Source organism: Hyphomonas sp. (assembly GCF_018402285.1).
In the GTDB taxonomy this organism is placed as follows: Bacteria; Pseudomonadota; Alphaproteobacteria; order Caulobacterales; family Hyphomonadaceae; genus Hyphomonas.
On record NZ_JAGYJH010000003.1, the window covers coordinates 1 to 56,297 of the forward strand.

The 56,297-nt window shown below is 62.2% G+C and carries 53 protein-coding genes and 6 pseudogenes (1 of these 59 running past the window's edge); 31 read left to right on the forward strand and 28 right to left on the reverse strand.

Annotated elements, in window-relative coordinates; all coding sequences use genetic code 11:
* The 9 genes and pseudogenes from KG722_RS02355 to KG722_RS02395 form a co-directional block, all read right to left on the reverse strand.
* The coding region (locus tag KG722_RS02355; RefSeq protein ID WP_300998187.1) for a hypothetical protein at window positions 1–935 on the reverse strand (935 nt) is incomplete at its 3' end.
* A gap of 172 nt (window positions 936–1,107) precedes the next feature.
* A pseudogene (locus KG722_RS15335) lies at window positions 1,108–1,230 on the reverse strand (helicase-related protein); the annotation flags it as partial.
* 774 nt (window positions 1,231–2,004) lie between these two features.
* Window positions 2,005–2,505, reverse strand: a complete 501-nt coding sequence (locus tag KG722_RS02365; RefSeq protein ID WP_366910213.1) for a DEAD/DEAH box helicase family protein — start codon at window positions 2,503–2,505, stop codon at window positions 2,005–2,007.
* Window positions 2,506–3,179: 674 nt separating this feature from the next.
* Window positions 3,180–3,491 carry a hypothetical protein gene (locus KG722_RS02370; RefSeq protein WP_213269132.1) on the reverse strand — a complete coding sequence of 104 codons (312 nt, stop codon included), beginning with the start codon at window positions 3,489–3,491 and terminating at the stop codon, window positions 3,180–3,182.
* A 354-nt stretch (window positions 3,492–3,845) separates the two neighbouring features.
* Window positions 3,846–4,163, reverse strand: coding sequence for a hypothetical protein (locus tag KG722_RS02375; RefSeq protein ID WP_213269134.1), 318 nt, complete (start codon window positions 4,161–4,163; stop codon window positions 3,846–3,848).
* Between the two features lie 308 nt (window positions 4,164–4,471).
* Entirely contained in the window at window positions 4,472–4,768 is a 297-nt protein-coding gene (locus tag KG722_RS02380) for a hypothetical protein (RefSeq protein WP_213269136.1), read from the reverse strand.
* A 308-nt stretch (window positions 4,769–5,076) separates the two neighbouring features.
* The gene (locus tag KG722_RS02385) at window positions 5,077–5,514 is read right to left on the reverse strand and encodes a bifunctional DNA primase/polymerase (protein ID WP_213269138.1); all 438 of its coding nucleotides are present in this window, start codon (window positions 5,512–5,514) and stop codon (window positions 5,077–5,079) included.
* 219 nt (window positions 5,515–5,733) lie between these two features.
* Entirely contained in the window at window positions 5,734–5,979 is a 246-nt protein-coding gene (locus KG722_RS02390) for a helix-turn-helix domain-containing protein (RefSeq protein ID WP_213269140.1), read from the reverse strand.
* A gap of 78 nt (window positions 5,980–6,057) precedes the next feature.
* Window positions 6,058–6,657 carry a hypothetical protein gene (locus KG722_RS02395; RefSeq protein ID WP_213269142.1) on the reverse strand — a complete coding sequence of 200 codons (600 nt, stop codon included), beginning with the start codon at window positions 6,655–6,657 and terminating at the stop codon, window positions 6,058–6,060.
* Between the two features lie 303 nt (window positions 6,658–6,960).
* Here KG722_RS02395 and KG722_RS02400 point away from each other — a divergent pair, with 303 nt between their 5' ends.
* The gene (locus KG722_RS02400) at window positions 6,961–7,299 is read left to right on the forward strand and encodes a hypothetical protein (protein WP_213269144.1); all 339 of its coding nucleotides are present in this window, start codon (window positions 6,961–6,963) and stop codon (window positions 7,297–7,299) included.
* Window positions 7,300–7,529: 230 nt separating this feature from the next.
* Here KG722_RS02400 and KG722_RS02405 read toward each other — a convergent pair whose 3' ends face one another.
* Both KG722_RS02405 and KG722_RS02410 read right to left on the reverse strand, forming a co-directional pair.
* Window positions 7,530–8,621, reverse strand: a complete 1,092-nt coding sequence (locus tag KG722_RS02405; protein ID WP_213269146.1) for a site-specific integrase — start codon at window positions 8,619–8,621, stop codon at window positions 7,530–7,532.
* 544 nt (window positions 8,622–9,165) lie between these two features.
* Window positions 9,166–10,101, reverse strand: a pseudogene (locus KG722_RS02410) (IS3 family transposase); the annotation flags it as partial.
* Between the two features lie 285 nt (window positions 10,102–10,386).
* Between KG722_RS02410 and KG722_RS02415 the strand changes: the two are divergent.
* Window positions 10,387–11,508 (forward strand): linear amide C-N hydrolase, encoded by a 1,122-nt coding sequence (locus KG722_RS02415; protein ID WP_213269147.1) that lies wholly within the window; start codon window positions 10,387–10,389, stop codon window positions 11,506–11,508.
* Between the two features lie 298 nt (window positions 11,509–11,806).
* Complete coding sequence (locus KG722_RS02420) at window positions 11,807–12,577, forward strand: SDR family oxidoreductase (protein ID WP_213269149.1); 771 nt, start codon at window positions 11,807–11,809, stop codon at window positions 12,575–12,577.
* Between the two features lie 31 nt (window positions 12,578–12,608).
* Here KG722_RS02420 and KG722_RS02425 read toward each other — a convergent pair whose 3' ends face one another.
* The 3 genes from KG722_RS02425 to KG722_RS02435 all read right to left on the reverse strand — a co-directional run bounded on the left by KG722_RS02425 (window position 12,609) and on the right by KG722_RS02435 (window position 19,020).
* Window positions 12,609–13,874, reverse strand: a complete 1,266-nt coding sequence (locus tag KG722_RS02425; RefSeq protein WP_213269151.1) for a metallophosphoesterase — start codon at window positions 13,872–13,874, stop codon at window positions 12,609–12,611.
* 86 nt (window positions 13,875–13,960) lie between these two features.
* Window positions 13,961–16,816: a TonB-dependent receptor gene (locus KG722_RS02430; protein WP_213269153.1), complete on the reverse strand. Its 2,856-nt coding sequence runs from the start codon at window positions 16,814–16,816 to the stop codon at window positions 13,961–13,963.
* Between the two features lie 206 nt (window positions 16,817–17,022).
* Window positions 17,023–19,020, reverse strand: a complete 1,998-nt coding sequence (locus KG722_RS02435) for a potassium/proton antiporter (RefSeq protein ID WP_300998188.1) — start codon at window positions 19,018–19,020, stop codon at window positions 17,023–17,025.
* A 139-nt stretch (window positions 19,021–19,159) separates the two neighbouring features.
* Between KG722_RS02435 and KG722_RS02440 the strand changes: the two genes are divergently transcribed.
* The 6 genes from KG722_RS02440 to KG722_RS02465 all read left to right on the forward strand — a co-directional run bounded on the left by KG722_RS02440 (window position 19,160) and on the right by KG722_RS02465 (window position 27,326).
* Window positions 19,160–20,599, forward strand: a complete 1,440-nt coding sequence (locus KG722_RS02440; RefSeq protein WP_213269155.1) for an efflux transporter outer membrane subunit — start codon at window positions 19,160–19,162, stop codon at window positions 20,597–20,599.
* Window positions 20,600–20,608: 9 nt separating this feature from the next.
* Complete coding sequence (locus tag KG722_RS02445) at window positions 20,609–21,751, forward strand: efflux RND transporter periplasmic adaptor subunit (protein WP_213269157.1); 1,143 nt, start codon at window positions 20,609–20,611, stop codon at window positions 21,749–21,751.
* 4 nt (window positions 21,752–21,755) lie between these two features.
* Complete coding sequence (locus tag KG722_RS02450; RefSeq protein ID WP_213269159.1) at window positions 21,756–24,884, forward strand: efflux RND transporter permease subunit; 3,129 nt, start codon at window positions 21,756–21,758, stop codon at window positions 24,882–24,884.
* A 149-nt stretch (window positions 24,885–25,033) separates the two neighbouring features.
* The gene (locus tag KG722_RS02455) at window positions 25,034–25,558 is read left to right on the forward strand and encodes a thioesterase family protein (RefSeq protein WP_213269161.1); all 525 of its coding nucleotides are present in this window, start codon (window positions 25,034–25,036) and stop codon (window positions 25,556–25,558) included.
* Complete coding sequence (locus tag KG722_RS02460; RefSeq protein WP_213269163.1) at window positions 25,555–26,487, forward strand: nucleoside hydrolase; 933 nt, start codon at window positions 25,555–25,557, stop codon at window positions 26,485–26,487. The genes KG722_RS02455 and KG722_RS02460 overlap by 4 nt, the downstream gene beginning before the upstream one ends.
* Window positions 26,484–27,326, forward strand: coding sequence for a ribokinase (locus KG722_RS02465; protein ID WP_213269165.1), 843 nt, complete (start codon window positions 26,484–26,486; stop codon window positions 27,324–27,326). The genes KG722_RS02460 and KG722_RS02465 overlap by 4 nt, the downstream gene beginning before the upstream one ends.
* Before the next feature lie 703 nt (window positions 27,327–28,029).
* Here KG722_RS02465 and KG722_RS02470 read toward each other — a convergent pair.
* Window positions 28,030–28,854 carry a TIGR00282 family metallophosphoesterase gene (locus KG722_RS02470; protein ID WP_213269167.1) on the reverse strand — a complete coding sequence of 275 codons (825 nt, stop codon included), beginning with the start codon at window positions 28,852–28,854 and terminating at the stop codon, window positions 28,030–28,032.
* Window positions 28,855–28,949: 95 nt separating this feature from the next.
* Entirely contained in the window at window positions 28,950–30,695 is a 1,746-nt protein-coding gene (locus KG722_RS02475; protein ID WP_213269169.1) for a hypothetical protein, read from the reverse strand.
* A 66-nt stretch (window positions 30,696–30,761) separates the two neighbouring features.
* On the opposite strand from KG722_RS02475, the gene KG722_RS02480 reads away from it, so the two are divergent.
* Complete coding sequence (locus tag KG722_RS02480; protein WP_213269171.1) at window positions 30,762–31,481, forward strand: SprT family zinc-dependent metalloprotease; 720 nt, start codon at window positions 30,762–30,764, stop codon at window positions 31,479–31,481.
* Window positions 31,482–31,602: 121 nt separating this feature from the next.
* Here KG722_RS02480 and KG722_RS02485 read toward each other — a convergent pair whose 3' ends face one another.
* Entirely contained in the window at window positions 31,603–32,133 is a 531-nt protein-coding gene (locus tag KG722_RS02485; RefSeq protein WP_213269172.1) for a hypothetical protein, read from the reverse strand.
* 65 nt (window positions 32,134–32,198) lie between these two features.
* Window positions 32,199–33,074 carry a motility-associated protein gene (locus KG722_RS02490; RefSeq protein WP_213269174.1) on the reverse strand — a complete coding sequence of 292 codons (876 nt, stop codon included), beginning with the start codon at window positions 33,072–33,074 and terminating at the stop codon, window positions 32,199–32,201.
* Window positions 33,075–33,217: 143 nt separating this feature from the next.
* On the opposite strand from KG722_RS02490, the gene KG722_RS02495 reads away from it, so the two are divergent.
* Window positions 33,218–34,492, forward strand: coding sequence for an MFS transporter (locus KG722_RS02495; RefSeq protein ID WP_213269176.1), 1,275 nt, complete (start codon window positions 33,218–33,220; stop codon window positions 34,490–34,492).
* 13 nt (window positions 34,493–34,505) lie between these two features.
* Here the strand turns inward: KG722_RS02495 and KG722_RS02500 are convergent, their stop codons facing one another.
* Complete coding sequence (locus KG722_RS02500; protein ID WP_300998189.1) at window positions 34,506–35,843, reverse strand: lytic murein transglycosylase; 1,338 nt, start codon at window positions 35,841–35,843, stop codon at window positions 34,506–34,508.
* 111 nt (window positions 35,844–35,954) lie between these two features.
* On the opposite strand from KG722_RS02500, the gene ykgO reads away from it, so the two are divergent.
* From ykgO to KG722_RS02540, 8 genes are all read left to right on the forward strand, one after another.
* Entirely contained in the window at window positions 35,955–36,080 is a 126-nt protein-coding gene (ykgO, locus tag KG722_RS02505) for a type B 50S ribosomal protein L36 (RefSeq protein ID WP_011648318.1), read from the forward strand.
* A gap of 140 nt (window positions 36,081–36,220) precedes the next feature.
* Window positions 36,221–36,721: an HAD-IA family hydrolase gene (locus tag KG722_RS02510; protein WP_300998190.1), complete on the forward strand. Its 501-nt coding sequence runs from the start codon at window positions 36,221–36,223 to the stop codon at window positions 36,719–36,721.
* Window positions 36,722–36,789: 68 nt separating this feature from the next.
* Window positions 36,790–37,326: a tetratricopeptide repeat protein gene (locus tag KG722_RS02515; RefSeq protein ID WP_213269178.1), complete on the forward strand. Its 537-nt coding sequence runs from the start codon at window positions 36,790–36,792 to the stop codon at window positions 37,324–37,326.
* A 5-nt stretch (window positions 37,327–37,331) separates the two neighbouring features.
* The gene (locus KG722_RS02520; protein WP_300998191.1) at window positions 37,332–38,279 is read left to right on the forward strand and encodes an alpha/beta hydrolase; all 948 of its coding nucleotides are present in this window, start codon (window positions 37,332–37,334) and stop codon (window positions 38,277–38,279) included.
* Window positions 38,280–38,318: 39 nt separating this feature from the next.
* Complete coding sequence (locus KG722_RS02525; protein WP_213269180.1) at window positions 38,319–38,588, forward strand: DUF2312 domain-containing protein; 270 nt, start codon at window positions 38,319–38,321, stop codon at window positions 38,586–38,588.
* Between the two features lie 49 nt (window positions 38,589–38,637).
* Entirely contained in the window at window positions 38,638–39,135 is a 498-nt protein-coding gene (locus KG722_RS02530; RefSeq protein ID WP_213269182.1) for a hypothetical protein, read from the forward strand.
* Between the two features lie 26 nt (window positions 39,136–39,161).
* The gene (locus tag KG722_RS02535; RefSeq protein ID WP_213269184.1) at window positions 39,162–40,046 is read left to right on the forward strand and encodes an SDR family NAD(P)-dependent oxidoreductase; all 885 of its coding nucleotides are present in this window, start codon (window positions 39,162–39,164) and stop codon (window positions 40,044–40,046) included.
* A 117-nt stretch (window positions 40,047–40,163) separates the two neighbouring features.
* The gene (locus tag KG722_RS02540; RefSeq protein WP_213269185.1) at window positions 40,164–41,048 is read left to right on the forward strand and encodes an SDR family oxidoreductase; all 885 of its coding nucleotides are present in this window, start codon (window positions 40,164–40,166) and stop codon (window positions 41,046–41,048) included.
* Here the strand turns inward: KG722_RS02540 and KG722_RS02545 are convergent.
* Entirely contained in the window at window positions 41,039–41,323 is a 285-nt protein-coding gene (locus KG722_RS02545) for a hypothetical protein (protein ID WP_213269187.1), read from the reverse strand. The two genes, KG722_RS02540 and KG722_RS02545, sit on opposite strands and share 10 nt — an antisense overlap.
* Here KG722_RS02545 and KG722_RS02550 point away from each other — a divergent pair.
* From KG722_RS02550 to KG722_RS02555, 3 genes and pseudogenes are all read left to right on the forward strand, one after another.
* Complete coding sequence (locus tag KG722_RS02550; RefSeq protein WP_213269189.1) at window positions 41,322–42,284, forward strand: DMT family transporter; 963 nt, start codon at window positions 41,322–41,324, stop codon at window positions 42,282–42,284. The genes KG722_RS02545 and KG722_RS02550 overlap by 2 nt on opposite strands.
* 137 nt (window positions 42,285–42,421) lie before the next feature.
* Window positions 42,422–42,481: pseudogene (locus KG722_RS14910) on the forward strand (hypothetical protein); the annotation flags it as partial.
* Between the two features lie 82 nt (window positions 42,482–42,563).
* Window positions 42,564–43,445 (forward strand): NAD-dependent epimerase/dehydratase family protein, encoded by an 882-nt coding sequence (locus KG722_RS02555; RefSeq protein ID WP_300998192.1) that lies wholly within the window; start codon window positions 42,564–42,566, stop codon window positions 43,443–43,445.
* 66 nt (window positions 43,446–43,511) lie between these two features.
* On the opposite strand, the gene KG722_RS02560 is transcribed toward KG722_RS02555, so the two are convergent.
* The 3 genes and pseudogenes from KG722_RS02560 to KG722_RS02570 all read right to left on the reverse strand — a co-directional run bounded on the left by KG722_RS02560 (window position 43,512) and on the right by KG722_RS02570 (window position 45,615).
* The gene (locus KG722_RS02560; RefSeq protein WP_213269191.1) at window positions 43,512–44,159 is read right to left on the reverse strand and encodes a transmembrane anchor protein; all 648 of its coding nucleotides are present in this window, start codon (window positions 44,157–44,159) and stop codon (window positions 43,512–43,514) included.
* Between the two features lie 12 nt (window positions 44,160–44,171).
* Window positions 44,172–44,826: pseudogene (locus KG722_RS15340) on the reverse strand (HupE/UreJ family protein).
* A gap of 114 nt (window positions 44,827–44,940) precedes the next feature.
* Window positions 44,941–45,615 (reverse strand): DUF3147 family protein, encoded by a 675-nt coding sequence (locus tag KG722_RS02570; protein ID WP_213269193.1) that lies wholly within the window; start codon window positions 45,613–45,615, stop codon window positions 44,941–44,943.
* An 18-nt stretch (window positions 45,616–45,633) separates the two neighbouring features.
* Here KG722_RS02570 and KG722_RS02575 point away from each other — a divergent pair, with 18 nt between their 5' ends.
* The gene (locus KG722_RS02575) at window positions 45,634–46,194 is read left to right on the forward strand and encodes a hypothetical protein (RefSeq protein WP_213269195.1); all 561 of its coding nucleotides are present in this window, start codon (window positions 45,634–45,636) and stop codon (window positions 46,192–46,194) included.
* A gap of 51 nt (window positions 46,195–46,245) precedes the next feature.
* On the opposite strand, the gene KG722_RS02580 is transcribed toward KG722_RS02575, so the two are convergent.
* Window positions 46,246–46,593 carry a MarR family winged helix-turn-helix transcriptional regulator gene (locus KG722_RS02580; RefSeq protein ID WP_213269197.1) on the reverse strand — a complete coding sequence of 116 codons (348 nt, stop codon included), beginning with the start codon at window positions 46,591–46,593 and terminating at the stop codon, window positions 46,246–46,248.
* Window positions 46,594–46,763: 170 nt separating this feature from the next.
* On the opposite strand from KG722_RS02580, the pseudogene KG722_RS02595 reads away from it, so the two are divergent.
* Window positions 46,764–47,593 (forward strand): annotated as a pseudogene (locus KG722_RS02595) (alpha/beta hydrolase).
* Between the two features lie 70 nt (window positions 47,594–47,663).
* Here the strand turns inward: KG722_RS02595 and KG722_RS02600 are convergent.
* Entirely contained in the window at window positions 47,664–47,873 is a 210-nt protein-coding gene (locus tag KG722_RS02600) for a DUF1674 domain-containing protein (protein ID WP_213269201.1), read from the reverse strand.
* A 103-nt stretch (window positions 47,874–47,976) separates the two neighbouring features.
* On the opposite strand from KG722_RS02600, the gene htpX reads away from it, so the two are divergent.
* The 7 genes and pseudogenes from htpX to KG722_RS15345 all read left to right on the forward strand — a co-directional run.
* A complete protein-coding gene (gene htpX / locus KG722_RS02605) occupies window positions 47,977–48,870 on the forward strand; it encodes a zinc metalloprotease HtpX (protein ID WP_213269202.1) in 894 nt (297 codons plus the stop codon).
* A 31-nt stretch (window positions 48,871–48,901) separates the two neighbouring features.
* The gene (locus KG722_RS02610) at window positions 48,902–50,173 is read left to right on the forward strand and encodes a transcription antitermination factor NusB (protein WP_213269203.1); all 1,272 of its coding nucleotides are present in this window, start codon (window positions 48,902–48,904) and stop codon (window positions 50,171–50,173) included.
* Between the two features lie 118 nt (window positions 50,174–50,291).
* The gene (locus tag KG722_RS02615; RefSeq protein ID WP_213269204.1) at window positions 50,292–50,780 is read left to right on the forward strand and encodes a glycine zipper 2TM domain-containing protein; all 489 of its coding nucleotides are present in this window, start codon (window positions 50,292–50,294) and stop codon (window positions 50,778–50,780) included.
* 83 nt (window positions 50,781–50,863) lie between these two features.
* Window positions 50,864–51,532, forward strand: a complete 669-nt coding sequence (gene rpe, locus KG722_RS02620; RefSeq protein WP_213269205.1) for a ribulose-phosphate 3-epimerase — start codon at window positions 50,864–50,866, stop codon at window positions 51,530–51,532.
* A gap of 29 nt (window positions 51,533–51,561) precedes the next feature.
* Window positions 51,562–53,301 (forward strand): heparinase II/III family protein, encoded by a 1,740-nt coding sequence (locus tag KG722_RS02625; RefSeq protein WP_213269206.1) that lies wholly within the window; start codon window positions 51,562–51,564, stop codon window positions 53,299–53,301.
* Between the two features lie 76 nt (window positions 53,302–53,377).
* Complete coding sequence (purH, locus tag KG722_RS02630) at window positions 53,378–54,964, forward strand: bifunctional phosphoribosylaminoimidazolecarboxamide formyltransferase/IMP cyclohydrolase (protein WP_213269207.1); 1,587 nt, start codon at window positions 53,378–53,380, stop codon at window positions 54,962–54,964.
* A 105-nt stretch (window positions 54,965–55,069) separates the two neighbouring features.
* Window positions 55,070–55,171 (forward strand): annotated as a pseudogene (locus KG722_RS15345) (DUF1153 domain-containing protein); the annotation flags it as partial.
* 233 nt (window positions 55,172–55,404) lie between these two features.
* Here the strand turns inward: KG722_RS15345 and KG722_RS14925 are convergent.
* The 3 genes from KG722_RS14925 to KG722_RS02640 form a co-directional block, all read right to left on the reverse strand.
* Window positions 55,405–55,539, reverse strand: coding sequence for a hypothetical protein (locus KG722_RS14925; protein ID WP_300998195.1), 135 nt, complete (start codon window positions 55,537–55,539; stop codon window positions 55,405–55,407).
* Window positions 55,540–55,551: 12 nt separating this feature from the next.
* Window positions 55,552–55,794, reverse strand: coding sequence for a DUF465 domain-containing protein (locus KG722_RS02635; protein WP_213269208.1), 243 nt, complete (start codon window positions 55,792–55,794; stop codon window positions 55,552–55,554).
* Between the two features lie 74 nt (window positions 55,795–55,868).
* Window positions 55,869–56,297, reverse strand: partial view of a hydroxymethylglutaryl-CoA lyase gene (locus KG722_RS02640; protein WP_213269209.1) — the 3' portion only. 468 nt of this gene lie beyond the right edge of the window; only the last 429 of its 897 coding nucleotides appear in the window; its start codon lies beyond the right edge, outside the window — the gene reads right to left on this strand; the stop codon is at window positions 55,869–55,871.

Sequence of the window (56,297 nt, forward strand, 5' to 3'; positions counted from 1 at the left end):
AACCGCGTCTCAAGGCCAGCCAGCCGATCCAAGAACAGCGTTGAGCTCCGCTGGATATCCGCCTCGCGTGCTTTCCGTAGCTCGACAAGGTGCGTCTGGAACCGGTCCACAGCGACCGGGATCGCCGCCCGCGCCGTGGAGAGATCCTCAAGCGATTGGCTTGGGGTGTTGCCCGCAAACCGGGTCCGTTCAAGGAATGCGCCTACCTCTTCGATCCGGACCGTATCGTCCGCGGATCTGATCACTGCGGCCCAGCGGTCAACGACTGGTGCACCGTTCGCGTTCGGGATTGCCCCGTGCAGGATAACGGCGACCTCCCCAGGGGGAAGACGGCCCATGAGCGGTGCGACCGGAGCCGCGTGCTCCGGGAAGAAGGTGCTAGCCCTATCAGCGAACCACTCGAGGATCGGGTGCCCGTCCCAGAGGTACTGCACGGCCGGCCAAGGATTATCTTGCGCCTTCGCGTCGCTGATGGCCTGGTTGATGACTCGTGGCTGGTCGGTCCAGCTCGATCCGGCCCCCAGGGCCCTGACCTCTTCCGCGCCCAGACCTGCCATCACCGCCCCTCGCTCAGCGTAGCCAAAGCCATCACGGGCTCGCATATCTGCCGGGATGGTGAACTGGATCAGCCGGTCAGTCTCCTGGATCCGCGGCAGTTCTGGAAACGCATTCTCCTCAGGCCGAGACAACCGTTCGATCATGGCCCGGGCATAGGTGAACGTATCCGGGTACAAGCGGGGTGGGCCCTGGTCAGTGAGGGCCACCGCTGCAGACAGAGCTGGCGTCGCATAATCGCCGAAGAGGGCCGCAAACTCATCGTCTGACCAGCCATATTGCGTGACCGCCTCTGCGGCCCGCGCGTCCATCTGGCGTTCGAATGCCTCGGCGCCGATGCCAGCGGCGACCGCCTCTGCAACGACAGCACTCTTCCCCATCCCACGTCGCCCGCGCCAAGGAACACAGCCGGGTCGCCGATGCCGGCCTGGTGGGCCGCTGTGGCTCCTTCGCGACAGAAGCTTCTCGGCACCCATCACCGTACCTTCGAATGCGTGCTCTCGCCCACGAAGTAGCTGATCTGCGGCAGCCGGTCGCAGCCCAGCGGTCTATCCGCCCGTTGCGCTGCTGGAACCGCAGGAGGGACCAGGGAAGATCGAAATGGATCAGCCGGTGACACTGGAAGTGGAGGTTGAGACCCTCTGACGCCATGTCGGAGGCGATCAGAATCCGGATCGGGGACCGCTCTGGCCGGTGCCCCCTCGATCACCTCTGCGTCCGGACATCGCCGACCGCTGCCCGTCCACCGCGCAGCCTGATCGATTGACGAGTCCAGTCCTCCCTCGCAGCCTGTCGGCGAGCCGGGACACAGTCGCGATCCGCTCTGAAGATTACCAGCCGATCCCGGGGCGTCCCACCGGTCCAATTGGGATTCGCAATGACGGAGGTTCCCTGTGTTAACGCTGGAACGCGCCCGTATCGATCGCTGGCCACGTGGTCCGCCAGCGCCTTTGGCCGGTCCCGGTCAGCTGGCGTTCCGCGGGCTGTCCCGTTTTCGATCCCCCGGATCCGGCGCGAGAGCGTCTCGAAGCAAGCGGCCGGGCTGGAGAATATCGCTTTGGCGATCGTGGTTCGGAAGAGGTCGATGGCGCGCCCTCGGGTCTGCTCCTCATCAAGATCAAGATGGAGGTCCGCGATTGCCTTGATGGGCCACCTCTTCCTGCAGGCTGAGCCGGAAAGCGGCGCGGGAACAGCTGCCGTTTCGGGACCTCCCGGCCTATATCGGCGACCACTTCCGGCGACGAGCGGAACCGGCGGACGACCAGATCCTCGATGTCCCGATCCGGTGCAGCCGGGCGGATCAGGACCTGAGTCAGGTCAACGTGGATGGGCTCATGACTCTCCACTGCGACCCGTCATGCGGGGTCGCTGTCGAAAACAAAGTCGGCCCGACGGGACAGAGGCTTCGCCAGCTCGGCCCGCTGCGAGTTGGTTGGCAGCAATTTCCGTTCAGCCCGCGTTATGAGCCTCGTCGATGATGACTAGGTCCCAGTAGGAGTGTTTAAGCGCATCCCGTATCTGATTGTCCCGTTTCAGCGTGTCGATCGAGACGATGGACCGGTCGAACTGGTCAAAGACATTGTAATGGGCCGGGATCCGGTTCCGCATCCGCCGGATCGCGGCGCTGTCGAGCCGTGAGAGCGGGATCGAGAACCGGGTCCAGAACTCTTTCTGGAACTGGGTCAGCATAGCTCTGGTAGTGACCACCAGGATCCTGTCCGCTCGGCCGCGCAAAGCGAGCTCGGAGGTGATCAGGCCTGCCTCGAGGGTTTTGCCAAGACCAACGTCATCGGCGATCAGGAGTCGCACTCGGTCTTGGGCCAGCGCCCGCTCTACCGGCAGATGCTGGAAGATCAGATCGTCGATCGCGGCGCGACCCAGGGTGAGCGGGCGTCGTGTCGTGGTGGCGGTGGCCCTGGAAGGGATGCAGCCGGGTGCGGCTTTACGTATCGATCAGTCCGGAGGAGGTATCGAGGACCGGCGGACCGCCGCCAGGGTCGAGAACTCGCGCGCCCTTTTCCAAGTCCCATACAAATCGGGCCTCTTTGTCGCGTACGAGCCCCCGTCAAGCCCACGGCAGTGGACTTCACTGATAGCCACGCTTCAACGTCGACGTCGACAAAACCTTCCAAGTGGCTGAGCGAAGTCGGATTACGGCGCCCGGGGTCGGGGTTGATTGTGCGGTCACAGTACAAGCACCTCGTGATTATTCATAATGCCGCAATCGGACCCCGGTTCAGCAAGACAATCTGCTGGTACCTTCCCCGACCCTCCCTTTATATTCAACCTTAGAGAACCCACAGAAAGTCGACCATCGCTAACAGGTAAACCAGAATCGAACACGGTAGTTTAGTGGATTGCTGCCTGCAGATCGGCTATTTTGCCGACCTGGGAGACGACCATGTGAGCAACCCCGCCGGAATCACAGTCCGGCTTTCGAGGCGGAGAGTATGCTGGCCTGGCAGGCCCCCCTCACGCAGAAGTTAGCTCCGGAACATCCCTCCGGAGACGGAACCGGACTCGGAACAGAACATCCCCTATATAGGGGGATGTGTTCCTGTTCCTGTTCCGCGCGGAACATGAGGAACATGTTCCGGAATATTCCGCTTGTTCCGTGGGGGATGTCATTCTGACGGCCCTTCTTCGGGGCAGAGATCGATGGGCATAACGTGGAACCCTTGGTCATCGGGCTCAATGTCGCCAGCAGACTCAAAGTCTTCAATGCCCTTGGCAGGCGCTGAATGAATTTCAGACTCGAGATTGCATATGGCCTCATGTTCCGCGGGCTCCCCATCTTTTGGGTAGAGCCCAGTGGTAAGAATACGAAAGCCCTCGCCTTCCGTCTCAATGTCACCAGCCGCCAGAAGGTCATCAACGCCTTTGGTAAGCGCCGCATAGACCTCAGACTGAGGATCGCAGAGAGCCTTACGGCTCAACCATGGAACACCATCGATTCGGAGGTGTGGCCACCAAGCCTCCCAGGCCAGTCTGGAAACTGGGTTCGCAGGACCCGCCTTACGCTTTCTCCATAGACGGTAGGCCCGCCGACGTGCGCGCAAACCGTGCGACCGCAGGATCGTCCATGGCAAGCACACCGTTCTGGCGCGAAAGAAGGCGTTCGGCGATGAGCTTTTCGACCCCCCGCTTCCAGGCCTGCGTCGCCGCTCCTCAGCACGCTATTTTTATTGTCCGAGTCAATTAAACGGAAGGCCTTTAGGGCGCACGTCAGCTTCCGGCGCCAAACCCCGCCGTGTTCTCTTATCCTCATATGCTTGACCGACGATTTCAGTTTATTGAAACTTTCTGAGCGCCGGAATATCTTCCGATGGCCAGTTCTTCGGCACGACGTCTGCCTGTTCTTTTATAACCGCAATACAAGAGGTGATCTCATCGCCATCTTCATCCGTGCCAAGAATGATGGTTTGCAGCTCAAAGGGCCAGGTCGCCCCGTCGGTCGAGTTTTTGCTCTTGGATAGCTTAAGCTCGCGCGAAGACTGTTGTCCATTTCGCGCTACTTCAAGGGAAACGTCCAGCGCAGCACGCAGGCTGGAATGACCGCGTTCGCCGCGGCTGGCGTCCTTGCCCGCATGGTGGACAATCAACACCAACGCATTCAGTTCTTAGCCAGTTTGCAAGGGCCGCATTTTCTAGCATTTCGGGCGCGGAGTTCTCATCAAGCCCCGAGCAGGCGTACAGAAGGGTATCCGCGATGATCAGCGTCAATGGTGCGCCGCGGCTTTCGAAGCCGGCCGCCTGCTCCTTTGCGAGGCCCACCAGAGCGGAGACATGATCAGGTTCGCGCCCCATCAGCCCCACCGGTGCGGGCTGAGAGAGGAAGGGTCGGTTCTGCCCATGCTCCTGCCGCCGGGCTGCGATCGGAGCCAGATCGCATCTGGATCTTCGGCCGCAAGATAAATCACGCCGCCACGATTGCATCGAGTTCCCAGCACGTCCGAACCTCGAGCTGGAGTGCCAAGTGTGAAACAGGAAGCTCTTTTTCAGAGCTAGCGGGCCAGACTGCGCCAATGCCGTTCCTGGGCAAGATGTTCTTCAAAATCCAGGCAGCCTTGACGGGCTCAACGTCCTCAAACCACACGGCTTCAAAGTTGTCGTACTGCTTACGGTTAGGGAGCATGTCTGCCCGGTTCGTATCTTCGCCAAGCTCCTTAAGGAGGTGGGAAATCGGACCATTTTCCAAGGGTTCAACGCCCATCTCTGCGCCCACCAAGTCGAGGCAGCGGGTTGGCCAAGCCCCTCACGCAGAAGCCGCTCTCGATAGTTGCTTCAACCGCCTGGCGGCCATCATCCCGATTAAGACCAGAGGCCTCTGCAGCTGCGAGCAGCCCATTGATTGTCGCATCGAGAGGGAGCATCCCGGCGCCAACGAGTTCGCCCAAACGAGCGGCCGCTTTAAACAGCGTCGCATTTCGTTGCCCCTTGCCAGTCATCGCCAAAGCCGAAAGCTCGCGGTGGCAGACGGTTTCCGCGTAGCGCTCTGTGCCGCGGTGCGACTGGAACGGCCTATGAGTCGGAGATGGCCACAGCTGTGGACGGGCCGCGCGCACCAGCCCACTCCGGAGGGGGAGGAAGCTCGGCAATCGGGATCAGCGGCTTTATCCAGCTATAGCCATCGGTGGGTGGGCAAGTCACAAGTGAGCGGCCTGCTTTGATGTCAACGCCTGGTGCGATCCTTGAGGTGCTGGACCGCAATTCCACGCCAGCCGGCGAGGCGATATAGAGATGAATCCCGCCGCGCCGGGTGCGGACACAAGGGCAGTGATCCGGAAAATCACCACCTTGGGCATTCACTAGCGCTGCAAAGCTGGCGACCCCGTCGACGCCCTCGGCATGGCCGCGGTCAAGATCCAGGACAATGAACCCGCGCGTCACCAGCGCCACGCCGATTAGCTGCGCAATGTTCAAGCGCTCGCGGGCGAGGCGTTTCTCCGGCCTCGGCATCTGGCCAGCCCTTGGTTGTGGGCCGCCGGTCGCAGTTCAGAGGGATTGGCACATAGCCAAGGCGCGCGAGCGCATCAATGGCGTTAAGGAGCATGGATCCAGTCATGGCGCGCTCCGATCACACCGTTTACTGAGCGACGTTTCAACTGCGGCCTCACAGCTCTTCTGACTGCTGATCAGCGAGATGTTTCGCTTGCCCTTCTGCTGCCTCGGCATTGATCAGTCTCTCGCCGAAGAGTCGTACTCAGAGGTCGAATGGAAGCGGTTGGCCAGTATCCAAGCCTCAAGATCTTCCAGCCGGTAAGCGATCCGGCGCCCCAGCTTCACATAAACCGGCCCTGCCCCGGTTAGACGCATCTTGGCCAGAGTGCTGGTCGAGGGGCCGTATTGTTCGGAAACTTGTTTCGGCGAAAGAAGCGTCGCCTGCGCTGTACCGGAATAGTCATTGATCCACCGCCATCGCATCACCGGAACCCTCCGGCTGTATGTGGCATCGTTATCAATCGGACTGGGTGTTGCGCACGTGGATTTGAGTGCAACAGTTCAATCGGTTTCATCCGAGCCGGATGACGGGTTGCTCGCAAGCGTCTCAGCCCTTAGGGCCTCCATGATTGCATGCCATTCATCAACCTCTTTATGGAAGTCGCCATCCTTGAACCATCGCAGAACAGTTGAGCGCTCGACATGCATCAGTTCGGCAACGGCTCCGAACGAAACCGGCTTTCCAATATTCTTGAGATAGGCGCCTGCCCACAATGCGCTCTCTCGATTCAGTATCACTTCCATGTTCCGCGCTTCGACTGAGACCTCCGTACCGAGCTGGTGCTTAATGAGCACGATCAGATCACGCGGAATGATCATGTTATCGTTCCAATCGAGCGCGTCGAGCATCATGGCTACAAGGTAGTTGACGAGGGTGTCACTGATGACCTCGCCGCGCCCTACAAGATGTGTCTCGCCAGAACTTTCACGCGCACGACGTTCGACAAGCAATTCGATCAATCGAAGACTAAGGCGGCTCGCCGACGCCTCGTCAGCATCCAGGATGCGTTCAACGTCTCCAATCGGTATTCCGAGAGCTTGCAGCCGCTCTTCATTGGCCACCACCCAATCGAGAGAAAAACTCGTCGAGACCTCGATCAACTTTCCGCGGGATGCCCCCGCCGCAGTTCCAGATAATTCTCGAGAGTGGGCTTTCTCTTAAACGCCCTCGACATATCGCTGAGAGTACCCGTCACGCCATGGTGCTGGGGCGAAAGCACAAATGACGTGTAGTCTTCCTCGAACTCATCTTCCGGTTCCATTCCTTTCAGATAGATGGATTCGGAAGGCCTGCATGAGCGCTAAATGTCTGTGCAGGAGCTTGTTTTCTAGCCGATTGATTGGCTCTCATTGCTTTTCGATTTAGGCTATCTAGAGATTGATGCGGACAGCGGGGATCGAAAAATGAACAAGATCGCAATTTCGTTAGGCCTGATGATGTTTTTAGGCGGCTGCGCTTCGTCAACTGGAGTGCTGCCAATTGGTAAGGACACTTACACCATCACAACTGATGCTCATTTCACACGAGGTGGCGCCGGAGCCGCAAAAAGCCGCGCGATACTAGAAGCGAATGAGTATTGCAGCTCGCAGGGCCTCAACTTCGTATTTATCACTAGCTCTGGTGGCTCGTATGGTGAGTATCTGACCCATGATTTGACATTTCGGTGCGTACCCGAGGGCGACTTGGAAGACGTCCGTCCCGATATTGAGACCGTGCCGGATGTCGTTGTCAGAAGCGAATAGTGAGTGTCGAGGCAGTCAAGATTTAAACCCCGGGGGCTTTGTATTTTCCCCTGAGCAGCGAGAGTAATGACGGGGAGGGGTGGTCGGAACCCCCCGCCGAGATAACCCACAGCCTTAGAGTCAGACTGACAAAAATTGAGCCGTTGTTCGAGGTTGAAGAGGCTAATGGGAACAGCCTTTAAGCACTTTCAGGATAACATGATTGGATGAAAGGATTGTGGGGCCTGACGCTAGTCTCGGATGAAGTCTGCTAAGCGTTCACCAACCTTCTCAACTGCTCCACGCACAGGATCATCATGCAGGTGGGCATACTGCGCAGTAGTCGCGGCATCCTTATGCCCCAAAAGTACACCGATGACAGGGAGGCTGGAACCTTCAGAGACAGCCACGCTGGCAAAGCTGTGTCGAAGGTCATGCAATCGCACGCCGCTCAACTCACACGACGCCCGAACAGCAAGCCATACCTTCGGGGTTCCAACATAGGGCCTGTCCGGCTTTTGCGAGGGGAAAACTAACTCGCCCCCTTGATACCTTGGCAACGAGGCAAGCACTGCCCGTGCAGCGCGGTTCAAAGGCCTTATCGTCTGCCCCGTCTTTGAGTCAGGCAACCGCAGAAATCCGAGGTCAAAATCGACATCCTGCCACCTGAGATTCTCAATTTCACCTTTGCGGCAGCCTGTCAGGATCAACAGCCGGATGATCGAAACGCCTTGCGGATTTGCGCCATTCGCCTCGACCTCGCGCAGCGCCTCACCAAGCTGGATCAGTTCTTCATAATTCAGAAAACGAAGGTTCTTCTTGTCTTTGTAGCGCTTCACCCCTCGGACCGGATTCTCTGACATGAGGCCCGCTTCAACAGCGTAAGTGAAAATACCGCCGAGCAGACCAACAGTCCGCGATGCAGTGCCTTTACCGCCGGTCACAATGGCTCGCCCACGGTGGCCGGTTTTCACGTCCTTTGCCGTCTTGCCCATGGCTACATCCTGCATGAACCGCGTAACGGTCGCTTTGGAGACGTCGGTTAGTCTAACGTGGCCAATTAGCGGTTTAATATGCCGTTCAATCCGCCCACGATCGGAGACCAAAGTCGAAGCTTTCTTTGTTGCAACGCCGCTGAGAAGATAGTCGTCACAAAGCTCAGTAATGGTGAGTACAGCTTTCGCGTCCTGTTTCTCCTTCGCCGGGTCCGCACCTTGCGCCGCCATACCAAGATCCTGCGTGCTTCTTTTCGCGCGGTCTCGACCGTCCAGGGTGAACCGTGAGCGCCGATGGTCATTCGCCGCGTCGGAGCCCTGCGGCCGGTTCCATGCCGGTATTGACATATATAGACCTTTCTCCCCCAGCGCAGACCTTTAGGCCGAACCCTGCAAGTTCGCCGTCCCAGAGGAACCGGTCCTTAGCTTCGGGCTTTGCCCTATCAACAACGGTTTTTGTGAGCTTAAGAGACATGTGTGCTTACTCGTCCATAACCAGTAAGCACACAGTAAGCACGCTCGGCGGAAACTCAAGGCATCGCGAGGAACCTGGAATCCTATTTTTTAAGCAATAACAGAACTCTGTGCTATCATTTGGAACCCAGAGAACACCCAAGAAGCATCTTACACTTGCCCTCCGAAGGCAAAGGTCAGAGGTTCAAATCCTCTTGGGTGCACCATAAAAATCAAGGGCTTAGACGTTATTTTCTGTCCTTCCGGCGCCTGAATTTTCCTAGGGGTTCCACCGAAAATTACATATATTCGCTGTTTCGGCCCGTCCGAGGCTGTTTCGATGCGGGGTGCCTGCCCGTTTAGGCCCCGTGAGGGCCGGTAATCATCCCATTTTTAAGCGGCCGGATTTCTGGGCTTCACGCGGCAAGTTTAAGTTTGGCTACGCCTGCCTTCGGCTCATGGCGGGGGTAATGCCGCCGATGCCCATGTTCGGGCGCTCATTGTTGCAACTCCATAGCCAACTGGTGGCGTGTTCCTTGACCTCCTCGATCGTGTTGAAGATGAACTGCCCAAACCATTCCTGCCGGACGGTCCGATTGTAGCGTTCGACATATGCGTTCTGCTGCCGCTTGCCGGGCTCATGTAGAGGATCCCGATGCCACGCTTTGCTGCCCAGGTTTGCAGCGCGGCGCTGACATTTTCGGGGCCGTTGTCGACGCGAATGCCCATCGGCTTCCCCCGCCATTCGATGATCCGCTCCAGCGTGCGCACGACGCGCGCTGCGGGTAGGCAGAAGTCAACCTCGATGGCGAGGCCTTCGCGGTTGAAGTCATTAATCACATTCAGTGTCCGGAAGGAACGGCCATCTCCAAGCTGATCTGCCATGAGCCGAAGGCTGGCGAAGCCAACTCCATCGACCACATTTCATTCGGCCGCTCCGGAACGGCCAGAGGCTCAGGAACTTCCCGAACCAGCCGTTTTCTTGGCTTGATCCGCAGGTTCAGTTCCAGTTCGCAATAGATGCGGCGAACGCGCTTATGGTTCCAGGCGAAGCCTTTCACATTGCGCAGGAACAGATAGCAAAGGCCAAAGCCCCAGCGCCTCGTCTTTTCGGACTTCGCCAACCCCACCAGCCAATCGGCGATCTCGGCATTCTCGTCCGACAGCTTCGCCTCATACCGGTAGCAGGTCTCGCTGATGCCAAAGGTGCGGCACGCCAGCGCCACAGACACGCCCTTCTTCCGAACAGCTTCTTTGGCCATCTCTCGTCTTTGAGATGGCCTTACGGCTTTTTTCCGAGAGCATCTCTCAATAACTGGTTCCGCATCGCCAGTTCGGCATACATCTTCTTGAGCCGGCGGCTCTCATCTGCCATCGCGTTGGCTACGCCTGCCTGCGGCTCATCTCAGACATCAGCGAGGCGTCCATGCTCACACTCATAGCCAATTTTGCTCCTTATGGATTGAGCAGTTTTTCGCTGGGTCGATACAGATGAAACAACACCCCTTTTGAAGCAAGCCACATTCAATGGGACAGAAACCAACGACAACGAACAAAAGGCGCCCGCATAGAGATATCAATGAAAAGCTAAGTTGCTTGTTCACTTTATTTTTTTGTTGTTTCTTCGTACGTGCTTGGTTGATTTTGAAGGAACATCCAAATGAGGTTTGGTTTCAGTCGTCATGTCGTCGCTTTGACAGCTGTGATTTCGGTAGTTGGTGCGCCGATCGCAATTGCCTGCACCGGAATCTCGTTAGAGGCCCAGGACGGAACAACTATCGTCGCCCGGACTGTAGAATGGGCCCTTGGCGATGCAGATCATGATACGCTTGTTTTGTTCCCGCGAAATTACGAATTCGTCGGCCAGACGCCTGAAGGTTACAATGGTCTCACTTGGACCGGCAAATACGGCTTTGCGTCTCTATCGGCATACGGAGAGCCATACGGACCGGATGGAATGAACGAGGTTGGATTATATGTGGGCATGTATTATTTCCCCGATTTCGCCAGCTTTGAGGCTTACGATTCCTCTCAACGGGACAGCTCACTTAGCGTTGGCGACTTTATGCGCTGGATGCTGTCCAATTTCTCAACAGTAGAGGAAGTCCGCGAAAATCTTGATAAAGTACGTGTCGTCAATGTAGACGATCCACGCTTCGGCGGAGCGGCTTTACCGTTTCACTGGAAAATAGCCGACCCAACTGGTGAAAGCATCGTCATCGAGATTACAGACGGAGGGAAGATTGAAATCTTCAATACCGTCGAAGGTGTAATCACTAATTCACCTGGCTACGGTTGGCACCTGACAAATCTACGCAACTATCTCGGCCTGTCGCCGAGTGCGGAGGCCCCGATAGAGGTGGATGGTCAAGTCTTCGCGCCACTCGGTTCCGGGTCCGGTTTGCGCGGTTTGCCGGGTGACTTCACGCCTCCATCACGCTTTCTCCGTGCCCTCGCTTTTACCGCCAGCGCAAGGCCGCTGGAGAAAAGCCAAGACGCCGTTTTCGAGGCATTCCGTATTCTTGATAATTTCAACATACCGGTTGGGAGCACAGGTGCTCCAGGGAAAATAGCGACCGATATCGAAAGCGCGACCCAGATTACAACGGTCAGCGATCTCGACAACAAGCTTTTTTATTTCCATACTATGTCAGATCGGCAAGTGCGCATGCTTGACCTCAAAAAAATCGACTTTGGCTCGATTGAGATGCAGTTGATCACCTCTGGTGTTTCTACAGAACAGACCATCCGAGAGATCTCTCCAAACGAAGGGTCACTTTAGTTGAAGTCAGCACCTGATCCGTCACGCCTGAGCCGGTAAGTTATTAGGTGCTGCCGATTTCTTGGTCGGCAGCTTATGCTATCAGGATTTGTTCCTTTTGCGCGCGGCTAAGGCACGCGTCGAAAGCCTATGTCTGATTGGAGAAACTGAAGTTCGAACTCTCAGTACCTTTGCCCAATCTGCTACCTATGTCTCAGGTCCCTCACTCCTCTTTGCCGTTCTCCGCCCGCGCGCCCCATTGGCCAGCGCGGCTTTCCCTCCTAGGGTAGTCTGCAGACACTTCAGGGAAGGAAACACAATGGATCTCGGACTTAAAGGCAAGAAGGCCATCATCCTCGGCGGCACACGCGGCATCGGCCGGGCGATCGCCGACACATTGGCGAAGGAAGGCGCACATGTCGCTGTCTGCGCCCGCAACGGCGATCAGGTGGCCGCCGCCGTGGCCGATCTCAAGATGCTCGGCGTCAACGCCACAGGCGCCTCGGTGGATGTGACGGACGGCCCCGCCCTGAAGGCGTGGATCGCTGACGCGGCTAAGACGCTCGGCGGCCTCGACATCCTCATCTCAAACGCCGGCGCCATGGCGCAGGGCAATGATGTCGCCGCCTGGGAATCGAACTTCAAACTCGACGTGCTCGCCGCCGTCAACGCCTTCGAGGCGGCGGAGCCCCTGCTCTCCACGGCCGCAAAAACTTCCGGGGACGCAGCCTTCGTGATCATCTCCTCGATTTCTGCCGCAATGGCTGACCGAGGCGACTCCTATGGCCCGATCAAGGCCGCCCTCATCCACATGGCCAAGGGCCTCGCCCGCCAGCATGCCAAGGCCGGCATCCGCGTCAATGTCGTCTCCCCCGGCATGGTTTATTTCGAAGGTGGCGTCTGGCACATGGTGAAGACCAACATGCCGGAATTCTTCGAGCAGGCGAACGCCCGCAACCCCACAGGTCGCTGCGCCACGCCGCAGGAAATCGCCAATGCGGCGGTGTTCCTCGCCAGCCCCGCCTCCTCCTACACGACCGGCGCCAACCTGATCGTGGACGGAGCAGTTTCAAACCGGGTGAACTTCTAGGAAAAGCCCGGCGGCCAATTCCGGAGAGGGCTTAGCGGCTAGCCAGGTGAGACCGGCGCTTGAAGGTCAACTCAGTTTCTTCGACCGGCCGGCCAGACATGTCCTCCGGGGTCGAATAGACCCGGACGGTCATGTCCTCTTCGGTCAGGCCGACATGCATGAACCCCCAGAGGGATCCTTTGGAAAAGGGATTGGCAAGCCCCGGATTGGCCGCCAGCTGATTGGCCATGAATTTCGGGTGAAGCGGGCGGTACTTGGACCCTGCCCCGGAGACCAGCGCGGGCAGCACCGGCGCGCCGGAAACTCCCTCGCTGCGGCAATCATCGGTGTAGACTTCCAGCATGTGATCATCGCCGGAAATGTAAGCGTCGGCATGTTTGCACACGGCGATCATGTACAGCGACCGCAAGGCATGGGCCTTTTCAAACTTGCTGCCCCCGCCCGACCAGACCGCATGATGGCCGATGACAATCTTCCAGTGCGCCTCTGAAGACGCCAGCGCCTCTTCCAGCCACGCGACCATCTGCTTCTCGCCCTCTGTCGCTGGTTTCACGAAGTCGTCCCATTCCTCCATCTCGCCGGTGCGCGCCTCGCGGCCCTCCGTATCCAGATTGTCCACATGCACGCTTGTGCTCGCCAGCAGCATCTCTGTGTCGATAACGAAAATCTCGACAAAGCCTTCCATTCCGGCCGGAGAGGCGCGGTAGTAGAAATCCGGCATGGTGAAATTGGGGTGCTTCTGGAAATAGTCCATCTGCGCCGCAGTGGCCTCGCGCGAGACGCGCCAGTCATGGTTTCCCATCATCGCATAGATGGTGAAATCCTCCACGCCTTTGCCAAGCGTGCCATAGGGCTGGTCCAGCATGTCGTAGAAGCGCCGCTCATCGCTGATCCCGTCAGCCCCCAGCGTCGCGCCATCCGGATAGATGTTGTCGCCCACCATCGTGGCAAAATCACACCCGAGCTTGCGGCACACTTCCTCGGCAGCAAAGGCAACCGGATACATCCCGCTGGCTTCCATATACCCGCCGATCGCTGCCTCAAACACAAAGGGCGTTGGCCGGAAGCCGGTCATGTCGGCATTGCGCTCAAGCCAGTCTTCCGCCTGGGCGGCAAGATAGCTGCTCAGCGTACGGTGAGGCGTCTCGTCCTCGTCGAGGCGCTCATAGGACGGAATGTAGCCCGTATCGCCCAGAACCGCGAAATTGGCCCTGCGGTCTTCCGCGCCGGCAGGCCCGGAGTGGACGCACGCCGCAAGGCTGAGGGCGCAAAGCGCGGTCATGAGGTGTTTGTACATGGGTCTGTCCTGTCTTTGTTTCGGGGATCACCACCCCGCCAATGGCGAAAGGCCCCGGCGGTCTGCCGGGGCCTTTGCTCTTTGTATCAGAAGTTGGCCTTGAAGCCGAACTTCGCCGTCCAGCCATACTCTTCATACTGCAGGAGGCGGTCACGGCCGGGGCCAGTCTGATAGGCCGTATAGGTTGCGTCGTTGATGTTTACGAGTTCTCCGAACAATTGCAGGTTCGGGGTGAGCCGGTACTTTGCGGAAGCATCAACCTGGAAGTGCGATTCGACATACCGGTCACTTTCGGCGTCACTTTCTATTTCATCAAGGTAGGACGAGCGGCCCGTGCCCGAAAGGCGCAGGCTGAGAGGCCCTTTATCATAGCCAACCGCGATGTTGAAGGTGTGCTTGGATGAGGTCGGCAGCGGGATTGACCGTCCCAGCACATCACCCGACGCGTCCGTGTAGGTATAGTTCACGTTTGCCAGCAGTCCGTCAAACGGCGCCGGCAAACCGGTAAAGGCCTGCGCGTAGGAAAGCTCGATACCTTTCACTTCGGCCGTTTCACCATTGATCGGGATAGTGGCCTCATCATAGGCTATGCCCTGAAAGGTGCCGTTCTCGAACCCTGCATCAACAATGAAGTCTTCAATGCGCTTGTAGAAGACGCCGCCCTGGAGCACGGCTTCGGGTGCAAAATAATATTCCAGTGTCGCGTCGAAATTGGTCGCGCGGTAGGGGTCAAGGTCCGGATTGCCGAACTCGCCTTCACGCTCGTTCTCGTCATTCTCCTCAACAACGAAGAATGGGGCAAATTGTTTGAAATTAGGACGAATGATTGACTGGAAGGCGCCGAAGCGTGCGACGATTTTTTCATTTACATCGTAGCGGATATTCAAACTTGGCAGGACGTCGGTATAATCGTTGCTAAACGAGACCGGCGTAATGAAGAGCGTGTCCTCCTCGAGGCTGAGGCCGCCGACAATTGCACCTTCCTCGACCAGCTCCGTTCGGTTGCCGCGGGTATCGGTCTTGGTATGCTCTATGCGAATGCCGGCGATCAGACGCAGCGGGCCTGACTGGTACTTGCCCATCACATAGCCGGCCAGGATATCCTCGTCAGCTTCGAAGCTTTCAACTGTCGAAACAAACTCCGTCTCAAGTTCGTTCAGTTCAAAAGCACCGAGGCCATTTCTGGAAACAAAGTTCTTAACGGCTCCGAGGTCAGGCAGAACGCCGAGATCGGCAAGCCCATAGGTCTGGGTTCCCGCCACGTCGGCAAGGGTGAAGTCGCCATCAAAGTCTTCGTAAAGATCGATCACAAAGTTCTGCGTTTTTTCACGCTGGCGAAGCTTCAAGCCGCTCTTGATTTCAAATGTCCCTCGATCGACGGCGAACTCGCGCGCCACGTCAATCTTGAACGAGGCTTCCTTATCGTCTGCGTCTTCGCGCGTGGTTCTCTCCAGAAGCGTGAAGCCGTAATTGGTGGGATCGGAAAATGCCGCCGCCCCAAAATCGATATTATAGAGCGGTCTGTTCATGTCGGAAAAATCGAAAGTCACGCCCAGCTCACCGGGAGACCGGAAGCGTTCCTGGAACCGGATCGGGTCGATTGAGCCTCGCTCTTTCTGGTCGGCTTCCGAGTAGGCGGCATCATATGTCACCGTCCAAGGGCCGGTGAAGGTCTCACCACCAAGCGAAAAGGTACGGATGGTCTGAGCCTCACCGCGATCTTTCAGGTCGCGGCGAACCTGAATGCGGCCATCGGCTGAATCGAACGACGCTGTGTTTTCTGAGCCTGCAAAAGGCTCTTCGCTCATGCCAAAAATCAGTCGACGACGTAGTTCGGTATCGTCAAACTTGGAATAAAGCCCACGCGCATAGAGAGTGGTACTATCGTTTAGTCGGTAGTCTGCGCCGAGTGTTATTCCATAGCGCTCCCGGCGTACGTCATAGTCACGGTACTCAACGTCTTCAGCGTAGGCAATGCCGTCATCGGTCTCGCTCCAGCCATCCATTTCAATATTGTCGGTCGCGAATTCGCGATCATAGTAGCTAAACCCACCTGCAATACCCAGGTCGTCGCCAAACAGCTTGATAAAGTCGAAGCTTCCCTTAGGCGACGTTTTACCATTCAGGTCGTTGTACGACCCTTCCAGCGACGCTGAAAAATAGTCTGACTTGCGGTCGAAGGCGCTTGTGGTGTTAATTTCGATCGAGCCACCGATTGTGTCGGCGTCCATGTCCGGGGTCAGCGATTTCTTGATCTCGATCGACTCAATGAGCTCCGACGGGATCACGTCCAACGCTACGGCGCGCTCATCGCCGCCCGTTGCCAGTACGCGATTACCGTTGATCGAAGAGGAGTTGAGGTTTGGATCGAGGCCGCGCACGGAGACGAAACGCCCTTCGCCCTGGTCATTCAGGACGTTGATGCCGGGCGCGCGGCGTAGCGCTTCTGCAACGTTCTGGTCCGGGAACTGACCAATCGCGTCACGCGTCAGAACTGTTTCAACCGTATCGGACGCTCGCTGACGAGCAATTGAGCTCAGCAGGTTGGACTGCTGGCCGATCACCAGAACGGTTTCCATCACGGCCGTGTCGCCGTCTGTGCCGCGCGGCGCGAGCGCGAAGGACTCGGCCAACGTGCCGTCTTCGGAAACCGTGATCACGCGGGACTGCTCTTCAGCGCCGGGATAGCGGACCCGCAGGGTGTAGGTGCCCGCCGCAATGTTGGTGAAGCGGTAAGACCCGTCCTGGCCGACTTCGGCGCTCTGGTTGATTTCCACCAGAGTGACTTCGGCCCCGCGCAGCGCGCGTGTGCCGGTCGCATCGGCAACCTCACCGGTGATGGTGCCAGCGCTGGCAACCGGAACGGCGACGGCAGTGGCGAGAATGCTGGAGGCAAGCAGGCGCGCCGTCAGGCCGCGGCCGAAGAATGAAGCGTGGAACATTGGTAAACCCTTCCGCTGAAAACTGCATCGGCGGGTAACAGGGCAGTGTCTCAGACTTGCGACAGTTTTGCGTACTTATTGTTGCAACGCTTTGATCGTATCCGGAGCGTTGCAGGATCGCCACTAAGATACATTTTTATGTATTTTTATTTTTAGTTACTGCAGGAATAATGACGCTGGAATGACACTTTCCTGACAGCGCGCCCTCAGGACTGGTCACTGATATCCTTGCCGGGCGTTGATTCGGAAAATCCGCTGGCAACCGCCCGGCGCTTACCCACGAGCCTGCCGGCGCGCGCCCCTGCCCGGCGTATCAGATCGGCCATCAGGACGCCAAAGCCGGGGTCCTCCTCGCCGATCACGATACCGACCGTGCCGACCCCGCCGGCATCGTCGAGCGCGCAAACCACGATATCCACATCGCCGGCAGACACCCGGTCGCCAACGACCGGATTGCCATCAAACGCCCGGTCCAGATACTGGCCGGCCGTCTGGCCTTCGGCCGCGTCAATGTCCTCCAGCCCGTACTGGCGCACGAGGTCGGACATCTTCGTCGCGCCCTTGAGCCGGAACTGGATATCGGAGTCCGCCGTCATCTCTTCCCAGGGGCTGGCATAAATCTGGTCAAGCAGGCGCACCCGCCGCGCGGCGGCAAAAAGGTAAACCTGGTCATCGGCCTGAAGCGGGCCGATCGTATGGACTGAATAGGAAAGCCCGTCGCGGATCACCATGACCGGCCGCGCCCAGCGCGGGACGCGCTCGCCCCTGGCAATCGCGCTGTCGGGATGGATCTTGTAGCCGACGAGTTCCATCTCTGCCGCGCCGCGCAGTTCAAGCTCTACCCGGTCCACCAGCCCCTGCTCGGAGGGCAGGCTCATCTTCAGGAGCTTGGCTGCCGGCTGGATCGTCCAGCCCTGAACCAGCAGCGACGCCAGCACCATCACAAACACGACGTTGAAATAGAAACTGCCATTCTCGATGCCTGCAAGTCCCGGCAGGATCGCCAGCAGGATCGATACGGCCCCCCGTAAGCCAACCCAGCCGGTAAACAGGGTTTCCCGCGAGCGGAAATCGAACGGCAGCAGGCACAGCCAGACGGCCAGCGGCCGGGCGACGAAGATCAGCACACCCGACAGGACCAGCGCCGGCAAGAGAATGTCCGGAAACTCCGAAGGCGTCGCCAGGAGGCCGAGCGCTAGGAACATCCCGATCTGGGCGAGCCAGGTCATGCCGACCTGAAACCGGCGCAGCCTCTGGGCAAACCGGACCTTCTGGTTGCCTGCCACCACCCCGGCCACATAGGCAGCCAGGAACCCGCTGCCTCCCAGGAGGGCGCACACAGAGAAGACGACCAGCGCCGCGGCAAGACCCGTGATCGGGTAAAGGCCCGGATCGAGGTTCACGAGCTTGTTGAGCAGCCAGGAAACCCCGAAGCCGCCGATTACGCCAAACAGAAGGCCAAGGCCCATCTGCTGGATAAAGGTGAGCAGCACTTCAAATCCGAAGAGAGCACTTGTGCCGGCATCGGCCGCAATCAGTTCGATCAGCAGGATGGTAAGGAAGATCGCCATCGGGTCGTTCGCCCCGGATTCGATTTCCAGCGTCGAGCCGACCTTCTCCCTCAGCCTTATCCCCCCTGCCCGCAGCAGGAAGAACACAGCAGCCGCGTCCGTGGACGCCACGATCGAGCCAAGCAGGAACGCCTCCAGCCACCCGGCCCCGAACAGGAAGTGGGCCGCAACCCCCGTCAGCCCTGCGGTCAGCAGAACACCAAACGTCGCCAGACTGAGCGCGGGCGCCGCCGCCACGCGGTAACTGCGCAAAGGCGTCTCGAAGCCGCTGTCAAAAAGGATGATGGCGAGGGCAAGGGAGCCGATGAAGTAAGCCACCGATCCGCTGTCAAACTCGATGCCGAGCAGGCCGTCTTCGCCTGCCAGAAGTCCAATCCCGAGAAAGACGAGTAGCAAGGGCGCGCCGAAGCGCTGCGAGACCAGGCTCGTCAGGGCCGCGAGCGTCACGAGCGCAGATCCGATCAGGATTGCAATGTTGACAGATTCAAACAGGGTCCCGACCTCCTCGTCTTTGTCGCGGCGGGCAAAAAATGATTTGTGACAGATCGCTCTGAAGCTAGGGTCTGAGACATGGGCAGGCCAGTAGCAATTCGGTATTTCCAGCCCCGCCAAGCCTGATTGCCATGCAGGCATGCAAAAACATCACGAAAACGTGAGCGCAGCTCAGACGGAATCTGAGGCTTCAATCGTTTAAGGAAGCGCGCGGCAGGTTAACTGCCAACTGCAGGCTGTTGCCTTGATCAGTAATGTTCTTCGTCTACTTCGGTACAAGATGTCAGAGAAACTGCTTTCCCGGTACGCGCGCCTGATGGGCGCGGCGGCACTCGCGCTTATTGCTGCGGGCTGCGCCTCCGTGCCGGAAAGGCCTGCCGCAGATGCCGTGCCGCCTGCCGGAGACGCTTTCCGCGCCGGCGCCAGCCCTGAACCCGTATCGGCCGAATGGTGGACAAGCTTCAATGATCCCGTCCTGGCAGACCTCGTCAACACATCGCTAACCACATCCCCGGCCCTGCGGGGGGCAGACTTTTCCGTCGCCGAAGCCGAAGCCTTTCTGCGCCTGGCGCTTCTGGGCACCAGTCCGACCGCCTCCAGCCGCGCCGGCCTCACCGCCGCCCGCCCCACAGGCACTGCCGCTGACCGGATCAATGTCAGTGCCACCGGAACCCTCGCCGCCAGCTGGGAGATAGATGCCTTCGGTCGCCTCGCCGCCCTCATCGAGGCCGCCCGCTTTGATGCAGCCACCGCCCGCGAGTTGCGCCGCGATATCGCCGTGACCCTCGCGTCGGAGACAGCCCTTGCCTATATCGACCTGCGCGGCGCCGAAGTGCGCCTCGAGGTCGCCCGCCGCAACGCCCAGTCCCAATCCGAAGGCCTCGAGCTCGTCCAAACCCTCGTCGAGAATGGCCGCGCCACCCAGCTCGACCTCGAACAGGCCCAGACCCAGTACCGTACCACCCTCGCCATCATTCCCGTTTATGAAGGCGACCGGGAAGCCGCCATAAGCCGCCTTGCGGCCCTCACCGGCGTTCCAGCCAGCAGTGCCGGTGCTCTTGTCACCCAGCTGGCCTCTTCGCCCGGCGTCATTCCCGCGCTTGAAGCGCCCATGACAGCCAGTACGCCCGAAGACCTGCTCCGCCGCCGGCCCGACATTCGCGTCGCCGAAGGCCAGATCGGCGCCGCCCTCGCCATCGGTGAGGCCGCCCGCGCAGACCTCTTCCCGCGTATCACCCTCAACGCAAACCTCCTGGGTCTCCTGCGCAATACCGGCGTTGCCCTGAGCGACGAGAGCATCGGGTTCGATTTTGGCCCCGCCATCAGCTGGGCGGGCCCCGACCTGCGCGGGGTTTATGCAAACATCGAGGCCACCGATGCCCGCACCGGACAAATCATTGCCAATTACGAAACCACTGTGCTTGATGCCCTGGCAGATGCCGAGACGGCCCTGACGAATCTGGCGAGCGAGAGCCGCCGCTCCGCTGATCTGGACGCCGCCCTCACCTCTGCCCGCCGGGCACTCGACCTTGCCCGCCTGAGATATCAGGAGGGGCTCGACAGCTACCTCAATGTCCTCGACGCGCAGCGCTCGCTGCTAGACGCGGAAGACCGCGTTGCGGTCAACCGGGCAGAAACCGCCCGGCGCGCCGTCCGCGCTTACCGAAGCCTGGGCGGCATCTGGACCAACGAAGAACTCGCCGCCTTCCGGGCGGGATAGGAAACCCCGATGCTGAAACTCGTCCGCAAGAACCCGTTCAGGACCACAGGCGCTGCGCTGGTGGCGGTGCTGCTGATCGCAGCCCCCGCCCTGACGCAGCAGCGCGGCGGTGGCCCTGGCGGCGCAGGCGGTCCCCCGCCCAGCAGCGTGTTTGCCGAACCCGTGCGTGAGCAAACCTTTGCCAGCCGCGTCGAAGCCATCGGCACGCTTGAGCCCAACGAACGCGCCGACCTCACCCTCACCGCCTCCGACCGCGTCACCGCCGTCTATTTTCAGGACGGTGACCGCGTGAAGCAAGGCAAGACGCTACTTTCCCTCGCCCAGCGCGAACAGCTCGCCCTCGTGGAGTCGGCTGAAGCCGACCTTGCCCAGGCCAATCAGGATCTCGCCCGCGTCGAGCCCCTCGCCCAGCAGGGCGCCGTCTCGACGTCCGAGCTCGACATGGCCCGCCGCAATGTGAACGCCGCCGCCGCCCAGTTGCGCGCCGTCCAGTCCCGCCAGAACGACCGCGTACTGGTCGCGCCTTTTGATGGCGTCCTCGGCTTCCGCCGTGTCAGCGTCGGCTCGCTCGTCCGCCCCGGTGATGTCGTCGCCACGCTGATTGATGACAGCGTCATGCGCCTCGAATTTGCTGTGCCCTCAAACTTCCTGCGCGTACTCCGCCCGGGTCTTGAAATCGAGGCCGCCTCCAATGACATTCCTGGCCAGGTATTCACCGGCACGGTTGACTCAATCGACAACATGATCGACCCCGTCACACGTTCCATCCGTGTACGCGCAAATGTTCAAAATCCCTCGGGTATCCTCAAATCGGGCATGTACATGGCCGTTGCCCTTCAGGCAGAGCCACGCCGGGCCCTCTCGGTTCCAGAAGTCGCCCTCCAGCCGCGCGGCCCGGAAACCTTCGTCTGGGTTGCCGCCACGTCCGGAACCCAGACCGTCGCACGCCGCGTCAGGATCGAGCCCGGCCTGCGCCTCGATGGCCGCGTCGAAATCGTCGCGGGCTTGAGCGAAGGCCAGATGGTGATCACCGAAGGCGCCCTGCGCGTGCGCGAAGGGGCCCCGGTCGTCATCAAGGATGAAAGCATGCTCCAGCCCAAGCCGGCGGCCCGCAGCGGCTCGGTAGGCGGCAGCGCCGTGAACCTGGAATAGGCCGATGTTTCTTTCGGACACTTCCGTCAAGCGGCCGGTCTTCGCGTCAGTCCTTTCGATCCTCCTGATCGTCTTCGGCCTCGTCGCCTTTTCCCGCCTCCCCCTCCGGGAGTTTCCCGACATCGACCCACCGGTCGTTTCGATCAGCGTCAATTATCCCGGCGCTTCGGCGTCGGTTGTCGAAACCCGCATCACCCAGGTGATCGAGGAACGTATCGCCGGCATCGGCGGCGTCCGCTTCATCAACTCCCGCTCGCGCGATGGCCGCGCCGACATCTCCATCGAGTTCAACGTCAACCGGGACATCGACGCAGCGGCAAACGATGTGCGCGACCGGGTTGCCAGCGTCGCCGACCGCCTGCCGCCGGAAGCTGACGCGCCCGAAGTCGAAAAGGCCGACGCAGACGATGACGTGATCCTCTGGCTGAACTTTGCCAGCCAGGAAATGACGACGCCCGAACTCACAGACTACGCTAACCGGTTTCTGGTTGACCGCTTCTCTGCGATTGACGGGGTCGCCCGCATACAGATCGGCGGCTCGCGCGACTATGCCATGCGTGTCTGGCTTGACCGCCGCGCCCTAGCCGCCCGCGGCCTTACTGCCGGAGACATAGAACGCGCGCTGCGCGCCGAAAACGTCGAAGCTCCTGCCGGGACGCTGGAGTCCGGCGCCGTCAGCTACACCCTCCGGATTGATCGCCCCTTCCGCACGGCCGACGATTTTGCCGGTCTCGTGATTGCCGAAGGCGAAGGCTATCTTGTCCGCCTTGCCGATGTCGCCCGCGTGGAGCGCGGCACCGTCGACGACCGCACGATGTTCCGCGGCAACGGCGAACCCATGGTCGGCCTCGGCATCGTCAAACAGTCCACTGCCAACACCGTGGATGTCGCCAAAGGCGCCAAGGCGCTCATGGTCGAACTCAATACGACGCTCCCCGAAGGAATGCAGCTCTACCTCTCTTTCGACAGCTCGGTGTTCATCGAAGCCTCCATCCGCGAAGTGTGGACCACCCTGGGCATCGCCGTTGTCCTCGTCACGCTCGTGATCTTCCTCTTCCTCGGCAGTTTCCGCACGACCATCATTCCGGCCGTCACGGTGCCGGTCTCCATCATCGCCACCTTCATCGTCCTCTACCTGCTCGGCTTCACGCTGAACCTCCTGACACTGCTCGCGCTCGTACTGGCCATCGGCCTTCTGGTGGACGACGCCATCGTCGTTCTGGAGAATATTCACCGCCGGATGCAGGAAGAGCACGAATCCCCGCTGGTCGCCGCTTTCAACGGCGCCCGCCAGGTCGGCTTTGCCGTTATCGCCACCACGCTGGTCCTGATGGCCGTGTTCATTCCCATCACCCTGATGGAGGGCAATACAGGCCGTCTGTTCACGGAATTTGCCGTCACGATCGCTGCTGCTGTCGCCTTCTCGAGTCTTGTGGCCCTTACCCTGTCGCCGATGCTCGCGTCCAAGATCCTGAAGCCCCATGCGGAGTCCCGCTCCGGCCCCCTCTCCGGATTTATTCAGGGCATCGACACCACCGTCGACAAGATCCGCGGCGTCTATTCCCGCATCTTCGATTTCCTTGTCCGCCGCCCCATCGCCATTGCCCTTGCCACTCTCGCCATCATGGTCGGCAGCTGGTTCATCTTCCAGGACCTCGACAGCGAATACGCCCCACGCGAGGATCGCGGCGGCTTCTTCATGTCGATCCGCGGCCCCGAAGGCGCCTCGTTTGAATACATGGAGCGCTATCTTGACGAGATCGAGCGCCGCCTCATGCCCTACACGGAGTCCGGCGAAATCAGCCGCCTCCTGATCCGCGCTCCCGGCTGGGGCGGCGGCTACAATCAGGGTAACGTCGTCGCCGTTCTGGAAGACTGGGACGAGCGCCGCCCGGCCGACGAGATCATCAACGAGATCAACGCCAAACTTTCCGACCTTCCCGGCATCCGCGGCTTTGCCATGATGCGGCAGGGCCTCTCAGGCGGCGGCGGCAAACCCGTCCAGTTCGTGATCGGCGGCCCATCCTATGAAGAACTTGTCGTCTGGCGCGACACCTTCCTCGCCGCCATCGAAGCGGACAATCCTGGCATCGTCGACATCGACTGGGACTATAAGGAAACCCAGCCGCAATACCGTATCCAGATCAATTACGAGCGCGCTGCCGATGTCGGCGTCACCGTCGCCGAGATCGGCACCACGCTGGAAACCATGCTCGGCTCCCGCCGTGTGACCACCTATATCGACAATGGCGAGGAATATGACGTCATCCTCGAGGGCATCCGCTCGGAGCAGAACACGCCCACCGATGTCCAGAACATCTATGTCCGTTCGGCCCGCTCCGGCGAGCTGATCCCCCTCTCCAGCGTCATCACGCTTGAGCCCTTCGCCGACAGCCCGACACTCAACCGCTACAACCGCGTTCGCGCCATCACCATCGATGCCGACCTCGCCCCCGGGGTCACCCTCGGCACGGCGCTGAGCGGCATGCAACGCATCGCCGCAGACGTCCTGCCCACCGAAGCGACCATCGACTTCAAAGGCCAGTCGCTGGAGTTCCGCTCGGCGGGCGCCTCCATCGCCTTTGTCTTCGTCATCGGCCTTCTCATTGTATTCCTGGTGCTCGCCGCCCAGTTCGAGAGCTGGATCCACCCGCTGGTGATCATGCTGTCGGTGCCCGCCACCCTGGCAGGCGGCCTCTTCGGCCTCTGGATCTTCGGGCAGACGCTCAACATCTACACTCAGATCGGTCTCATCATGCTGATCGGCATCGCGGCGAAGAACGGCATCCTGATCGTAGAGTTTGCTAACCAGCTGCGCGACGCGGGCAAGGATTTCGACGCCGCGCTGAAGCAAGCCGCCCTCGCCCGCCTGCGCCCGATCCTGATGACCGGCCTCACCACTGCGGCTGGCGCCATCCCGCTGATCGTCACCAGTGGCGCGGGCGCAGAAACCCGCATCGCCATCGGCATCGTGATCCTTTTCGGTTCACTCGCCGCCGTCACCGTTGCCCTGATCGTTGTGCCAACAGCCTATACGCTGCTCGCCCGGCGCACAGGCTCACCCGGCGACGTGACGCGCCGCCTCAAGGAAGAAACCCGCGATCCCGCCGCCGCGCCGTTCCCGGCAGAGTAAACGGGCCCCATCCAGGCCCTGCCCAGCAGCCCTTTGCTGCCCGCGCCTTGCCTTTCCGGCACAGGCTCGCATAGACAGGCGCGCCCTCTGGCGGCGTTGCGCTTCCATTAGGGGCTTGTGAACACCGCCTTGCTTAGAATGCGCCTGTCATGAACCTTTTCTTCCGGTTCCTTCGAATCTTCCTGCCGGCTTTCTTCAGCCGCGTGCACACCAGCCTGCTGGACCTGCACATCATACGCTCGGCCGTCTGGCTCGGCGACCAGGACCCGATGGGCCATATGACCAATTCGCGCTACTCCTCGTTCACCGATCTCTCGATCATGAACTATATGGGCCGCACCGGCGCCCTGAAGGCGTTCCGCAAGCGCGGCTGGATCCCCGTCATCCAATACGAATCATTCGCCTATTTGCGCATGCTACGTTACCCGCAGAAATTCGAGGTCCACACCCGCCTCACAGGCTGGGGCGACACCCACCTCGTCTTCCAGCACACCTTCCTCTCGCAGGGCCGTGTCCATGCCGAAAGCACGATGATCGCCCGCCTCACCGGCCGGAAAAAGCTGCGCGTCACCTCGCAGATGGCGATGGACGCCCTCGGCGTCACGCTCGAAAGCCCGCCTCTCTCCCCGCAAGTCCAGGCGCTTCTGGAAGACCTGAAAGCCCGCGCCGCGTGACCGCCCCTCTCCCTCTCATCATCGATTGTGACCCTGGCATCGACGACGCCGTGATGCTGATGATGGCGCTCGGGTCCCCGCGCTTTGACGTACGCGCCATCACCACCGTTGCCGGAAACGTCCCCTTGCGTCTCACCAGCCGCAACGCCCGCATGATGTGCCAGCTGATGGACCGGCCGGACATTCCCGTCTTCGCCGGCTGCCCCCGCCCGCTGCTGCGCGCACCGGTGACGGCCGAAGACTTCCATGGCGAAAGCGGCATTTACGGCATCGACGTGTTCGAGCCTGCCGCCCCGCTCCAGCCCGGCCATGCCGCGCCCGAACTCGTCCGCCTGGTGAAAGCCGCCCCGGAGAAAAGCATTACCCTCGTCATCACCGGCCCGATGACCAACATCGCCTGCGCCCTTGTCATGGCCCCGGAAATTGCTGGCCATATCCGTGAGCTTGTCATCATGGGCGGGGCCGACGCTGAAGGCGGCAACATCACCCCCTTTGCCGAGTTCAACATCTTCGCCGACCCCCACGCCGCCGCGATCGTGCTGGAAACCGGTCTCCCCGCCACGATCCTCAGCCTCGACGCCTCCCACCAGGTCCGCGCCACGTCCGAGCGCATCGCGCGCATCGCCGCCCTGCCCGGCCCCCGGGCCGCCATGATGGCCTCGCTGCTGATGGCTGCCAACAACCTCGAAACCCGAGCCCGACCCGGCACGAAAGTGCCGATGCATGATCCCTCCACCATCGCCTGGCTGCTCGCCCCGGAAATCTTCGAGACCCAGCCCTCGCGCGTCACAGTCAATGTAAGGCCCGGCAAGGAGTTTGGCCGCACGCGCGTCAAGCCGTCGAAGAAAGGTCCCCATCGCTGGGTGACGAAGGCCGATGCCGATGCCTTCTTTGCCCAGATCGAAGACATCCTGAAGGCCGCCCCATGATCACCGTCGTTGGTTCTGTCAATCTCGACTTTGTCGCCAGCGGCGCAAGCCTCCCCAGGGCGGGCGAAACCGTAACCGGCGCACGCCTTGCCCGCCACCCCGGCGGCAAGGGCGCCAACCAGGCGCTCGCCGCAAGACGTCTGGGGGCGGATGTTCGCCTCGTCGCCGCTGTCGGCAATGACGACATGGCCGAAGAAGCCCTGAAGCTCTTGCGCCATGGCGGGGTGGACCTCTCGGCCACCCAGTATATCAACGGCGAAACCACTGGCGTTGCCTTGATCGCAGTCTCCGCCCAGGGCGAAAACCAGATCATCGTCTGCCCCGGCGCCAATGAGGCGCTCGATCCCGGCGATGTCGAAGGCGCAACGATAGAGCACATGATGGGCGTCCTCGAAGTGCCCGCCGCCACGCTGCTTGCCGCCGCCGAGCGCGCCACCGGCTTTGTCGCGCTGAACCTCGCTCCCGCCATGCAAGTTCCGTCCGCGCTCATCGCCCGGGCAAACCTGCTGATCGTCAACGAAACCGAAGCCGCCTTCTATGGCGCCGCGCTCCATGACCCCGGCCGCTATGTCGCCATCTCGCTTGGCGCGGCCGGCGCAGAGCTCTGGAAGGATGGCACAAAGATCGCCTCTGCGGCGCCCCCGCCCGTTACCGTGGTCGACACCACCGGCGCCGGGGACACCTTCAGCGCCGCCCTCACGGTCAGCCTCATCAAGGGCAAATCCCCCGAAGAGGGCCTCGCCTACGCCGTTGCCGCCGCGGCGCTGGCCTGCACCAAACCCGGCGCCCAACCCAGCCTCCCCCGCCGCGCAGAGGTCGAGGCTTTGCTGAAGGTCTAATCATCCGGACAGGAACTACATCCCCTTTGGCCCTTCCCATTGAATCACGAGCAGGCGCATCAGACCTTCACCTCGCACGCCCTGCGGGCGCAGGCCCCTCCTCTTCTATTTCCGCAGAGAGCTGAGTCGTACCCAACCTTTCTGGTCTGTGATATGGCGCGGTGAAAACCCCTCTCCTATTTGTGGGAGATGAGGCCTCGGTCATCGAGGATAAGCTGCGCCTTATCCAACGCTCCCCATCTCTCCCGCCTGTGTCATCCCGGCGAAAGCCGGAAGAGAATCCCGACTGGTTCGCCCCTTTTTGCCAGAGGTCGCGAGAGTGAGGGGCTCCGAGGATCAGCAGTTGCACTGCGATTGCCCGAGGGGCGGTCAAGGCCTGGGAGCGCCGACGTCATCCCGAACACTGCCCGAAACGCCGCCGGCAGTGCGCGGCGGGCGAAGACGCTCACTCCTCAACCTAAACCTAATCCCCGGGCGCCGCGGCTCCGCGTCGCAGGCTCCCTGCGAGGGATCTGAAATCGCGCTGCGATTTCCGGGGAAGGCCAGTTTTCTGAAAGACAACTGGCTAAGCCACCTGTACTGCTCCGGACCCGGATGACCAAGGCCAGTCCGGCCAAAGACGATTCTGCTACACTCAAGGCCTGACGTCCCCGTGAGCAAGGCGATCGCTGCGCATTGCAGACGCGGAAACTGCCGCGAACAATCAGAGGGATGGCACCTGCGGGCTGAGGCGCCCGCCCATGCGGATCGGCTCAACGCGCACGGCGAGCCCCGAGCGGTCATCGGTCTCGACATAAGTGCCGCACAGTGTCCCCTCCCCCAGCGCCGGCTGGTAGCGCTCGCCGGGAAGCTGCGTCGTGAACCGGTAGAGGGACATTTCCTTCTGCATGCCGATCACCGAGTCATAGTCCCCGCACATGCCCGCATCGGTGTGATAGGCGGTGCCGCCATTCAGGATCATCGTGTCGGCGGTCGGCACATGCGTATGGCTTCCCACCACGAGGCTGGCGCGGCCATCGCAATGATGCCCCATCGCCATCTTCTCGCTCGTCGCCTCGCAATGCATGTCCACGATCACGGCATCGGCCACCGTGCCGAGCGGCATCTGGTCGAGGGCGGCATCGGCCGCCGCAAACGGGCAGGCCAGCGCCTGGCGCATGAACACATTGCCCTGCAGCTGCACCACGCCCACCCGGCGCCCGTCCGGGAGGGTGTAGAGCTCGGCGCCCTTGCCCGGCGCGCCGGAACTCGCCGGATAGTTCAGCGGCCGCAGCAGGCGGGGTTCACGCTCGATATAGGTCAGCGCCTCGCGCTGGTCCCAGGCATGATCGCCCAGCGTCAGGCAGTCGGCGCCCGCCCCGAAAAACTCCTCTGCGATCTGACGGGTGAGACCAAAGCCCCCGGCCGCGTTCTCGCCGTTGACGACAACGAAATCGAGCTTCAGCCGCGCGCGCAGCTCCGGCAGGTATTCCAGCACCGCCGCCCGGCCGGGCTTGCCGACCACATCTCCGAAAAACGCCAGTTTCATGGGCTCAAGCCTATGCCTTCAATGCCGCCCAATGAAAAGGGCGCGGCAGCCAATTGCTCCCGCGCCCCCTCTACTCGCCCTTGAGGGCCATCTGCTTAATTGTTACCGGCCGAGAAGCCGAGCTTCGCCTTGTCCAGCTTGAGGGCCGGATCAGACGGGTTGGAGGCAGCGTCCACAAAGCTCTGCGCGGTCACCGGTGCCGGCGGGGCCAGCGTGATCGTCAGGGTCTTGGGGTCCTGCACGAAGCTCGAGATCGCCGAGGCAAGCTCGGTGACCACGGCCACGTCAACGCCGGTCTGGCCAGCCATCATCGGGGCCATCGCCATGACGCCGGAAATCTGCGCCCGGACATTGGCGGGGTCTTCGCCCGACTGGGCCGCATAGGCATTGAGCGCCCGGTTGAAGAAGCCGTTGTCGTCAAACGCGATTTCGAGCTGATGGAAAGCCAGCTTGCTCATCATCGCTTCCATCATGGCGTCCGGATTGGCTTCCAGCTGGGCCGCCGAAGAGGCCTCTGCGATCGCCTTGGAGCCTTCATACTTGGCCGATACGTCCAGCTTGAAGCCGTCATTGAGCTGCCAGTAGTTCTTGCCCTTCGGCAGGGTCACGATGTCCGCGTCCGGATCATACAGCTGCTCGCCGGCGCCGCTGAGGGTCAGCGACTCATAGCCCAGCGTTGCCAGCGCGCCGGCAAACTGTTCGCCATCGGGATTGTCCCGTGCCGCAACCGTCATGCTGAAAGGATCGGTGGTGATCTTGGTGGCGCGGCCCTGATTGTCACGTCCCACATAGGAGTTGAACTCGGCCAGATCGACGCTTGCACCGATGATGTCCGCCTTCAGGCCCTTCATGAGCGCGGCGTCAAAACCCGGATTGCCCGGATCGGCCTGCATCGCTTCTGACATGGCGGCCGGATCGGACGAACTGGCAGCTGCAGCCGCGATCAGGCCATAGTCGAGACCGGCCAGGCCAAATCCGTCGAGCGTGATGTTGACGTCGCCGGTTTCGCCTTCGGTGAACTGGAATTTGAGATTGGAGAGGCCAACCCGTCCCGCCTTCTCTTCTTTCAGGCCATCAATATAGAACGAGCCGAGATCGAACCCGCCCGACCCGCTGGCATCGTTCATGACGAGGTTGACGTCCTTGACCGCCCAGCGGTCAAACGACAGCGCCGTGCCTTCCGGGAAGTCTGCTGGCTCGCCCTGGCCAAAGAGGCTGGCGACCCAGGCGGCCGTTTGCGGCGAGGGATTGATCAGCTCGATCGTGCCGACGGCGCCGGTGGTCTGGTCTTCAGAACCCTCCACCGGGGTCACTGAAATGTCGGAGAGGCGCATGAGGGAGAAGTTTGCGGCGCCGTCGATCATGCCGAGGCCGTCAAACTCGAGCTTTGCCGCCTTGACCACCGGCGGCGGGCCGGCTGGCTCGGTGGCGTTCATGCTGACGCCGTACTCTTCAAGCGTCATCTCGGAGCCGTCGTCCGCGATGCCGTCGCCATCATAGTCCATGTAGGAGAACAGCTCGGCGATCTCTTCCTCAGAATAGAGGGGCTCATCCGCAGTGGTGTCCTGAGGGATGGAGAGGATCACATTTGTGAAAACGGCTTTGTCGCCGTTGATGTCCTGGCCATCAAAGGACAGCCTCCCGGAACCGGACTCAGACAAGGACAGAGCGGCAAGCGCCTGGGAAGCCGTGTCTGCGTCTCCATTGCGGAGCGAGACATCGGACAGTTTCGATACGTCGAATTCAACTGCCGCGAGAGCAGCCTCACCAGTCGGCTTGTCTTTCTCCCCACATGCCGTAAGCAAAGTTATAGCGATCACGCCCGTGAGCAAATACTTCATTAGGTGTCCCTCTGTTTCGGATTGGGGGTGCGGTGTGGCCGCTCGTTTAGTGCGGACTCTTTACACATGCTATACAACAATGGCCAGACCATGACATTGAAAGCGCCCGGTGGTCACCGGGTGAAAGTGCGCCTTGAGGTCAATGCCAAGGCCAGACGCCTGATAATCCGCCTGGATGAACGGCGCCGCGAGGCTGTTGCGATTGCCCCGAGCCAGCGTCAAATGGAGGCTGCAGTCGCCTTCGCCGCAGAGCGTGTCGACTGGATTTCCTCAAGACTTCAACACCTTCCGGAGATTGTCCGCTTCGAGGAGGGGGCCGTTTTCAATTATCGCGGGGAGCCGTGTCAGATTACGGGCGAAGGCGAGGGCCGACTGGCAAAACTTTTGCCGGGCGCCCCGAAACTGCTGCACGTACCCGGCGATCCCGAAACCATTCATATGCGCGTCGAACGCTTCCTAAAGAAGCAGGCACGGGCAGATCTGACGCGCGCCGCAAAGCGTCATGCCGAGACCTTGGGCGTTGAATACAAAGGCATTTCGGTAAAAGATACACGCTCACGCTGGGGCTCCTGCACCTCTGACGGGCAGCTGTCCTTTTCCTGGCGCCTCATCATGGCGCCCCCGGAGATCCTCAATTACGTCGCCGCCCATGAATGCGCCCATCTTCTGGAGATGAACCACTCCAACCGATTCTGGACATTGGTGGCCAAATGCTGCCCTGACTGGAAGCGTCAGAGGTCCTGGCTGAGGGTTCACGGGGCTGAATTGCAGGCCGCCGGCGAATAATCCGTGTCAAGACGGAATGACTGCGAAATCCCGAAATAAATTTTCTCCCCAAGAGGGAGAATACTAATTCCGGATTGAGGATATAATCAGTCGCCTGCAGTCCAGAGTATTAAATGCGTATTTAGGATTCAAATCCTAGTTTGGACTCAGGCAGCGAGAAGTCAAAGCCGATCGCACGGGCCCCATAGGAGCCCTCTCGGTAGCGCTCGATGTTCTCGGTAAACCAGCCCTGGATGTGCTCGAATATGTGTGCATTGAAAGGCCGGGCGTCTTCCTCGCTGATCGGGAGCCGGAATTCATACTCGGCGCCCTCCTCGATCGACACGATGAAGCTATCGCCCGACTTGCGGCAATGCATCGCCAAGCGCAGCCAGTCATGCGTCTTCGTTACCCTCACGGCGAGGCCAAACGAGACCGGCCCAAGGGGCCGAAACCCCCTCGGCGGGATGGAGAAGGCCTGATCGCCATAAGAGCGCGGCTCGAACGGGCCCGCCGGCGGTACGAGGTGCACGCAGATCCCATCGCTGGCGCCCAGATAATCGCAGAGGCCCGAGCGCACCTCTTCGGCGAGCCGCCGGATGCGATTGTAGTTCTCCTCGGCCAGGGCCTGGTAGACTTCAACGGTGGCGACAAGTTCATCGAAACGGGACATCGGCAACAGCCTTGTTCTGACAGGGGGAAAGGCAGGAGCCTAACGGCTCAGGCCGCCTGCGCCAATCAGGCAGCTGGTCTTCGAGCTGCTGTGAGCGGGGTCACCGCCGCGCTCGCCGATACGGCTTCTGGCTGCAACGCAATGGGCAGCGTCGTGCGCGCCATCTCGATGGCGAGCGAGGGGGCGGCGCCCTCGCCGAAACTACGGATCACGCCGCGGATCGTCTCCAGGAAGATCGCCTCTTCCTCGACGATCTGGCCATAACGTGCCGCAATCGGCCCGACGAGCCCGTAGGCGAGGAACACGCCGAGGAAAGTGCCGAGCAGCGCCGCGCCGATCATGGCGCCCAGAATGGCGGGTTCCTGGTCAATCGCGCCCATCGTCCGGATGATGCCGAGCACAGCGGCAACAATGCCCAGCGCGGGCAGCGCGTCGGCCAGCGTCTGGAGCGCGCCAACCGCCTTGGCCCGCTGAGCCACGTGCCCATCGATGGCCTCCATCATCCGCTGGTCCGCCCGCTGAGGGTCAGACAGGTCAAGCGCCATCAGCCGGAACGCGTCGCATATCAGTGTCCGTGCAGGCGCGTCCTCCAGGATACGCGGCGCCGCGCGGAAGAGCGCTGACTCTTCGGGCATCTCGATGTCCGCTTCGATGGCGACAAAGCCCCGCCGTTTGACAGCGCGCATCAAGCCGCCGGTCAGCGCGAAGAGATCGGCATAATCGCTCCTCTTCCAGCGGGCGCCGCGAAAAGCCCGCACAAAGCCTGCCAGCGCTTCGCGCGCAACTGCCGGAGAGTTCGCCAGCATCACTGTGCCAATCGCCGCCCCGCCGATCAGCGCCAGCTCAAATGGCAGCGCGTGCATGGCCGCGGGCCCGCCGGTCAGGGCAAGGCCTCCCCCGACGAGGATCAGAACGATGACAAGACCGGCCAGTTGGAGCACTGCGCGTCATTTCCCTTTCAAGACTTGAGAACCGCGAATACCCTTCATGGCCCGGCGCGTCTTAAAGCCGCGTTCACAAGCGCGCGTGTTCGGGCGCACCGCAGACTCCAAAAAAAAGCCCATTGCGAGGGGGACCATCCATAATGCCAGGCATCAACGGCCCTCTTCCCGACGAGTCCCGCCCGGACCGGCGGGGCGCATTCATTCTCCTGTTCTTCGCGCTGATGGCCATTGGCGCGGGCAACACGATGCTGCTGGCCGCCGTGCTGCCTCAGCTGACGCGGGAAATGGCGATGCCGGACTGGATGGCAGGGGCGGTCTTCTCACTCTCTGCGCTCCTCTGGTCGCTGACCTCCCCGTTCTGGGGCGAACGCTCCAATCGCTGGGGCCGGCGGAAAGTCGCCGCGATTGGCCTGGCGGGCTATGCCGCCTCAATGTTCTTCATCTGGCTGACGGGGCGTTTCGCCCTCTCCGGCATGATGACCAATATCGTTGCCATCTTCGTCTGCCTCGCGCTCGCCCGCTCGCTGTTCGGCCTCATCGGCTCGGCGGCCAACCCGGCGGCGCAGGCTTACGTCGCCGACCGCACCAGCAAGGCCGAGCGCCAGAGCGAGATTGCGTTTCTTTCCTCCGGCTTCAGCGTCGGCAGCGTCATAGGGCCTGCCTTTGCCGCGGCCCTGGTCGCCTGGGTCGGCATCCTCTCCCCGGCCCTGGTCACGGCGGTTCTGGCCGCCACGATGGCGGCGCTCGTCTGGTGGCGCCTGCCAGAAACGCGCGCCCCGGTCGCTGACGCCGTGAAGATCGATGCAGAGATCGGCGCCAAGGGCCTCTGGCATTCAGACAGGGTCCTGCCCTTCCTCATCTATGCGGTCGCCATGTCTCTGGTCACCGGTGTGCTTACCCAGGTTTTTGTCTTCGCGGTGATGGACAAGCTCGGCGTCTCTGGCCGCGAAGCGGCGCAATATACCGGCCCTGCCTTCACGGTTGGCGCAGTGGCGGTCCTGCTTGCCCAGCTTGTGATCATCCCGCGCCTGCACCTGCGCAACAAGACGCTGATGTGGGTGGGCTGCGTGCCCCTGCTCGTGGGTACGCTGATGATTGTGTTCGCCAATGATTTTGCGAGCCTCATCCTGTCGCAATTCCTGATCGGGCTTGGTCAGGGCCTTGCCCGGCCGGGCTTCTCAAGCGGTGCTTCCCTCGCCGTATCGCCGCAGCTTCAGGGCAATGTCGCCGGCCTTGTCATTTCGGCCAATGGCATGGGCTATATCGTGACGCCCTTCTTCGGGCTGTTCTTCTACGAATATGTCAGCCGCGAGCTGCCCTTCTATCTCTGCGCCGGCATGCTGATCGCCATGTTCCTCTATGCCCGGTTCGGCATGAAGGATGGCCTCGGCGAGGCACGGGATGACGAAGCCTAGCGCTGGCCCGGCCTTAATTGATAGCCGGTCCGCCTGCCCTGACGGCCGCCAGCATTTCCTGCGTCGGATACCCATCCGCCAGGAAGCCGCGCGCCTTCTGGAAATTCTGAAGCGCCGTCTTCGTGCGCCGCCCCGCAATTCCGTCCGGCGTGCCCGCATCATATCCAAGCTCGTTGAGGCTGGCCTGCAGCTCCCGGATGTCAGCCACGGTCAGCGGCGGCATGTGTTTGGGCCACGCCGCCACTGGCCCGCCCTTACCCGCGATCATGTCGCCTGAAAGGCCCACGGCGAGGGCATAGGAATCGGCGCGGTTGTAAGTCTTGTAGACGTTGAAGTTCTTGAACAGCAGGAATTTCGGCCCTGACGCGCCGGCCGGCAGCCAGAGCTCTGCATATTCGGCCCCGCCGGTATCGAACGCTCCGCCGCGGATCGGCGAGAGCCCTGCCCCGGTCCAGGTCGTCATCCGGCGCTCATTGCCATCGGCCAGGCCGTAGTCGAAGCCTTCAGGGGTCAGCACTTCGATGCCCCAGGGCTGGCCCTTCACATAGCCGGACCGGGCGAGGTAATTGGCAGCAGATGCCAGCGCGTCCGCCTCGCTTTTCCAGACATCCTTGCGGCCATCTCCGTCAAAGTCGACCGCATGGGCGACATAGGTCGAGGGCATGAACTGGGTGTGGCCCATGGCGCCCGCCCAGCCTGCGATCAGGTCGCCCCGGCGCGCGTCGCCATCCTTGAGGATCTTCATCAGAGCATAGAGTTCGGATTCGGCGAGATTCCGGCGGCGCCCCTCCACTGCCATGTTGGCCAGCGCATTGGCGGCGTCATCGCGGCCGATAAAGCCGCCGAAATTGGTCTCCATGCCCCAGATGGCCAGCAGCGCCTGCCGGTCCACCCCGTACTGGGCTTCTATGGCAGCGAGTGTTGCACCAGTGCTGGCGAGCTTCTGCTGGCCTTGCGTGATGCGCGTATTGCCCAGCGGCGTGGCGAGATAGTCCCAGATCGGCTTTGCAAACTCGGCCTGATCACTTGGCGCGGTCTGGGTTGTCACCTCCGTCTCGGAGCTGCCCAGCCACATCCGGATCGGGCTGATATTTTCCAGCAGCGATTTGACCAGCGCCCGGTCATTTCCCGCTGCCATAGCGCGGGCGGAAAATTCGTTCCGCCAAGCATCCATCGCGGCATGACCGGAAGATTTATAGACAATCGGGCCGGTTTCAGGCGCCGGAGCGGGCTTTCCGGTGACCGGAGGCTTGGGCGAAGGAGCCTGAGGCCCGGCCGCGCAGGAGGCAAGCGCCCCGCAGACTACCGCGATCCCCATCCATTTTGAGCTGGCCAAACCGCGTTTAATCATGCCTTTTACCCTTTTGTCGGCCTTCTCGCCGCAGTTACCGTTCTTGACTCGGCTATCCGGATTCATTACGCGCTCCGCTTTCCCAATTCCTAAACGTTTCAGGCCAGACCCATGAAAGTCCGCTCGTCTCTCAAATCGCTCAAGTCACGTCACCGCGACTGCAAGATCGTGCGCCGCAAGGGCCGGGTCTATGTGATCAACAAGACCGACCCCCGTTTCAAAGCGAAACAAGGCTGAGCCTTAGATGAACAGGGATTGAGGCGGCAGAATGACGGCCCGCATCGCCCTCTTCGATTTAGGTGGCGTCCTCCTCGACTGGTCGCCGGCTCGGCTTTACTCGCAGGTCTTCAGCAACGCGGCTGAAGCAGACCGGTTCCTTGCCGACGTGTGCACCATCGGAATGGCACACCGGGCACGACCGCGGCGTAAGCTTTGCCGATAATGCCGCCCCGCTGATCGAAAAATATCCGCACTACGAGCCCCAGATCCGCGCCTGGCACAGCCGCTGGGCAGACATGTTTGACGGTTACATCACCGGAACCGACCGTCTCGTGGAAATGCTGCATGGCCGGGAAGTGCCGATCTACGGCCTCTCCAACATGCCCGCCGAAATCTGGCCGCAGATGCTGGGCATGTTCCCCGCGCTGCTGCGCTTCCGCGAGGTGGTAGTTTCCGGTCAGATCGGGATGATCAAACCCGACCCCGCGATCTTCCACTATACCCGCACCCGGATGGGTGATCCCGATCCGTGCGATGTCCTGTTCATCGATGACGCGCCGCGAAACATCGCGATGGCAGATGCCCTGGGCTACCAGACCCACCTCTTCACCGGCGCCGCCCGGCTTGAAAGTGAACTGATCCGCCAGGGACTTCTCTGAGACTTTCTCTGGCAACTCTGCTGAGGGCCGCCGTTGCCGCCGGCCGCGCGCGCGTCATATCATAAGCTATGATCAAAAGGCTCGTCCCTGCCCTTTTCCTGCTCTGGCTGGCGCCCTTGGCCCAGGCGCTGCCGTCCGATGAGATGTTCGAGAAACTGAAATCGGCTGAGGACGAAGTTCAGGCCGCCGATGTGGCGGACGACATCTGGGCCACCTGGCTGGAATCGGGCTCGCCCAGCGCCGACCTTGTAATGAGCCGCGCCGTCGAGGCGCTGAGCTATGGCGAGACTGAGCTTGCCCGCGACCTGCTCGACCGGGTCATCCTGATGCGTCCGGACTTTGCCGAAGCCTGGCACCGGCGCGCGGGCATCTTCCTGTCGGAAGAAAACTACCCCGAAGCCCTGCGCGATCTCAATCAGGCACTTGAGGCCGAGCCACGCCATTTCGGCGCCTGGCTGGGCCTCGGCTACATCCTCGAACAGCTTGGCGGCGAGGCAGAAGCCCTCGACAGCTATCGCCAGGCGCTCACCATCTACCCGCTCATGCCTCAAGCCAAGGCCGCCGAAGCCCGCCTGACCCTCAAGGCTGAAGGCCAGGAGCTTTGAAACGCATGATCACCGTATCCCTCGTGGCCCTCTCCGGCCTCGGTCTCGGCGCCTGTGTCAGCAGCATGGCCTATACCTCGAAGGTGGAAACGGCGTTCCCTGCAGAGGGCCGCCAGATCGAGGTAAACGGCCACGGCGTTCACGTCTTCGCCCGGGGCCATGAAACCGCGCCCGTCGTGCTGATGATACACGGCGCTAGCGCCAATGCCCGCGAGTTTACCTGGACCCTGGCCCCCCGCCTTGAAGCCGACATGCGCGTCCTGATGGCAGACCGACCGGGGCATGGCTATTCGCAGCGCTTCGACGGGGCCGAAACGCTCGCCGCACAGGCCCGCCAGATGGCCGGCGTTCTGGAGCAGCTGGCACCCGGCCAGAAAGCGGTTGTCACGGGTCATTCCTTCGGCGGGGCCGTCGCCCTGCGACTTGCCCTCGACCGGCCCGACCTTGTCACCGGCCTCGTCCTGCTGGCCCCCGTGACACATGACTGGGGCGAGGGCAGCGGTATGGCCTGGTACAATTCAATCGCAGCCTCGCCCATCGTCGGGCCCGTCTTCTCCCAGCTCGTGCCAATCGTCGGGCCACCGCAGATGAAGAACGGCATCTCCAGTGTTTTTGCCCCGGCGCCGACGCCTGAGGGGTATTATCAAAACTCCGGTCTCGGACTGTTGCTGCGCCCGCCAAATTTCCGCGCCAATGCGCAGGACATGACCCGGCTGAAGGCCGAGCTGGCCGAACAATCCGAGCGGTATGGAGAGCTCACCGTGCCCGTCACCCTGTTTTCCGGCAGCCAGGACACCGTGCTTTCACCGAAACTTCACGCCGCGCGGCTCAAGAAGCAGATACCTCTCGAACTGGTGATCCTGCCGGACGAGGGACACATGCCACATCATGGCGAAGGCGGCGCTGTTTCGGGGGCCATCCGGCGGCTGGCCTTTGGCCGCCAGACCCGCTAAGAGCCTTCCCCTCGCCTCAGACCCCGGAAAGGACGCCCCATGGCCGATGATGACAGCTTCGAGCTCACCAAGATCGACGAAACCACCCGGGAAAAACTCCGCCAGACCGTCGCCAAGATCGAGCGGCTGGAGGAGGAAAAGAAGGAGGTCGCCGAGCAGATCAAGGAAGTCTACGCCGAAGCAAAGGCCATCGGCTTTGACACCAAGGCCCTGCGCCAGGTGATCCGGCTCCGGAAGATTGAGCGGGCCGAACGCGAAGAACAGGAAATGATCCTGGAAACCTATCTGATTGCGCTGGGCGAAGCCTGAGATCGCACTGCCGATTGCGGAGACTGGCAAACTCGTCTGAGATGATGCCATGGCCAGAGAAGTGGATGAGCGCAAGAAGCGCGCCGCGCTGAGGAAGCTGCGGAAAGCCGCGCTACTGGCCGAAAAGGGCCTCGGGCCGCCGCTTTCGGACTGGGAACGCGAGTTTCTCGAAGAAGTCGAAGGCAGGATCGAAAAGTTCGGCTCTGCCTTCGCCGACCCCATGAAGGGCGCGCAGGGCGAAGCCCTTTCCAGCCTGCAGCAGGCCAAGCTTCGCGAAATCGACAAGAAAGCCCGCGGCAAGCCCTCCGGCGGCTTTCAGACCCGCAAGCCGATGGGCATGAAGCGCAAGCCCCTGCCCCGCGTGCGCCATACCGGGCAGGACGCAGAGACATCCGAGGCCGAGACGCCCCCGCCAGCCCGGTCCAAACCCGCCCTGGTGCCTGCTTCCAGCCTGCCCCCGCCCGAGCCGGGAAAGGTGACGCGCCTGCGCCAGACCAAGCCCCGGCTGACGGTGATTGAGGGCGGGAGCAAAAAAACTGAAAACTGACAGGCTTTTCGCGCGTATAGAAAGACATGACCGATCTGACCGCGCCCGCCCTCGCCCGTACCCTGCTCGTCACCGGAGCCTCAACCGGTATCGGCGAAGCCGCTGCCCGGCACATGGCCACCCAGGGCTGGACCGTGTTTGCCGGCGTGCGCTCGCAGAAGGACGCCGATGCTCTGCGTCAGGGCGCAAACGGCGATCTTCGCCCGATCATCCTGGATGTTACGAGGAATGATCAGGTCGCCGCAGCTGTTACCACACTCAGCGCCGCGCTCGGCAAGCGGCGCCTCACCGGCCTCCTCAACAATGCCGGCATCGCCAAGATGGGACCGCTGGCCATTCAGCCGCTTGAGGATTTCGAGGCGCATTTCGCGGTTAACGTCTTCGGCATGCTGCGCGTTACGCAGGCCTTCGTGCCCCTTCTCGGCGGAGATCCCGCACGCGAAGGCCCGCCTGGCCGCATCGTCACCATCACCTCCGTCGGCGGAAAGATCGCCGCGCCTTTCCTGGGCGCCTATACCGCAACCAAGCATGCCAATGAGGCGATGACCGACACGCTGCGCCGGGAACTTGCCATCTACGGCATCGACGCCATTGCCATCGGCCCCGGCTCGGTGAGAACGCCGATCTGGGACAAGGCGGAGAAGGACAATGAAGGCGGCCTCTATGCAGGCAGCGACTGGGCCGGGTCCCTCAACATCTTTGAAGAAACGATGCTGAAGGGCGGCAAGACCGGCCTGAAACCGGAGACGATCGCCGAAGTTGTCGAGGACGCGTTCAGCAATTCCAGCCCGAAAGCGCGCTACGCGCCCGTCCCCGACAAGCTGACCAATTTCACGATCGCCAGCCGCCTGCCCAAACGCTGGCTCGACAGGATCTTCATCAAGCGCTTCGGGCTGCAGAAGAAGCGCTGATCCACTCCCCTCTACCGCTCGAGTTGGGGCGGCCAGAATTTGACGCCCCCGTCATCTTTCTCCCTTGACGCCCCTCGCGGAAGGGCGGCCCATGTCGGCGAAAACCGGGAGGAATACATGGCAGATCTCAAGGGCAAGGTAGCCGTCATCACAGGCGCCGCCAGCGGCATCGGACTGGCCGGCGTAGAAGTGTTCATCGCAGCGGGCGCGAAGGTCATCGCCGGCGACATCCAGGACGACAAAGGCAGGGCGCTGGAAACCCGGTTCGGGCCGGACAAGCTGCGCTTTGTCCATTGCGACGTGACCAACATGGACGAGCTCAAAGCCGTTATGGACGCGGCCCCCGCCGCCTTCGGCTCTCTCGACATCGTCTGGAACAATGCGGGCCATGGCGGCACGAATACGTCTGTCGAAGAGCTCGACCTTGATGGCTACGACCAGACGATGAACCTGTTGCTGAAACAGGTTTTCGCGGGCACCAAATTCGCCATTCCGCACATGAAGGCCAGGGGCGGCGCGATCATTAACACCTCCTCGATCAGTGCGGTCTCGGCGGGCTACGCCCCGATCACCTATTCGGTGGCCAAGAAGGGTGTCGCCCACTTCTCCAAGCTCGCCGCCGCCGAGCTCTCGAAATACAAGATCCGCGTCAACGCTATCCTGCCTGGCTTCATTGCCACCTCGATCTTCGGCGCCTCGCTCGGCCTGCCGCGCGAAGTGGCCGACCAGATGGCCGAGATGCTTTACCAGGCCGGCGGCAAGATGCAGCCCATCGGCCGCGTCGGCAAAGGCACGGACATCGCCGAGATGGCGGCCTTCCTCGCCTCTGATGCCGCCGAATTCATCACCGGGGCGGAATTCCTCGTTGATGGCGGCATGACCGTCGGCCCGCGCCACAGCTGGGACGAGACGGCCTCCAGCCCGGTTCTGGAAAGCCTCGGCATCAGCCCGGAACAGGCCGAGCAGATGCGCCTGGCGCAGCAGGCTGCCGCTCAGTCCTGATCGGCAACACGCAGCTGGGGCACGGCTTCCACTGCCTTGAGCAATTCCTCCAGGGTCGCCGCTTCGCGGAAGAGGCGGCCCTGATCATCCCCCAGAGCATACCCCGCTTTCGTGCGCGTCAGCGGAAAGCGCCGCCAGTGGGCCCGCGACCGATAGATCCACACCGTCTCGGGGGACTGGCCAACCGCGGCCCAACCGGTCCAGATGTGGCCCGCCGGCAGGCTGCGCCAGAGCCGGTCAATCTCTTCGACTTCTTCAGGTGAAAAGCGTGGCATGAGCGGCAGGGAACCTTCTGGATCAGGGGCATCGTTAAGCCGCCCCGGCCTCTCGGGCAATCTTCAGGGCGCGCTGTGGATGCTGGTTTCCGGCGCCGGATATACCTTCCACATCGCCCTCGCCAAGGAGATCACCGCCGACGCGCACCCGATTTTCCTGGCCTTCTGGCGCAGCTTCCTCGCTTTCCTGATCGCCATGCCGTTCATGTGGATCGGCGGCGTGAGGATCCACACCGCCCGGTTTGGCGCGCTGGTGACGCGCAGTTTGATCGGGTCGGCGGGGTTTGTATTCGGGTTGATTGCGATCTGGCCGATTTTTGAGTTGCCGCTTGCGGAGTTCAATGCGCTGTCGTTTACGCGGCCGCTGTTTGTGACGCTGCTGGCGATGGTGCTGCTGCATGAGAAGGTGGGCATCCATCGCGGCGGGGCGGTGGTGATCGGCTTTGCCGGTGTGCTGGTCATGACATTGTTACCGGCCCTGCTCGGCAGCGAGGGCGGCACGCATCTCAATCTCGGCGCGCTCTTTGCGCTCGCCTCCTCGCTCTGCTTTGCCTTCACCATCGTGCTGGTAAAATCACTGACCGGCGTTCACTCTCCGCTGGCCCTGCTGGTGTGGGCCAACATGTTGTCTTCCATCATTATTTTGCCCTTCGCACTGTTCTACTGGAGCAGCCCGGACCTGATGGGATGGGCCCTCATCTTCGCCATGGCGTTTGCCGGGTTCGTGGCCCAGTTCTGCTTTATCAAGGGGATGTCGGTGGGCGACGCGTCCTTCCTTTCCCCGCTCGACTATGTGCGCCTGCCGATGGGAACCCTGGCGGACTGGATCATGATCCGCCTGTTGCCCGGGCCCTTCGTGTGGGTGGGCGCGGGCATCATTATCGTCTCGACGCTTTACATCACCTGGCGGGAACACCGGCTCAACCGGAGGAAGCCCGCCCTGCCGCCAAAGCCGGTCTGAGGGCGCAAAACACGCGCCAAATGCCTGCCAAAAGAGGGACACTTCCAGCCCTTCCAGGCCACTTTTTTTCACGCCCCCAGTTTCCCCTTGTGAACAAAAAACGTTTCGTTTATTGTTCCAAAAATCGGGAGGACGGCATGGCGAAAGTTCTGGTCACAGGGGCGACGGGGTTCATCGCCGGGCACGTCATCCACCAGCTGCTCGAGGCAGGCCATGAGGTGATCGGAACGGCCCGTTCCGCCTCAAAGGCCGGGCCGCTCAACCAGACCCTCAGCGCCTATGCCGGCAAGCCGGTCTCGATTCGAAATCCGCGCGGCCGACCTTTCCTCCGATGCCGGCTGGGCCGAGGCGGTGAGCGGCGTGGACTTTGTCCAGCATGTTGCCTCCCCCATTCCGCTGACCGTGCCGAAGAATGCCGATGAGCTGATCATCCCCGCCCGCGACGGCGCGCTGCGCGTGCTGCGGGCGGCGAAGGCGGCAGGCGTCCAGCGCGTGGTGATGACTTCCTCGATGGCGGCCTGCGCCTATGGCTGGGGGGACAGGCGCCCCAACCCCGTGACCGAGGAGCACTGGTCGCAGGACAATGGCGCCCCGGACATGACCCCCTATATCCGCTCCAAGCTGATCGCCGAGCGGGCAGCCTGGGATTATGTCGAGGGCGAAGGCGAGGGCCTTGAGCTGACCACCATCAACCCCGCCCTGGTGCTTGGCCCGGTGATGAGCGGGGACTTTTCAGCGTCGGTCGAAATCCTCACCCAGCTGATGTCGGGCAAGCTGCCCGGCACGCCGCGGGTCGGCTTTGTGGTGGTGGATGTGCGCGATGTGGCCGCCGCCCATGTGGCCGCGATGACGAACCCTGCCGCGCAGGGCGAGCGCTTCCTTGTGGGCGACCGGTTCATCTGGTTCCGGGATGTCGCCGAAATCCTCACCCGCGAGTTTCCGGGCCATGCCTCAAAAATTCCGTCCAAGGACATTCCCGGCTGGATGGTCCACCTGATCGCTAGGATCAACCCGCCCGCCAAACAGCTGATCCCCGAACTCAACCGCGAACGGCATATCTCCAGCGAGAAAGCCAAGCGCGTGCTGGGCTGGACCCCGCGCACGAGCGAAGAAGCCGTGATCGCGGGCGCGCGGACTTTGATTGCGTTTGGGGTGGTTTGAGGGGGGCTGGCGAATATCCTTCGGTCTCAGGTTTTGGCGGGAAATTCTCAAACTTCTTCAGGCGGTTCAAACCACGCGCTTTAGCTCGCTGTATGCGCCATTGGTCCTCAACGTCATCGTCACCGGCACGTCGCTGCGGTTACGCCAGAACCAGCCGTGTGATCCGTCAAACGCCGCTGTAACCTTTCCTGAATTACCCGCTTCGGCGCGGCCCTTCCGGTAGCTTGTGGATTGTCCGGCCGTGCCATCCCCGTGCAGGTCGGAATTCACATGACCCTGATTAACGCTCCAGTCATAGTCGGCAGTCTCGCCCTGTTTCATGACAAGCTTGATTTCAGCGGCTTCGCCCGGGGCCAGTGTCACGACAACCTCATCGCGCCAGTCTGGACCCGGCTGTTGGGTAGCTGGCGCGGCCGCTTGCATTTCTGCCTCGGGCGGGGCGCTCTCTTCGGTTTGTGCCTGAGGGGACGCCTCGGCGGATGCCATGCTTAAGGCCACATCTGCCTCAGCCTCTTCAGCAAGCTGCTGCTTGATCTCCCCCATTTCAGTGAGACCGAGAACGCGGCCGATGCCGGTCGGGTCCACCGCATACTCGGCTGGAAGCACCACCGTGACGAGGAGTACGCCAGCTGTCACGAGGGCAATGAGTGTGGACCGGATCAGCTGGCCGGTCGTGGGCAGCTCGGCGCGGCCGGGAGTGTCGGTATTGTACATGAGCGCGTCCTTCTAGGAGACGAAATACCCGGCGATCTGGTAGCCAGCCAGCAGGAAGCCGGCAGCCATCATCGCCACATTTGCGGTATAGGCATTTTTCAGGAAACTCGGCGTCCGCCGCCAGAAGCCCATCGCGATAAGGATAGCGCCAAGGGCAAGCAGCTGGCCAATCTCGACCCCGACATTGAAAGCCAGCAGGTTGGGCAAGAGCCCGTCCGGCGAGATTTCGTAATCGAGGATTTTCGAGGATAGGCCAAAGCCATGGCAGAAGCCGAAGATCAGGGTCGCGGCCTTGGTGTTGGGCTGCACGCCAAACCAGCGCTGATACGCGCCCATATTGTCGAGCGCTTTGTAAACAATCGACAGGCCAATGACGGCATCAATGATGTAGCTGTTGATGCCGAAGTTGAAAGTAGACCCCGGCCAGCATCGTGGTTGAATGCCCTATGGCAAACAGGCTGACATAAATGCCGATGTCTTTCATCCGATAGAGAAAGAAGATCACACCCAGCAGGAAGAGGATGTGATCATATCCCGTCACCATATGCTTGGCGCCAAGATAGAGAAAGGAGACCAGATGGACGCCCGTTATCTCCTGAATGTAGCCCTTATCGCCTTCAGCAACGGCGTGCGCAAAAGCTTCGCCCGGAATTGCAAAGGCAAACATGATAGCCAGCGCCGCCAGGATGGGCCGGGTTAGACTAACGCGAGGCAATTCCTTCAAGCGCTCAGCAGGCATCTGCCGGTTCCGTCTGCGCGTACAAAACTACTTCGCATGGCCCTATTGTCCTTGTCCGAATGATATGCCTAGCCGGCCCTCAAGCCAGAGAGCTGAAAGGTAAAGGCAGATTGTGATGACACTCGCGACGATCAGCGCAACCCAGAAATTGACATTCTTTTCCATGAGCCAAGGCAGGATCAGAAAGAAAGGCAGGCTAGGCACTACATACCATAACGTTGCACGCGCATGCCCTGCAATCTGGGCGGTATCTCCACCCGTGTCGCGCCATAGCCAGATTATCGCCATCAGTGAAATTAGAGGCAACGACGCAATCAGCCCTCCGAGGGCCGGATAGCGGCGCGCGGTCTCCGAAATGAGCGCAATCAAAATGCCAGAAAGTGCCGCCTTCACTATGAAATAGGTCACATGTTGCTCCGCTGAATTGCCATAGGGATGTCTCATTCCGCTGCGGTTGAGCCCTCGTGCCACTTCAATGCACCATTCCAAGATTCCCGCTAACTTCAATGGATAGGCGGCAGCTGCACATCGCCGGGCCTGGCTAAAACCAAGCGCGGCATAGAAGCCGTAGGCGTTTCCCCCGCCGCGATTCCCCGGTTGTTGCGCAGCCAGTATTCGGGCAATTGGCGGGAAAGCTTCAAGGACCTCTCCCCCGTGCAAACTGACCGTATCGTTTTTCCGCCCGCCAGCGCGCATCCTGATATCCTGCTGGCTCATAGTGGACTGCCCGCCGAGATGCTGGACTGGCTAAGGCAGTATTTCCTGGCCGCCGTGGCGGCGGGCAACAGCATCGCGCCGGGCGAGCATATCCAGGTCGGCTGGATGCTGGTGGAGGCGCGCAGCGAGGCGGACGGGAGCCTTGCCCTGTGGGAGCCTGATTTCAGCGCGATGCCGATTGTGTGGACGCGCGGCGTTGACCGCACCGCCTGGGCCCTCGCGCAGCAGCGCGCCGTTTGCGACGCCCTCAACACGGCCCCGGCTTTCCCGAGCCTGCGCGACGGGGCGGTCGTCTCGCCCGGCTTTGCCGGAACGCGCGACACGTTCATGATGATGCGCGGGGAACCCAAAGGCGGGAACAGTGGCTGGCAGGTCAAGCAGCTGAAAGACCCGGCGAAGGAAGGCGTGATGCTGTCGCTCTATGAGGTGGCTCTGCACACGCGGGCCGTGCTGCCCTATCTCGCGCTGCCGCCCGGCGCGGTGGTCGCGCGGACCAGCGTGGCGGTGGAAATCGAGCTGGGCAGAATACGTCTCTCCTCGAAGGACCATGCGCTGCTGGCAAGCCTCGTTCAGGTCTGAGAGGGGCTTACCTCTGCCCTTCTGTGCCTGACCATTCCGTACCCGGATCGGTCAGCTTGTCGTGCAAGGCGCGGATAGTAGGATTGAGCGCACGTAGTTCGTCTGCGGACTTTCTGGCCATTTCAACGAGATTTGTGCCGACACGGCCGGCCTGCAGCTGCACGGCTCCAGCTCCAGCTCCAGCTCCAGCTCCAGCTGGCCGGAGAGCTCGCTGACCGACTGATTGTCACGGCCCCAGAGGAGATTGAGCACCAGATACTGAAGGTATGTGATGCCAAGCTCGTCGAGGACCACCTTGTGGACTCGCTGGATGACGAGGTTGGCGGCGTAGATCGTGCGGCAGATGTGCTCGCTGAGCGGCGGGGGCCGCGGCGGGTTTGCGGGCGTCAGCCTGGGCATGTGGTGCTCCTTTCGTGCGCGGGGGCAGAAGAGACCCTTATCGCGAAATCAAGCGGAGCCCGCCCATGATGAAGTCCCTGCTTTCTGCCGTTGCCCTCTCCACCCTCGCCGCGTGCCAGCCTCCCGCTACCAATCCCTCCCTCCAAACCTCAGCTCTAGGAGAACTCCAGATGTCGATGATCAAAAGCAAAGACGGAACGCAGCTGCACTACAAGGACTAGGGCCCGAAGGACGCTCAGCCTATCGTGTTCCAACCTGGCTGGTCGCTGACGGCCGATGACTGGGACGCGCAGATGCTGTTCTTCCTCTCGGAAGGCTACCGCGTCCTGGCGTTTGACCGCCGCGGCCAGGGCCGCTCCACCCAGACGGATGTGGGCCATGACATGGACACGTTTGCCTCTGACACGCTTACCTTGTTGCCACCCTCGATCTGAAGAACGCCGTGCATATCGGCTACGCCACCGGCAGCGGCGTTGTTACCCGCTATGTAGCCCAGGCTGAGCCCGGCCGGGTGTCGAAAACGGTCCTGATCGGCGCCATCACGCCGGTCCTCGGCCAGATCGAGAGCAACCCCACCGGCGTGCCGCTGGAAGTGTTTGAAGGCTTCAAACTTGCCCTCGCGAAGAACCGCGCCGAATTCTACCGCGAGATCCCCACGGGGCCGTTCTATGGCTTCAACCGGGAAGGCGCAGAGGTGAGCGCAGGCCTCATCCAGAACGGGTGGCGCAAGGGCATGAACGGCAGCGCCAAGGCACAGCTCGACACGATCACGGCCTTTGCAGAAACGGATTTCACCGAAGATCTCAAGGCGATCACCGTGCCGGTGCTGGTGATGCATGGCGGCGACGACCAGATCGTCCCAGTCGATGAAACCGCCCGCCGGGCCGCTGCCCTGCTGTCGAACGGATCGCTGAAGGTCTATGACGGCCTCTCGCACGGCCTGTTCGCGACGCATCCGGAGCTGATCAACGCCGACCTTCTCGCCTTCATCGAAGGCTGAGACACGCCCCAGAAAAAGACCCGGGCCGCCCCTCGCAAGGCGGCCCGGGCTTTTGCTTCCGGCAGGGGCGTCAGAAATCGTAGGCGATGCCCTTGCGTTCCCAGTCCCCGAACCGGGTGGGCTCAATGGTCTTGGGGCCGCCATATTCATCCTTGGGCAGGGCGGCGGCATCGGCCGCTTCCTTGGCCTTGCGGGCCTGCGCCTCTTCAAGGGCGCGGCGGGCAGCTTCGGGCAGGGCGGCGCGGCGGGCGGCCTCTTCTTCTGACAGATCGTTACTCATTTGAAATCTTTCCCAGTCGTTCACCCCTTCCCATATAGTTAGGCGTCTGCGAAATGCTGCAAAGCGCGCGACAGCATTCTTGTTGATGAGGAGCACCCCAAAGATGGGCACGGCCAAGACATTCGTCCTTCTCGCCGCGATGACGGCGATCTTCATGGCAATCGGCTTCCTAGTGGGTGGCACTGGCGGGATGATCCTCGCCTTCCTGGTCGCCGCAGGCATGAACATCTTTGCCTGGTGGAATTCCGACAAGATGGTCCTGCGCATGCAGGGCGCCCAGGAAGTTCTCCCCGATACCAAAAACCCGATGCTTCGCGCCTTTGGCGAGGATGTTGCCCGCCTGGCGGAGAATGCCGGCCTGCCTGCGCCGCGCATCTACATCATCGACACGCCCCAGCCCAACGCCTTTGCCACGGGCCGCAACCCGCAGAACGCCGCCGTGGCCGCCACAACGGGCCTCCTCAGCATGCTGACCCGCGAAGAAGTCGCCGGCGTGATGGCGCATGAACTCGCCCATGTGCAGAACCGCGACACGCTGACGATGACCGTGACCGCGACGCTGGCCGGTGCCATCGGCATGCTGGCAAACTTTGCGCTGTTCTTCGGGCGCGAGCGCGCGGGCCTGATCGGCTCGATCGCGATCATGATCTTTGCGCCGATGGCGGCCGCGCTCGTCCAGATGGCGATCAGCCGCTCGCGCGAATATGTCGCCGACAAGCGCGGTGCGGAAATCTGCGGCAACCCGCTCTGGCTCGCTTCGGCGCTGGAGAAGATCGAGCGCGGCGCCCGCGCTCAGATCAATCCTTATGCGGAGCGCAGCCCGGCGATGGCCCACATGTACATCTCCAACCCCTTGAACGGGCGCGGCGCGGACAACCTCTTCTCCACCCACCCCTCCACCGCCAACCGCGTGGAAGCCCTCCGCCGCATGGCCGGCGAAATGGGCATCTCCGGCGTGGCCGCTCCAACGGCGCGTTCGAGCGGGCCCTGGGGTTGACCCTTTCCATTCCAGTCTGGAGGCCATCGATTTGAGCGGCGCCCGTATCCGGCTGGCCGCTGGCCGCCTTCTGAACCTTGTGCTCGACAAGCGGCGCACGCTTGATGACGCGCTGGCGACCGATGACGCCTACAACACGCTTGACGGCTCCGACCGCGCCTTTGCGCGCGCCATTGCCTCTTCTTCGCTGCGCCATCTGGGCTGGATCGACCGGGGCGTGGCCCCCTTCCTCTCCCGGCCAATGAGCGCGACGGGCGCCGAAATCCGCGCGCTGATCCGGGCGGGGGCAGCGCAGATCTGGTTCATGGATGTGCCCCACCATGCCGCCGTTTCCGAAAGCGTGGAGGCTGCCCGCCTCTGGTCACCGGCCCGCTCGGGCGGGGGATTTCTCAACGCCGCCCTGCGCCGGGTCAGCGAAAGCGAGAGTCCGGCGGCCGCAATGAGCCCGCTCGCCCTCTGGCCGGACTGGCTGGCAGGGCGCCTTGGCTCAGCCTATGGGCGCGAGGCGGCAGAAGCCCTCGCGCTCGCCCAGCTGGAAGAGCCCAGCCTCAATCTCTCCCCCAAGGGTGACGGCGCGCGTGTCGCCGAGGCAACCGGCGGCACGCTTCTGCCCGATGGCGCCATCGACATCGTCAGCGGCGCGGTCGAGACCCTGCCCGGCTATTCAGCGGGCGACTGGTGGGTGCAGGACGCTGCCGCGCGCATTCCCGCCCGGCTCCTCGCCCCGCAGGCTGGCGAGCGCATCCTGGACCTTTGCGCCGCGCCGGGCGGCAAGACGCTGCAGCTGGCCGCCGCGGGCGCCGAGGTCACCGCGCTGGACCGCTCGCGCCCGCGCCTTGAGCGGCTGAAGGAAAATCTCGCCCGAACCGGCCTTCACGCCGAAGTGATCGTGGCCGATGGCGAGGCCTGGACGCCCCCTGCCCCCTTCCCGAAAATCCTGCTGGACGCGCCGTGCTCGGCGCTGGGCACGCTGCGCCGCCACCCTGAAGGCGCCTGGATCAAGACCGAAGAGGATGTCACCCGCTTTCCGGCCGTGCAGGCCCGCTTGCTGGAGGCAGCCACCGGCATGCTCACGCCGGGGGGAACGCTGGTCTACTGCGTGTGTACGCCGGTTCCGGCCGAAGGCGTGGAGATTGTCGAGGCCGCCATCGCCCGGGGAACGCTCGCCCGCGCGCCGGTCTCGGCGGCCGAAATTCCCGGCTTTGAGGCGGCCCTCACGCCGGCCGGAGACGTGCTGACCCTTCCCCGCGCCGGGCGCAGCCAGGACGCCTTCTACATTGCCCGGCTGACCCGGCAGGCCTGACCTCTCCAAACCGTAATAGTTTTCTGAACGGAAATTCTGAATGCAGTTCATATGTCATTCAGCCGTCCCTGCGGTATAAGCAGCCCATCGCAGGTATGCAGTGCGAAAGGAATAACTCATGACTATGGCGATTACCCCTCGGGCGAAGCCCATCAAAATGGCCGCAGGCGCGCTTGCGGCTCTGACCATGGCGCTTGCCGGTTGCGCCAGCACCTACAATTCCAGCACCGTAACCCCCGGCTCGGTCGGTCAGGCCTCCACGGTCTATACCGGCTATGTCCAGTCGGTGCGCGAAGTGACCATCCGCAATGACCGCTCACTCATCGGCACCGCAACCGGCGCTGTTCTTGGCGGCCTGGCTGGCTCTGAACTTGGCGGCGGCGACAAGGCCCAGACGGCCGGCGCCATCGGCGGCGCGGTCATCGGCGGCATCGCCGGTAACGAGGCTGGCAAGGCCGTCGGCACCAGGCGCGGCTATGCCTACACGATCCGCTTCGACAATGGCGAAGTGCGCGAAATCACCCAGGGCGCGGATCTCTACATCCAGCCCGGTACCCCGGTGAACGCAATTGCCGGCGCTGATGGTTGGCGGGTCGTTCCCCGCTAACCCCGTGCAGACGCGGCGAAAAGCCCGGAAACACGACAGCCGGCTGCCTTGTGCGGCCGGCTGTTCCCTTTTAGGGATGGGGCATGAAACCCGTCCTGATTTCCCCATCGATCCTGTCTGCAGACTTTGCCAAGCTGGGCGAGGAAATCCGCGCCATTGATGCGGCCGGCGCCGACATGATCCATGTCGATGTGATGGACGGCCATTTCGTGCCCAACCTCACCTTCGGCCCGCCGGTCATCGAAAAGCTGCGCCCGCATACGAAGAAGCTCTTCGACGTACATCTGATGATCGCGCCGGTGGACCCCTTCATCCAGGACTTTGCAAAGGCCGGCGCCGATATCCTCACCGTCCATCCCGAGGCCGGCCCTCACCTGCACCGCACCATCCAGGCGATCCGCGCCGCGGGTATGCGTCCGGGGGTTGCCCTCAACCCAGGCACCCCGGCCAGCTTGATCGAGCCGGTGATCGGAGACATCGACCTTTTGCTGGTGATGTCGGTCAACCCCGGCTTTGGCGGGCAGAGCTTCATCGAAAGCCAGCTGAAGAAGGTCGAACAGCTTCGCCGCATGATCGATGCGTCGGGCCGCGACATCATTCTGGAGATTGACGGCGGCCTCAACGCCGAAACTGCGCCGCGGGCCATTGCCGCGGGTGTCACAGCGATTGTCGCCGGATCTGCCGTATTCAAGGGCGGCCCGGAAGCCTATGCTGCAAACATCCGGGCACTGAGACCGCAGGTCGACGCCTGATTGGATAGTCCGGGAACGGGTCTGAAGTCTTGGCCGAGAGCGATTCTGATTTCCATGCCGACCGCACACGCACCCGCGGTGATGACGCCGCGCTTTGGCGCCGCTTCCGGGGCCATGTTGGCGAGGACGCAAAAGTCTCAACCCTCCAGAAGCTGAAACTCACCGGCCACGGCCCGGACGGTTTCTCCCTGCACATCTCCAACCTTCTGCCCCCGGATGACCGGCGCGGCGAAGCCCTGATGGGCGGCGTCTGGCGCATCGGCCAGCAGCGCATGGTGATGGCGGGCGGCGAAGCCCCCTGGGGCCTGGAGATGCCCTCGCGCCACTTTGCCGACCGCGTCCACCGCTTCGGCTGGCTGCCCGACCTTCTGGCCAGGGGCGAAGACGGCGGCGCTCTCGCCCGGCGCCTGACCGATGACTGGATCGAACGGTTCGGCAAGTTCAACGGCTTTGCCTGGCGCATCGAGCCGACCGCGAGCCGCGTGTGGAACTGGATGCGCTGCGGGCCAGGCCTGTTTGAAGGAGGCAGCGCCGAAGAACGCAGCCTGCGGATCGATGCCCTCTCCCGGCAGCTGCGTTATCTCGCCGAAGTGATCGACAGCGCGCATGATCCCAAATCCCGCTGGATGGGGGCCGTCGCCCTCGTCGCCCATTCCCTCTGCCTGCGGAAAGGCGCGGGCCTCAGCGAAGCGCTCGCGCGCCTGGAGGGCGAGGTCACCGCGCAGATCCTTCCCGATGGCGGCCATGTCAGCCGCAGCCCGGCGCACACCCTCTCTGCCCTCCTCCACCTTCAGACAGTCGAGGATGCTCTGATCCGCGCCCAGCGGCCGGTGCCCGAATGGATCACCCGCTGGATACCGCGCATCGGCGCGATGCTCGGTTTCTTCCGCTGCGGCGACGGCGCGCTCGACACATTCAATGATGGCGACGAGAGCCGCGCTGAAGTTGTCGAGGCCGCCCTCTCGCGCCTTGAGACACCCCCGCGCCGCTTCCTGTTTGCGCCCAAATCCGGTTTCCAGAAGATCGAGCGTGGCAGCCTGCGTTTTGTTTTGGATTGCGGCGAGGCCCCGCCCCGTCCGTTTGCGGAACATGCCCGCGCCGGCGCGCTCGGCTTCGAGCTTTCCGACGGCCCGGCCCGCATCATCACCTCTTGCGGCTATTCCTCCGAGGTGAACGTCGACTGGCAGGCCGCCGTGCGCCGCACGAGCGCTCACTCCACGCTCATCCTCGCCGGGCGAGATAGCTCCGCCTTCGTTCTCAATGACGAAACCCGCATGCGCGCCGTCACCGGCCCGGAAGGCATCGCCGCCAAGCGCCTGGAGGAAGCCAACGAGATCTGGCTCGACGCCCAGCATGCCGGCTACAAGGCAGCCTACGGCCTCCTCCACCGCCGCCGCATCTTCGTCTCCGGCGCAGGCGACCGCCTGACCGGCGAGGACTCCCTCGTACGCCCCGTCGCTCAGCCGCCCACCGACGACAAGAAGGGCATCCCCTTCGAGATCCGCTTCCACCTCCACCCCACCATCACCGCCCATATGGGCCGCGAGGTCATCCGCCTGATCAGCGAGACCGGCGCCGTCTGGCGTTTCAAGACGAGCCATGAGGGCGCGCGCCTGGAACGCACCGCCTATCTCGCCCGCGGCGTGGTCGAGACGCCCGAGCAGATCGTCCTCTCGGGCTTTGCCGACCCCAACGCCGACGGCAGCCAGCCACCCAACTGCATCCGCTGGGCTTTCATCCGGGAAACGGCCGCCCCGCACCCAGCCTGACATGTCTTGACGCCCCCGCAGGGGGTGCTAGGCCGCGCTGAGCCATCCAGACGCCCCCAAACCAAGGAGCCCGCCCATGTCCGGCGCCCCCGTCACCCTCCGCCGCGCGCTCATTTCCGTGTCCGACAAAACCGGCCTGATCGAGCAGGCCAAGCGCCTTGCCGCCTTAGGTGTCGAGCTGGTCTCTACTGGCGGCACGTCGAAAGCGCTGAAGGATGCCGGCCTCACGGTGAAAGACGTCGCCGACCTGACCGGCTTCCCCGAAATGATGGACGGCCGCGTCAAGACGCTCCACCCCGCAGTGCATGGCGGCCTCCTCTACCTGCGCGACAATCCCTCTCATGTGAAGGACGCAGCAGACCACGGCATCGGCGCAATCGACCTCATCTATGTCAACCTATACCCCTTCGAGGCAACCGTCGCTTCCGGCGCAGACTTTGAAACCTGCATCGAGAACATCGACATCGGCGGCCCGGCCATGCTGCGCGCAGCCGCCAAGAACGGCGCCTTCGTGGCCGTGTGCACCGATGGCGGCGACGTGGACGCTGTCCTCGCAGAGGCCGAGGAAACCGGCGCCGTCCAGCCCGCCCTCCTCCGCCGTCTCGCCGCCAAGACCTATGCCCGCACCGCCGCCTATGACGCGGCCATCTCCGGCTGGTACGCAAACCAGATCGGCGAGGACGCCTCTGACTGGGCCGCGATCGGCGGCCGCCTCCAGCAGTCGCTGCGATATGGCGAAAACCCCCACCAGAAAGCCGCCTTCTACGTGACCGGCGAAAAGCGCCCGGGCGTTGCCACCGCGCGCCAGCTTCAGGGCAAGGAGCTTTCCTACAACAACATCAACGACACCGATGCGGCCTATGAGCTGATCGGGGAGCTGGGCAGCGAGAAACCCGCCGTCGCCATCATCAAGCACGCAAACCCCTGCGGCGTGGCGCTGGGCGCAAACATCATCGAGGCCTATAAGGCGGCCCTCGCCTGCGACCCTACCTCCGCCTTCGGCGGCATCGTGGCCCTCAACCGCCCGCTGGACGAGGAAACGGCGAAAGTCATCACCGAGATCTTCACAGAAGTCGTCATCGCCCCGGGCGCGGACGCCGCCGCTGAAGCAATCTTCGCGACAAAGAAAAACCTCCGCCTCCTGATCACCGACGGCCTGCCCGACCCTGCTGCGCAGGGCATCTTCGCCAAGACCGTCGCCGGCGGCTTCCTGCTGCAGGACCGCGATGCGGGCCGCATCCATCTTGATGACCTTGAAGTCGTCACCAGGCGCGCGCCCACGGCGCAGGAACTCGAAGACATGCTGTTTGCCTGGCGCGTTGCCAAGCATGTCAAATCCAACACCATCGTCTACGCCAAGGACGGCGTCACCGCCGGTATCGGCGCCGGCCAGATGAGCCGCATCGACTCAGCCCGCATCGCCGCCCGCAAGGCGCAGGACGCCCAGGAAACCGCCGGCTGGGCCGACCCGCGCACCAAAGGGTGCGTCGCCGCCTCCGACGCGTTCTTTCCGTTTGCGGACGGTCTCCTCCAGGCCGCCAGCGCCGGCGCAACCGCCGTCATCCAACCCGGCGGGTCAATTCGTGACGAGGAAGTGATCGCGGCGGCCGACGAGGCCGGGCTCGCCATGGTGTTCACGGGGATGCGGCACTTTAGGCATTAGGTAGCAGCCTTCTGAGCAACCGGAATTTGATATCTTGCTTTTTTTGATTGAAGATCTGGGTCGACCCAGAGAAAACTGATCAAGCCATAAGGGGCAAAATTGACTATGAGTGGGAGCATGGACGCCGAGATCAAACGCTGGTCTGCGAAGCGGAAAACGGGACCGGTGATGGATATCATTCAGCGCAAGACGACCGGGGCGGAAGCCTTCAACTCGAAGTAAACCTGGGCGTCCCCGTCAGTCCGGATGCAGAGATATCGGGCGCCGCTATTGCCAGAAGCAAACGAGACCGCCGCCTTGACCACGCCTGAATTGCCGCGTCGCCATCCTGCGCCTCACCGGCGCGCCGGCCTGTCTTATCGCGCGCAGCTCAGGGGAGGCGCCGCGCCAAGCCCTGCGCGCGCTGGGCCATCCCCAGCGGCGGCGGGACACGGCCTGGCCTATTTCTCCCCGGCGGCCTTGCCCATCTGGCGCAGGAGCCAGACCGTAATCCCGGTCATCACCAGAACCAGCGTACCAAACCCGGCCAGCGCCGCCACCGCCAGCGGATCAATCGTCAAATTGCCGATCTGCATGCATCCCCTCCCTCAGCTTTCCGCCCGAAGCCGGGCATAGAGATCATCCTTCAGTGTCATGCGTTTGCGGCGCAGCTCTGCCTGCACCGTATCGCTGGCCGGGGTGATGTCGGTCTCGATCCGGTGAATCTCCCGGTTCACCTCATGATATTCGGCTGCCAGCCGGGAAAATTGCGGATCGGCGGCCTTCAACTTCTGGATTCTCGGCGCAAGCTCAGGGAAGTCTGCGGCAAGTTCGTGCGGGGTGTGGGACATGAGATTGCTCCTCCAGCATGTGTGTGCCAACGAGCATACACATGCCGGACGCGCGGCAAATCGCGTAAGACTACCTAGACCGGGAACGCCCCTGCACGGCTGAGCGAGCTGGCCACGGGATGGCCGAGCACGGTTTCCAGCCATTTTGCCGTGTCGATCAGGCGGCCAAGGTCAAGCCCCGTTTCGAAGCCTGCCCGCTCCAGCATCCAGACCACGTCTTCAGTCGCCACATTCCCCGTCGCCGCCGGGGCAAAGGGACACCCGCCGATCCCGCCGCAGCTGGCATCGATCACATCCACGCCCGCCTCAACGGCGGCAAACACATTGGCAAGGCCCGCCCCGCGCGTGTCGTGGAAATGCATCCGCAGGAATACGTCAGGTGCCTCCATCCGCACCCGGTCTATCCGCCTGCGGACATCCCAGGGCGTGGCTGCGCCGATCGTGTCGCCCAGCGCCAGCTCGGCCACGCCGGCCCGCTGGGCCTGCGCGGCGAGGCTGCCGAC

Bases quoted from the DNA above. Each gene is read 5' to 3' on its own strand.
- KG722_RS02380 (WP_213269136.1), bottom strand. From the start codon at position 4,768: ATGGGCGTTGAACCCTTGGAAAATGGTCCGATTTCCCACCTCCTTAAG.
- KG722_RS02385 (WP_213269138.1), bottom strand. From the start codon at position 5,514: ATGCCGAGGCCGGAGAAACGCCTCGCCCGCGAGCGCTTGAACATTGCG.
- KG722_RS02390 (WP_213269140.1), bottom strand. From the start codon at position 5,979: ATGCGATGGCGGTGGATCAATGACTATTCCGGTACAGCGCAGGCGACG.
- KG722_RS02400 (WP_213269144.1), top strand. From the start codon at position 6,961: ATGAACAAGATCGCAATTTCGTTAGGCCTGATGATGTTTTTAGGCGGC.
- KG722_RS02405 (WP_213269146.1), bottom strand. From the start codon at position 8,621: ATGTCAATACCGGCATGGAACCGGCCGCAGGGCTCCGACGCGGCGAAT.
- KG722_RS02415 (WP_213269147.1), top strand. From the start codon at position 10,387: ATGAGGTTTGGTTTCAGTCGTCATGTCGTCGCTTTGACAGCTGTGATT.
- KG722_RS02420 (WP_213269149.1), top strand. From the start codon at position 11,807: ATGGATCTCGGACTTAAAGGCAAGAAGGCCATCATCCTCGGCGGCACA.
- KG722_RS02425 (WP_213269151.1), bottom strand. From the start codon at position 13,874: ATGTACAAACACCTCATGACCGCGCTTTGCGCCCTCAGCCTTGCGGCG.
- KG722_RS02430 (WP_213269153.1), bottom strand. From the start codon at position 16,816: ATGTTCCACGCTTCATTCTTCGGCCGCGGCCTGACGGCGCGCCTGCTT.
- KG722_RS02435 (WP_300998188.1), bottom strand. From the start codon at position 19,020: ATGCCTGCATGGCAATCAGGCTTGGCGGGGCTGGAAATACCGAATTGC.
- KG722_RS02440 (WP_213269155.1), top strand. From the start codon at position 19,160: ATGTCAGAGAAACTGCTTTCCCGGTACGCGCGCCTGATGGGCGCGGCG.
- KG722_RS02445 (WP_213269157.1), top strand. From the start codon at position 20,609: ATGCTGAAACTCGTCCGCAAGAACCCGTTCAGGACCACAGGCGCTGCG.
- KG722_RS02450 (WP_213269159.1), top strand. From the start codon at position 21,756: ATGTTTCTTTCGGACACTTCCGTCAAGCGGCCGGTCTTCGCGTCAGTC.
- KG722_RS02455 (WP_213269161.1), top strand. From the start codon at position 25,034: ATGAACCTTTTCTTCCGGTTCCTTCGAATCTTCCTGCCGGCTTTCTTC.
- KG722_RS02465 (WP_213269165.1), top strand. From the start codon at position 26,484: ATGATCACCGTCGTTGGTTCTGTCAATCTCGACTTTGTCGCCAGCGGC.
- KG722_RS02470 (WP_213269167.1), bottom strand. From the start codon at position 28,854: ATGAAACTGGCGTTTTTCGGAGATGTGGTCGGCAAGCCCGGCCGGGCG.
- KG722_RS02475 (WP_213269169.1), bottom strand. From the start codon at position 30,695: ATGAAGTATTTGCTCACGGGCGTGATCGCTATAACTTTGCTTACGGCA.
- KG722_RS02480 (WP_213269171.1), top strand. From the start codon at position 30,762: ATGCTATACAACAATGGCCAGACCATGACATTGAAAGCGCCCGGTGGT.
- KG722_RS02485 (WP_213269172.1), bottom strand. From the start codon at position 32,133: ATGTCCCGTTTCGATGAACTTGTCGCCACCGTTGAAGTCTACCAGGCC.
- KG722_RS02495 (WP_213269176.1), top strand. From the start codon at position 33,218: ATGCCAGGCATCAACGGCCCTCTTCCCGACGAGTCCCGCCCGGACCGG.
- KG722_RS02500 (WP_300998189.1), bottom strand. From the start codon at position 35,843: ATGATTAAACGCGGTTTGGCCAGCTCAAAATGGATGGGGATCGCGGTA.
- ykgO (WP_011648318.1), top strand. From the start codon at position 35,955: ATGAAAGTCCGCTCGTCTCTCAAATCGCTCAAGTCACGTCACCGCGAC.
- KG722_RS02515 (WP_213269178.1), top strand. From the start codon at position 36,790: ATGATCAAAAGGCTCGTCCCTGCCCTTTTCCTGCTCTGGCTGGCGCCC.
- KG722_RS02520 (WP_300998191.1), top strand. From the start codon at position 37,332: ATGATCACCGTATCCCTCGTGGCCCTCTCCGGCCTCGGTCTCGGCGCC.
- KG722_RS02525 (WP_213269180.1), top strand. From the start codon at position 38,319: ATGGCCGATGATGACAGCTTCGAGCTCACCAAGATCGACGAAACCACC.
- KG722_RS02530 (WP_213269182.1), top strand. From the start codon at position 38,638: ATGGCCAGAGAAGTGGATGAGCGCAAGAAGCGCGCCGCGCTGAGGAAG.
- KG722_RS02535 (WP_213269184.1), top strand. From the start codon at position 39,162: ATGACCGATCTGACCGCGCCCGCCCTCGCCCGTACCCTGCTCGTCACC.
- KG722_RS02540 (WP_213269185.1), top strand. From the start codon at position 40,164: ATGGCAGATCTCAAGGGCAAGGTAGCCGTCATCACAGGCGCCGCCAGC.
- KG722_RS02550 (WP_213269189.1), top strand. From the start codon at position 41,322: ATGAGCGGCAGGGAACCTTCTGGATCAGGGGCATCGTTAAGCCGCCCC.
- KG722_RS02545 (WP_213269187.1), bottom strand. From the start codon at position 41,323: ATGCCACGCTTTTCACCTGAAGAAGTCGAAGAGATTGACCGGCTCTGG.
- KG722_RS02555 (WP_300998192.1), top strand. From the start codon at position 42,564: ATGCCGGCAAGCCGGTCTCGATTCGAAATCCGCGCGGCCGACCTTTCC.
- KG722_RS02560 (WP_213269191.1), bottom strand. From the start codon at position 44,159: ATGTACAATACCGACACTCCCGGCCGCGCCGAGCTGCCCACGACCGGC.
- KG722_RS02570 (WP_213269193.1), bottom strand. From the start codon at position 45,615: ATGAGCCAGCAGGATATCAGGATGCGCGCTGGCGGGCGGAAAAACGAT.
- KG722_RS02575 (WP_213269195.1), top strand. From the start codon at position 45,634: ATGCTGGACTGGCTAAGGCAGTATTTCCTGGCCGCCGTGGCGGCGGGC.
- KG722_RS02580 (WP_213269197.1), bottom strand. From the start codon at position 46,593: ATGCCCAGGCTGACGCCCGCAAACCCGCCGCGGCCCCCGCCGCTCAGC.
- KG722_RS02600 (WP_213269201.1), bottom strand. From the start codon at position 47,873: ATGAGTAACGATCTGTCAGAAGAAGAGGCCGCCCGCCGCGCCGCCCTG.
- htpX (WP_213269202.1), top strand. From the start codon at position 47,977: ATGGGCACGGCCAAGACATTCGTCCTTCTCGCCGCGATGACGGCGATC.
- KG722_RS02615 (WP_213269204.1), top strand. From the start codon at position 50,292: ATGACTATGGCGATTACCCCTCGGGCGAAGCCCATCAAAATGGCCGCA.
- rpe (WP_213269205.1), top strand. From the start codon at position 50,864: ATGAAACCCGTCCTGATTTCCCCATCGATCCTGTCTGCAGACTTTGCC.
- purH (WP_213269207.1), top strand. From the start codon at position 53,378: ATGTCCGGCGCCCCCGTCACCCTCCGCCGCGCGCTCATTTCCGTGTCC.
- KG722_RS14925 (WP_300998195.1), bottom strand. From the start codon at position 55,539: ATGCAGATCGGCAATTTGACGATTGATCCGCTGGCGGTGGCGGCGCTG.
- KG722_RS02635 (WP_213269208.1), bottom strand. From the start codon at position 55,794: ATGTCCCACACCCCGCACGAACTTGCCGCAGACTTCCCTGAGCTTGCG.